The sequence below is a fragment of the Citrobacter sp. 50677481 genome, from assembly GCF_001463265.1.
In the GTDB taxonomy this organism is placed as follows: Bacteria; Pseudomonadota; Gammaproteobacteria; order Enterobacterales; family Enterobacteriaceae; genus Citrobacter_A; species Citrobacter_A sedlakii.
In genome coordinates this window covers 115343-173013 of the sequence record NZ_LNHZ01000036.1, presented here as the reverse complement: position 1 = coordinate 173013, position 57671 = coordinate 115343, and the positions used below count along the sequence as shown (strand labels likewise).

Sequence of the window (57671 nt, the reverse complement as noted above, 5' to 3'; positions counted from 1 at the left end):
GTGACGGAAAACCCCGCCTGCGCATAGACGACCGCACAAAAGGGGAGTGCTTTTCTCGATGATGCGGTTAGAATACTTAAAGAACTGAATCAGGAGATGACCATGTTAGAGTTATTGAAAAGTCTGGTATTCGCCGTGATCATGGTGCCCGTGGTAATGGCCATTATCCTGGGGCTGATTTACGGTCTGGGTGAAGTGTTTAACATTTTCTCCGGCATCGGCCAGAAAGATCAGTCCAGACAAAACCGTTAATTTCCCGACGCCCGCTCTGCCGGGCGTTTTTCTTTGCTCAAGTTCCCGTATTTCCTGCCGATAGTTTTCCTGATTCCTCCCGAATGGGTAGTAATAACCGCTGGGAAATTGCCGGAATTATCGTTATATTGTCAGCTACATAACGATACGCACAGGAGCTTTCAATGGCACGTTCATGGCTACGTCTGGTTGCCGGGGCAACACTTTCTCTTACTCTTGCCGGGCAGGCGCTGGCAGGTGAGGGCAAAATTACTGTTTTTGCAGCGGCTTCGCTGACCAACGCGATGCAGGATATCGCGGCCGTTTATAAAAAAGAAAAAAACGTTGAGGTGGTTTCCTCTTTCGCATCCTCTTCTACCCTGGCGCGACAAATCGAAGCGGGCGCTCCGGCAGATGTGTTTATTTCCGCCGACCAGAAATGGATGGATTACGCGGTAGACAAAAAAGCGATAGATACCGCGTCACGCCAGACGCTGTTGGGGAACAGCCTGGTTGTCGTCGCGCCCAAAGCAAGCGAACAAAAAGATTTTACTGTCGACAACAAAACCGACTGGACCCGCCTGCTTGACGGCGGACGTCTGGCCGTAGGCGATCCAGAACATGTTCCGGCCGGCATTTACGCGAAAGAAGCGCTGCAAAAACTGGGCGCCTGGGATACGCTAGCGCCGAAACTGGCGCCTGCGGAAGACGTGCGCGGCGCGCTGGCGCTGGTGGAGCGTAACGAAGCGCCGCTGGGAATCGTTTACGGTTCCGATGCCGTCGCCAGTAAAGGCGTGAAAGTGGTGGCCACGTTCCCGGAAGCGTCACATCAGAAAGTGGAATACCCCATCGCCATAGTGGATGGACATAAAAACGCAACGGTCAGCGCCTTTTGTGATTACCTGAAAGGGCCGCAGGCGTCAGCTATTTTTAAACGTTACGGATTTACGACGAAGTAATGATACTGAGCGATCCCGAATGGCAGGCCGTACTTCTGAGCCTGAAAGTGTCATCCCTGGCCGTACTCTTCAGTCTGCCGTTTGGGATTTTCTTTGCCTGGCTGCTGGTGCGCTGTCGTTTCCCGGGCAAAGCATTGTTGGACAGCCTGTTGCATCTGCCGCTGGTCTTACCGCCGGTGGTAGTGGGATACTTGCTGTTGGTCTCGATGGGCCGTCGCGGAATTATCGGCCAGTGGTTGTATGACAGCTTCGGCATCACCTTTGCCTTTAGCTGGCGCGGCGCGGTGCTGGCGGCGGCCGTGATGTCGTTTCCCCTGATGGTGCGCGCTATCCGGCTGGCGCTGGAAGGGGTGGATACCCGACTGGAGCAGGCTGCCCGTACACTCGGCGCCGGGCGCTGGCGCGTCTTTTTCACTATTACTTTACCGCTTACGTTGCCGGGGATTATTGTGGGTACGGTGCTGGCGTTTGCTCGCTCGCTCGGCGAGTTTGGCGCGACCATTACCTTTGTTTCCAACATTCCCGGCGAAACGCGCACCCTTCCTTCGGCGATGTACACGCTGATCCAGACGCCCGGTGGGGAAAGCGCGGCGGCGCGGCTTTGCGTGATCTCCATCGTGCTGGCGTTGATTTCATTGCTGATCTCCGAATGGCTGGCGCGCATCAGCCGCACGCGGACGGGGCAATAATCATGCTGGAACTCAATTTCACCCAGACGCTGGGCACTCACCGCCTGACGATTAATGAAACGCTGCCCGCCAGCGGCATCACCGCCATTTTTGGCGTCTCCGGCGCGGGAAAAACCTCCTTGATCAACGCCATCAGCGGTCTGACGACGCCGCAGACCGGCCGTATTATGCTTAATGGGCGGGTGCTGAACGACAGTGAGCGCCGCATCTGCCTGACGCCGGAAAAGCGCCGGGTGGGCTATGTGTTTCAGGATGCGCGGCTGTTTCCGCATTATAAAGTGCGCGGCAACCTGCGTTACGGCATGGCAAAAAGCATGGCCGGACAGTTCGACAAGCTGGTGGCGTTATTAGGTATCGAATCGTTGCTCGACCGTTTGCCGGGCGACCTCTCCGGCGGTGAAAAGCAGCGGGTGGCGATAGGCCGGGCGCTACTGACCGCCCCGGAACTGCTGCTGCTTGACGAGCCGTTAGCCTCTCTGGACATTCCTCGAAAGCGTGAACTGCTGCCGTATCTACAACGACTGGCGCAGGAAATTAACATCCCGATGCTGTACGTCAGCCATTCACTGGATGAGATCCTGCATCTCGCGGATAACGTAATGGTGCTGGAAGACGGCCAGGTGAAAGCGTTTGGCGCGCTGGAGGAGGTATGGGGAAGCAGCGTGATGCACCCGTGGCTGCCGAAAGAACAGCAGAGCAGTGTGCTCAAGGTCAGCGTGCTGGAACACCATCCACAGTATGCGATGACCGCGCTGGCGCTGGGAGACCAGCATGTGTGGGTTAATAAGCTGGATGAACCGTTACACCGTACGTTGCGCATTCGCATTCAGGCGTCGGATGTATCGCTGGTACTGCAACCACCGCAGCAGACCAGCATCCGCAACGTTCTGCGGGCGAAGGTGATCACCTGTCTTGACGATTGCGGCCAGGTGGAAGTGCAGCTTGAAGTAGGCGGTAAAACGCTATGGGCGCGTATCAGCCCGTGGGCCAGAGATGAACTGGCTATCAAGCCTGGCCTCTGGCTGTACGCGCAAATCAAGAGCGTGTCGATTACCGCCTGATCACAGCAGGTGAGTGTAAATAAATTTGGCGATGCTGTCGGTCGTGTTATCGCCAATCACCACGTTGGCGCGGGCTTTCACCGCGTCATCGGCATTGCCCATCGCCACCCCGGTCCCGGCCGCCTCCAGCATGCTGATATCATTGTAGTTGTCGCCAAAGGCAATCACGTTCGCCATCGAACCGCCCTGAGACTCGATCCAGCGCGTCAGGCGATTCCCTTTACTGTTGCCTTTGCGGGCTATATCGACCTGATCGTGCCATGACCATTCGCATTCCAGCCCCAGCGCTTGCTCAACCTGTTTACCAAACTGCTGCAGTTTAGGAATATCTTCATCGGTCAGGGCAAATTTCCATACCGCGTTGACGTCATGGGCGGCCTGGGCCAGCGAAGGCACCTGCGTGAAGACCGGACGCTGCTCCGGCGGCAGCGTCTGCGCCCAGTTCGACGTGCGGATCACGTGTCCGGTCGGGCGTTCATACAGCATGGCATTGTCGACATACATCAGGCCGTGGATCTGATGTTCATCCAGCATATCTATCAGTTGCAGTGCCTGGTTAACCGGCAGCGGGTCGGATTCAAGCACGCTTTTTGCATGATAATCATACAAATAGGTGCCGTTACAGCAAATTGCAGGTGTATCCAGCTTCAGTGCCTGATAAAAAGGATGAATCGCAACGTGATGGCGCCCGGTGACGATGATAAGTTGATAGCCTGCGTCCTTTGCCCGGGAGAGCGCTTCGAGCGATGAAGGGAGCAAGGTCTTTTGCGGGGTCAGTAAGGTTCCATCCAAATCCAGGGCAATCACGCGTGCAGTCATAACGTTATCCAGATAAATGTTGAAAAATGCGTCTGCCGGAATGGTACACCGGGACGGGAAGCGGACAAATTAATTCAGCATTTACTGACAAAACCGTCTACGTTGGTAAATTGCAGCAGTTGCCAAAAGCCAAGGAGTATTCATGAAGCAAACAGTTTATACCGCCAGCCCAGAGAGCCAACAGATCCATGTCTGGCGTCTGCAACACGACGGTGCATTGAGCCTGGTTCAGGTCGTCGACGTTCCGGGACAGGTTCAGCCGATGGTGGTCAGCCCGGATAAACGTTTTCTGTACGTGGGCGTGCGACCTGAGTTCCGCGTACTGGCTTATCGGATTACGCCGGATGATGGCGCGCTGACCTTCGCCGCTGAATCCGCGCTGCCGGGCAGCCCGACGCACATTTCCACCGATCATCAAGGGCGTTTCGTTTTTGTCGGCTCGTACAATGCCGGAAACGTCAGCGTCACGCGTCTGGAGGACGGGTTGCCGGTCGGGCTGGTGGACGTAGTGGAGGGGCTGGAGGGGTGCCACTCGGCTAATATTTCACCCGACAACCGCACCCTGTGGGTGCCTGCGCTGAAGCAGGATCGCATCTGCCTGTTCACCCTGAGCGATGATGGCAAACTGGTGGCGCAGGAACCGGCGGAAGTGACCACCGTTGAAGGGGCGGGGCCGCGCCATATGGCGTTCCATCCAAACCAGCAGTACGCCTATTGTGTTAACGAACTGAACAGTTCCGTAGACGTCTGGGAGCTGAAAGATCCGCATGGCAAGATCGAATGCGTACAAACGCTGGATATGATGCCCGCTGATTTTGCCGATACGCGTTGGGCGGCGGACATTCATATTACGCCGGACGGACGTCATCTGTACGCCTGCGACCGGACCGCCAGCCTGATTACGGTGTTCAGCGTTTCCGAAGACGGCAGCGTGCTGAGCAAAGAGGGCTTCCAGCCGACCGAAACCCAGCCTCGCGGCTTCAACGTCGATCACAGCGGAAAATACCTGATTGCCGCCGGACAGAAATCGCACCATATCGCGGTATATGAAATTTCCGGCGTGCAGGGATTATTAACGGAGAAAGGGCGTTATGCGGTTGGCCAGGGGCCGATGTGGGTCGTGGTTAACGCGTATTAAGCCACGTAAACGGGCCGGGAAGGACTTTCCTGGCCGAATAAATGCGACAATGCGGAGTGTCGGGCGCTGCCGCCAACCGGCGGGGGCGCTCACTCCGAAACCGGACGCCACAGCAGGTCGCTCTGGTCGGTCCATAATTTCAGCAGCAGGTTAAAAAAGCGCTCCGCAGGCGGCGAAAGAACCGCGTCTTTACGGCGAATGATGCCCAGCGTGCGGCGGATGACCGGTTCGACCAGCGGAATGCCGAGCAGCGTCGGGTGCGGCGTCTGCGGCATCGCCAGTCCCGGCAGCGCCGACACGCCAAGCCCCGCTTCGACCAGACCGAGCGAGGTGGACAGATGGCGAACCTCATAAAACCACTCCAGCTTCCAGGGCTTATCCGCCAGCTGTTGCTCTATCAGCAGCCGGTTTCCGCTCGACGAGCGCACGCCGATCAGCGTGTGATTCACCAGTTCCTGCCATTCAACCAGCTGTCTGCTGGCGAGGGGATGATCGCGCCGACATGCCAGGACGAACGGTTCGTTCACCAGCGGGGTGAAGTCTATCGATGAATTTGTGATGTTGTTCATGTTTATGCCGAAGTCAGCCTCATTGCAAAGAACGGACTCCATGCAATTATGCGTGCCCTGTTCCATAATGCGCACATTAATATTGGGGTATAACTCATTAAATTTCCCTATGGCCTGCGGTAAAAAATAGAACACCGCCGTTGGAATACAGGACAGGGTGATTCTGCCTCGCTGATGTGAATTCATTTCTCGAATATTAAACAGCATTTCATCAAGCTTTTTAATTATCTCCCGCGCTTCCGGTAACAGCATTTTGCCCGCTTTTGTTAACGTAACTTTACGCGTTGTCCGTTCAAAAAGAATTACCTGTAAATCTTCTTCCATCTTTTTTATTCTGCGTGTTAATGCAGGTTGCGTAATATTAAGTAATTTTGCAGCATTGTTAAAAGATTCTGACTCTGCCAGCGTGACAAACGCTTTCATACTTGATAGTTGGTGTTTCATTGCCACTCCACAAATAAAAAAGCTGGCGTCGCCAGCCCGGAAACAGGCCTCAGTTTACCTTTAGTCCACGCAGGATGATTAATAAATAAAAGTCACTAATAGGAAAATCAAAGTCATTAGCCAGGCCGTTTTTCACGTGTAATTCTGTTTTGCGTAATAATTATTGAGGACACTGACGTGAAAAAAATACCCTGCGTAATGATGCGTGGAGGAACTTCGCGCGGCGCATTTTTACGGGCTGAGGATCTGCCTGAGAATACGGCTCAACGCGACGCGGTATTAATATCGATTATGGGATCGGGCAATGAACTGGAGATAGACGGTATCGGTGGGGGAAATCCCCTGACCAGCAAGGTTGCCATCGTCAGCCGCTCCGCCGCCCCAGATGCCGATATCGATTATCTCTTTGCCCAGGTGCTGGTCCATGAGCAGCGCGTCGACACCACGCCAAACTGCGGCAACATGCTCTGCGCCGTCGGCGCGTTCGCTATAGAGCAAGGGCTGACTGCCGCCACTTCCCCTGTCACCCGGGTACGTATCCGCAACGTGAATACCCATACCCTTATTGAAGCGGACGTACAGACACCGAACGGCGCGGTGAATTATGAAGGAACGGTCAAAATCGACGGCGTACCGGGAACCGCGGCCCCCGTCGCGCTGACTTTCCTCAATGCCGCCGGGGCGAAAACCGGCAGGCTTTTCCCGACCGGCCAGCCGCTTAACTATTTTGACGCGGTGCCAACCACCTGTATCGATATGGCGATGCCGGTAGTGATAATTCCCGCCGACTATTTAGGTAAAACCGGCTATGAAACGGCGGCAGAACTGGACGGCGATGCGCAGCTTCTGGCGCGAATCGAGTCTATTCGTCTGCAGGCGGGGCTGGCGATGGGTCTGGGCGATGTCGCGAATAAGGTGATTCCGAAACCAGTATTAATTTCTCCACCACAAAAAGGCGGCACCCTGAATGTGCGTTATTTCATGCCGCACGCCTGCCATAAAGCGCTGGCGATAACCGGCGCGATTGCTATCGCCAGCAGCTGCGCGATTGCCGGTACCGTAACCCGTCAGATCATTCCGTTCCCCGGCAACGGCAAAATTACCCTCGAGCATCCGGGCGGCAGCCTCGATATTCAGTTAAGCAATCAAAGTGACGACCCAACAACGCTTCGCGCTTCCGTTATTCGCACCGCAAGGAAAATATTTTCCGGAGACGTTTATCTTCCGTAAGTGCCAAAAACACATTTCGTTGTGATTAAGGAATGTCGAACAGACAGCTGTCTATTTCTGCACAGATCCATCAGGACATAAAAATGAATGTAAAATCATTATGGAAGCTAATAACGATATTAGCGATCCCTTGCGTAATAGGTTTACTGCCTGCGCCTGCCGGTTTAAGCGAGCTGGCCTGGGTGCTGTTTGGCATTTATCTGGCGGCGATCGTCGGGCTGGTCATTAAACCTTTCCCGGAGCCGGTCGTGTTATTGATGGCCGTTGCGGCATCAATGGTGGTGGTCGGCAATTTAGGCGCCGGTCAGTTTAAGACCAGCAGCGTGCTGAGCGGTTATGCCTCCGGCACGACGTGGCTGGTGTTCTCCGCCTTTACCCTGAGCGCCGCTTTTGTCACTACCGGGCTGGGTAAACGCATCGCCTACATCCTGATCGGTAAAATCGGCAACACCACGCTGGGATTGGGCTACGTCACCGTTTTTCTCGACCTGGTGCTCGCCCCGGCGACCCCGTCAAATACGGCGCGGGCAGGGGGGATTGTCCTGCCCATTATCAACAGCGTGGCGGTGGCGCTGGGATCGGAACCTGATAAAAGTCCGCGTCGCGTCGGGCATTACCTGATGATGACGGTGTATATGGTGACCAAGACCACCAGCTATATGTTTTTTACCGCGATGGCGGGAAATATTCTGGCGCTAAAAATGATCAACGACATCTGCCATCTGCAGATCAGCTGGGGCGGTTGGGCGCTGGCAGCCTTGTTGCCAGGAATGGTGATGCTGCTGTTAGCGCCGCTGGTTATCTATTTCATGTACCCGCCGGAAATTAAGAAAGTAGATAATAAAACCATCGCCCGGGCGGGACTGGAGAATTTAGGGCCGATGAAAGTGCGCGAAAAAATGCTGCTGAGCATTTTCGTACTTGCCCTGCTGGGATGGATCTTCAGTAAAAGTCTCGGTATTGATGAATCCACAGTCGCTATCGTGGTAATGGGGGCGATGCTTCTGCTGGGCGTGGTGAGCTGGGACGACGTGGTCAAAAATAAAGGTGGCTGGAATACCTTAATCTGGTACGGCGGCATTATTGGTCTGAGTTCATTATTATCGAAAGTGAAATTTTTCGACTGGCTGGCAGAACTGTTCAAAAATAATATTTCCTTTGATAACCATAGCAATATCGCATTTTTTATCATTCTGTTTCTCAGCATTATCGTGCGTTATTTCTTTGCCTCCGGCAGCGCCTATATTGTGGCGATGATGCCGGTCTTCGCAATGCTGGCAAACGTCTCTGGCGCGCCATTAATGTTAACCGCGCTGGCGCTGCTTTTTTCCAACTCCTATGGCGGCATGGTAACCCATTACGGCGGCGCTGCCGGCCCGGTTATTTTCGGCGTGGGATATAACGACATTAAATCGTGGTGGCTGGTCGGCGCCATGCTGACATTCATCACTTTCCTGGTTCATATCACGCTGGGCGTCTGGTGGTGGAACCTGCTTATCGGCTGGAACATGCTGTAATCACTCATAGCGGTACGGAGTTTGTAATGATTAAGTTATATGAGAAAGGGATCTATCTCAGCGACAATAACGAGATAATTGCTGAAGAACACTATTCCGGCGCAGTCAGTAAAGACGATGCTAAAAAAGGCACTATCGCCTGGTCGATCCTGGCGGCGCATAATACCTCCGGCGACATGCGCAAACTGAAAATTAAATTTGATGCGCTCACCTCTCATGATATTACCTTTGTCGGCATTATTCAGACGGCAAAAGCCTCCGGTATGGAGCGGTTTCCACTGCCCTATGTCCTGACCAACTGCCATAACTCACTGTGCGCCGTCGGGGGGACGATAAACGGCGACGATCACCTGTTTGGCCTGTCGGCGGCGCAGCGTTATGGCGGTATTTTTGTGCCGCCGCACATCGCGGTCATCCATCAGTACATGCGCGAAATGATGGCCGGCGGCGGGAAGATGATCCTTGGTTCAGACAGCCATACCCGCTATGGCGCGCTGGGGACGATGGCCATTGGTGAAGGGGGCGGCGAACTGGTTAAGCAGCTGCTGAATGATACCTGGGACTGCGATTATCCGGGCGTGGTGGCGGTCTGGCTGACCGGTAAACCGGCGCCGGGCGTCGGCCCACAGGACGTGGCGCTGGCGATTATTGGCGCGGTGTTCAAAAACGGCTACGTTAAAAATAAAGTGATGGAGTTTGTCGGGCCGGGCATCCGCAACCTCTCCACGGATTTCCGTAACAGCGTCGACGTCATGACCACGGAAACGACCTGTCTCAGCTCCGTCTGGCAGACCGATGAAGAAATTCAGCAATGGCTGGCCTTGCACGGACGCGAAGAGGCCTATCGCCCGCTGGCGCCGCAGCCGCTTGCCTATTACGACGGCTGCATCTCAGTGGATCTGAGCGCTATCAGGCCAATGATCGCCTTGCCTTTCCATCCGAGCAATGTCTATGAAATAGCAACGTTGCAGGAAAACTTAAGCGATATTCTGCACCAGGTTGAAGTTGACGCGCAGCGCATTGCGCAAGGGAAGGCCGGGCTTTCGCTGCTCGATAAAGTCGAAAACGGTCGTCTGAAGGTGCAGCAGGGGATCATTGCCGGCTGTTCCGGCGGCAACTATGAGAATGTGGTGGCCGCCGCCAACGCGCTGCGCGGACATTCATGCGGGGACAACGCCTTCTCGCTGTCCGTTTATCCCTCCTCACAGCCAGTATTCATGGCGCTGGCGAAGCAGGGGATGGTCAGCGATCTGATGGGCGCAGGCGCGATTATCCGCACCGCCTTCTGCGGCCCCTGTTTTGGTGCGGGCGATACGCCGGTGAATAACGGACTCAGCATTCGTCATACCACGCGTAACTTCCCCAACCGCGAGGGCTCGAAACCGGGCAACGGTCAGATGTCCGCCGTCGCGCTGATGGATGCGCGTTCCGTGGCCGCCACTGCGGCGAACGGCGGCGTGCTTACCGCCGCAACGGAGCTGGACTGCTGGGATAACGTACCGGCCTACCGCTTCGATCCTGCGCCCTACCAGAATCGCGTCTATCAGGGCTTTGTGAAAGGCGCCACCGCACAGCCACTGATCTACGGGCCGAATATCAAAGACTGGCCGGAAATGGGCGCGCTGACCGATAATATTCTGCTGAAGGTGTGCGCGAAAATCCTCGACGACGTCACCACCACCGATGAGCTTATTCCGTCCGGCGAAACCTCTTCTTATCGTTCAAATCCGGTGGGACTGGCGGAATTTACCCTGTCGCGCCGCGACCCGGAATATGTGGGCAGAAGCAAAACGGTCGCCGCGCTGGAGAAACGGCGGCGGGCGGGAGAGACGGACGAACTGGCTTCGGTATTTGCGGGTATACGGCAAATCGCCGGTCAGGAGCGGGTGGTTGCGGCTGAAACCGGTATTGGCAGCGTAATTTATGCCGTGAAGCCCGGCGATGGCTCTGCGCGCGAGCAGGCGGCAAGCTGTCAGCGCGTGATTGGCGGGCTGGCGAATATTGCGCAGGAATATGCCACCAAACGCTACCGCTCAAATGTGATTAACTGGGGAATGCTGCCGCTGCAAATGGCGGAAGCGCCGTCGTTTGAAGTGGACGACTATATTTATATCCCCGGCATACGCGCGGCGCTGGAGCGCTGCGGCGAAAAAATGACGGCATGGGTAATTCGTGATGGCGCGCCGGTGGGCGAAATCAGTCTGTATATGGAAAGTCTCACCGCCGAGGAGCGTGAAATCATTAAAGCGGGCAGCCTGATTAATTTCAACCGGGCGCGTCTGACGCCATGATGTGAAAACGGGTCGTCACGGTAAGGTGACGACCCGTAGGTCTGCTATGCGTAGCGTCATCAGGCCGGTATTATCCGGCCTGCGTTGTTACTGCTTCGGCTCTGCCACCACTTTACTGCCTACGCCGCGGTTATTGTATTCCCACATGCGGTTAAAGTTGGTGTCGTTCAGGTTACGCTGAATCTCGCCTTTATCATCCTGCGCCCCGGTGTTACCGGCGAACGGACGTTTAGAGATCACCGCGTCAGCCCACGGCGTCGCGCGATTAAAGCCTTCGTTGATCACGCTGTCGCGGATCACCACCTGACCATTGGTATTGCTGTCGACATCCAGCGAACGGCCTAACTGCGCCACGCCGTCACCGGCGGCGGTAAAGCGGCTGTTGGTCGCAAGGAAGCCGTAATAGATGTTAGATAAGGTTGCCGGTGCGAAGACATATGCTTCCTGCTGGGTACGAGAGTTGACCACGCGGAAATCGGTGTTATCAAACACCACCGCGCCACGCCCGGAAACGATATCCACGTCGCCTTCGATATAGCTATTGGTCACCAGCGTACGGGGTTGACGATCGTTGACCAGGCGGTTTTGCACGCCGCTGTTGGTGACAAAGAATGTGTTCTGGCGACCCAGAATATTCACATTGTTGATCTGCACTTTGTCGCCATCGCTGCGAAGCGCCACGGCAGGGTGATTACCCGCGTCCACGCTGTCGCCGAGATTGTTCTCAACGGTCAGGTTTTGCAACTGCAGGCCGTTGTTCTGCGACCACAATACCGCGGAACACATCATGCCAATGGTTGCGCCGCGTTTGCTCTGGCAGTTATCGAACATATACCAGGCTGGTTTACCGGGCATGTATTTGCCTCCCGGATTGACGACGCGGCGCCAGTCGGCAGTGCTCATCTCACCGTCAATCGCCGCGCCAATTTTGACGTCCAGCGGTTTCTCGCCGGTACCGTAAAGCGTCAGGCTGCCCGGCGCGGCAGGAATGTACACGGTGCCCTGGTAGTCGCCCGGCATAATCGCAATGTACTGACGCTTATTCGTACGGGTTGTGATCGCCGCATCGACCGCCGCCTGGATAGTGGTGTGCGTCACGCCCTGGGTTCCTGCCGGCCCCACCACAAAGTCAGGCTGCGCCGGCAGGGTAATTGCCGACGGCGTCCACGGCGCAGTGTTTGGCGTCAGCGACGAAAAATACGTTTTCGCGACAAAATTCTGCGCTTCACTGGCTGATAAAATCGGGCGCGAGGCGGTCCCCGGCGCGGTTTGATCGGAAGGGATTTGGTCTGGTGGCGTAGAGCTACAGGCGGTCAGCGTCACGCCAAAAGCCAGTGCCAGCGCCAGACGGGAAACTGATGATGTGTTCACGAGTTGCTCCGGGCTAATTAAGTGTCCATTGAAGCCTGCTTTTTTATACTAAGTTGAACGAAACGGGAAGGTGAAAAGGCAAAAAGTTGTTTTTTAACTCAGCATTAGCGGATTCTTCGCGTTTTGAAGTCACAATTAAGTAACATTTTTAATCCGGAAGATTGACTTCCCCGCGGCGATCTCAAATAAATGTCTATACAACCTAAGACAAGTGGAGAAAGCATGTCGCAACTGTTACCCGGGGATAAGGTCTGGCGAAATCTCCGCCTCGCTACGCTGGATCCGCACATCGACGCCCCGTATGGGATACTTGAACATCATGCGCTGATTATTCGCGGCGAAAAAATCCTGTCTGCTATTCCTGAAGCCGAACTGCCGACCCGCCATGCTAATACCGCCAACCTTGAGGGCCGACTGGTTACCCCCGGTCTGATTGACTGCCACACGCATCTGATTTTTGGCGGCAACCGCGCCAGTGAATGGGAACAGCGGTTGAACGGCGTCTCGTATCAGCAGATCAGCGCTCAGGGCGGCGGCATTAACGCCACGGTGTCAGCGACCCGGACGGCGACAGAAGATGTGCTTTACCGCGTCGCCAGAGACAGAATGCAGCGTTTAGCCCGTGAAGGGGTAACGCTACTGGAAATAAAATCCGGCTACGGACTGGATATCGCCAGCGAAGAAAAGATGCTGCGCGTGGCTGCCCGGCTGGCGGCCGACGGAATGATGGAGATCAGCCCTACGCTGCTGGCGGCGCACGCCACCCCGCAGGAATTTCGCGACGATCCTGACGGCTATATCGACCTTGTCTGCGACGTCATTTTGCCGCAGCTATGGCAAAAAGGGCTGTTTGAAGCGGTCGATCTGTTCTGCGAAAGCGTTGGCTTTACGCTTGCGCAAAGCGAACGGGTGCTTCGCGCGGCGCAGGCGCTGGGTATACCGGTAAAAGGGCACGTGGAGCAGTTGTCTCTGCTCGGCGGCGCGCAGTTGGTCAGCCGCTATCGTGGACTGTCTGCCGATCATATTGAGTATCTGGACGAGGCGGGCGTGGCGGCGATGCACCGCAGCGGTACTGTCGGCGTGCTGCTGCCGGGGGCGTTTTATTTCCTGAAAGAGAAACAGACACCTCCCGTTGGACTGCTTCGCCGCTACGGCGTGCCGATGGCGGTGGCGAGCGACTATAATCCCGGCACCAGCCCGTTTATCAGCCTGCACCTGGCGATGAATATGGCCTGCGTGCAGTTTGGCCTGACGCCGGAAGAAGCCTGGGCGGGGGTCACGCGTCACGCCGCGCGCGCGCTGGGTCGCCAGTCGACGCACGGTCAGCTTACGGCCGGCTATAGGGCGGATTTCGCGATCTGGGACGCGGAACATCCGGTAGAGATCGTGTACGAACCGGGGCGCAACCCGCTGTATCAACGCGTCTTTCGGGGGGATATCGTATGACGCAATGGCAACCCGTTTCCCCTGCGCTGTGGCAGGGACGTGATGATCGCGCGGAGGCGGCGAATGCGCTGCGTCTGTGTCAGACCATCGAAATAAGCCGGACGTTTTCGCCCGGGCATTATCGTGACCGGATTGCGCTGCTGGGCTTTGCCTGTGATGAAGGCGTTAAGCGTAACCACGGACGCCCCGGCGCCGCTGGCGCCCCGGACGCGCTGCGTAAAGCGCTGGCGAATCTCGCCTGCCACGCCGGGCATGAGCGACTGGTGGATATGGGCAATATTCTGGCGCCAGGCGCGGATCTGGAAGGGGCGCAACAGGCGTTAAGGGATGCGGTACATCGCTGCCAGCAGGCGGGTGTGCGCACCTTTGTACTCGGTGGGGGGCATGAGACGGCGTTCGGGCATGGCGCGGGTATTTTTGATGCTTTTGCGGCTGAACGCATCGGAATTATCAATCTTGACGCTCATCTGGATCTGCGTTTCGCCGGACGCCCCAGTTCTGGAACGCCGTTTCGCCAACTGGCGCAACTGTGCGACCAGCAGCAGCGTGGGTTTCACTATGCCTGCTTTGGCGTCAGCCGGGCGGCAAATACCCAGGCGCTGTGGGATGAGGCGCAAACCCGCCGGGTGACGGTAGTTGAAGATCTCTATTGCGATGACGCGCAGGCGACGCTTGCGGCGTTTATCGGACGGGTCGATAAAATTTATCTTACCGTCGATCTCGACGTGCTTCCCGGCGCGGCGATGCCTGCGGTTTCAGCACCCGCCGCGCTGGGAGTACCGCTGTCGACCCTGCTGCGGCTGATTGAGCCGATTTGTCGCAGCGGCAAGCTTCAGGCGGTGGATATGGTTGAATTTAATCCGCGCTTTGATAATGATGGCAGCGCGGCGCGCGTTGCGGCGCGGCTTGGCTGGCAGATCGTTTACTGGTGGCAATAAGCCATTAGCGACGGCTTCCGACAACCCTGGTTTGATGAAAAGGTAAATGTACGCATGAATGTCCTTCGACCCCGCGCGACACCCGCGCCGTATTATGAAACGGTAAAACGGGCGATCAGCGAGAAGATCGCCAGCGGCATCTGGCAGCCGCACGATCGCATTCCGTCTGAAGCGGCGCTGGTGACGCAATACGGCTACAGCCGGATGACCATTAACCGCGCACTGCGCGAGCTGACCGACGAAGGACTGTTGGTGCGGTTACAAGGGGTTGGAACCTTTGTCGCCGAGCCAAAAGGCCAGTCGGCGCTGTTCGAGATTCGCAGTATCGCGGATGAAATCACTGCCCGCTCGCATCAGCACCGTTGCGACGTGCGGGTGCTGGAAAGAAGCCCCGCGAATGCCCTACAGGCGGCCGCGCTGAAGATCAACGAAGGCAGCGATATTTTTCATTCCGTGATGGTGCACTTCGAAAATGAATTGCCGGTACAAATTGAAGATCGCATCGTCAATGCACAGGTGGTGCCCGACTATCTGGCGCAGGATTACAGCCAGACCACGCCGCACGCTTATCTGTCGTTGATCGCCCCGCTCACGGAAGGGGAGCACATTGTGGAAGCGGTTCGTGCCAGCGCCGAAGAGTCTGCGTTATTAACCATCAACGAAACCGAACCCTGCCTGTTGATCCGCCGCACCACCTGGTCCGCCACGCAAATCGTCTCCCACGCGCGGCTGCTTTTCCCCGGTTCCCGTTACCGCTTGCAGGGCCATTTCTCTTCCTGACCCTGCGTCCTGGAAAGCGTGATTGCTGACGCAATATGATAAAAATGTTTCTTTTCTGTTAAATTCAGCCTTGTTATGTCTTGTATAGACAAGTATATGTTTATGCCATAGCTGAATCATTCCCTACGTCGGTATCGTCAGGTCCGGCCCTTCAGGAGAGGCAGTGTTATGTCATATAGCAAATACCGTCAGCAGACGATCCGCGCGCCGCGGGGAACCACCTTAACGGCCAAAAGTTGGTTAAGCGAAGCGCCGCTGCGTATGTTAATGAACAACCTGGATCCGGATGTTGCCGAAAATCCCTATGCGCTGGTGGTCTACGGCGGCATTGGTCGGGCGGCCCGCAACTGGGACTGTTTTGACGCCATTGTTAAGGCGCTGACTGCGCTGGAGGACGATGAAACCCTGCTGGTGCAGTCCGGTAAGCCGGTCGGCGTATTTAAGACCCACCGCAACGCGCCGCGCGTGCTGATCGCCAATTCCAATCTGGTCCCTCACTGGGCCACCTGGGAACATTTTAACGAACTGGATGCGAAAGGGCTGGCGATGTACGGCCAGATGACCGCCGGGAGCTGGATCTACATAGGCAGTCAGGGAATTGTGCAGGGCACGTATGAAACGTTTGTCGAAGCGGGGCGCCAACATTATCACGGCGAGTTGCGCGGACGCTGGGTGCTGACGGCGGGACTCGGCGGCATGGGCGGCGCGCAGCCGTTAGCGGCGACGCTGGCGGGGGCCTGTTCCCTGAACATTGAATGCCAGCAGAGTCGTATCGATTTTCGCCTGCGCACCCGCTATGTTGATGAGCAGGCGACCTCGCTGGACGACGCGCTGGCGCGCATCGAAAACTACACCCGTGAAGGCCGCGCGGTGTCTGTCGCCCTGTGCGCTAACGCCGCGGACGTGCTGCCCGAACTGGTAAAACGCGGCGTGCGTCCGGATCTGGTGACTGACCAGACCAGCGCCCACGATCCGCTGCACGGCTATCTGCCTTCCGGCTGGGACTGGCAGACATACCAGCAGAAGGCGGTTTCCGATCCGCAGGGAACCGTCGAAGCCGCAAAGCGCTCTATGGCGAAGCACGTGCAGGCCATGCTGGCATTTCACAGGATGGGGGTGCCCACGTTTGATTACGGCAACAATATTCGTCAGATGGCGAAAGAGATGGGCGTGGACAACGCCTTTGATTTTCCCGGTTTTGTACCCGCCTATATTCGTCCGCTGTTCTGCCGCGGCATCGGCCCGTTCCGTTGGGTGGCGCTCTCCGGCGATCCTGAGGATATTTATAAAACCGACGCCAAAGTGAAAGAGATCGTCGCGGACGATGCGCACCTGCATCGCTGGCTGGACATGGCCCGCGAGCGGATCCGCTTTCAGGGGCTTCCGGCGCGCATCTGTTGGGTCGGGCTGTCGTTACGTCAAAAGATCGGACTGGCGTTTAACGACATGGTGCGTCGCGGCGAACTTTCCGCGCCGATTGTCATTGGTCGCGACCACCTGGACTCCGGCTCCGTTGCCAGTCCGAACCGTGAAACGGAAGCGATGCGCGACGGCTCCGACGCGGTGTCCGACTGGCCGCTGCTTAACGCGTTACTCAATACCGCCAGTGGCGCGACCTGGGTGTCGCTGCATCACGGCGGCGGCGTCGGCATGGGCTTCTCGCAGCATGCCGGGATGGTGATTGTGTGCGACGGCAGCGATGACGCTGCGGAGCGAATCGCCCGCGTGCTGCACAACGATCCGGCGACCGGCGTGATGCGCCATGCCGACGCGGGTTATGAGATCGCCATTGAGTGCGCCGCTGAACACCAGCTTAATCTGCCGATGGTTGCGGCAACCCAGGAGAAACGCTGATATGAACACCTTGACCTTAACGCCGGGGCAGCTCACTTTTTCGCAGCTTTGTGATGTCTGGCGGCAGCCGGTCAGGCTGACGCTTGATGCCAGCGCCATCGACGGCATTCACGCCAGCGTCGCCTGCGTGAACACGATTGTGGCGGAGGGGCGCACGGCCTACGGCATTAATACCGGCTTTGGCCTGCTGGCCCAGACGCGGATCGCCGATCACGATCTGCAAAATCTTCAGCGCGCGCTGGTGCTGTCACATGCCGCAGGGGTTGGCGAAGCGCTGGATGATGCGATGGTGCGCCTGATCATGGTGCTGAAGATCAACAGCCTGGCGCGCGGGTTTTCCGGTATCCGTCTGTGCGTGATCGAGGCGCTGATCGCGCTGGTAAACGCCGAGGTCTATCCGCTGATCCCGGCGAAAGGCTCGGTGGGCGCATCGGGGGATTTAGCGCCGCTGGCGCACCTGTCGCTTACTCTGCTCGGCGAGGGAAAAGCGCGCGTTCAGGGTGAATGGCTACCGGCCAAAGAGGCGCTGAAAAAAGCCGGGCTGGCGCCGCTGACCCTGGCGGCGAAAGAGGGATTAGCGCTGCTCAATGGCACTCAGGCGTCAACGGCGTTCGCGCTGCGCGGCCTGTTTGAAGCCCAGGAACTGTTTGCCTCCGCCGTGGTTTGCGGCGCATTAACCACTGAAGCGGTGCTGGGATCGCGCCGTCCGTTTGACGCGCGGATCCATGCCGCACGGGGGCAGCCTGGACAAATTGACGCGGCGGCGCTGTACCGTCATGTGCTAACGGAAACCAGCGCGCTGTCGCAGTCGCACCATAACTGCGACAAAGTGCAGGATCCGTATTCACTGCGTTGTCAGCCGCAGGTGATGGGCGCGTGTCTGACCCAGATGCGTCAGGTGAGAGAGGTTTTGCTGATCGAAGCCAACGCGGTGTCCGATAACCCGCTGGTTTTTGCGCAGGAGGGTGATGTCATCTCCGGCGGTAATTTTCACGCCGAACCGGTGGCGATGGCGGCAGACAACCTGGCGCTGGCGATTGCCGAAATCGGCGCGCTCGCTGAGCGTCGAATTGCGTTGATGATGGATAAACACATGTCGCAACTGCCGCCGTTCCTGGTAAAAAATGGCGGTGTGAACTCCGGCTTTATGATTGCCCAGGTGACGGCGGCGGCGCTGGCCAGCGAGAACAAGGCGCTGGCGCATCCGCACAGCGTTGACAGTCTGCCAACCTCAGCGAATCAGGAAGATCATGTGTCGATGGCGCCGGCGGCAGGGCGCAGGCTGTGGGAGATGGCGGCCAATACCCGCGGCGTGTTGGCGGTCGAGTGGCTGGCGGCCTGTCAGGGGATCGATCTGCGCGATGGACTGACGTCCAGTCCGCTTCTTGAGAAGGCGCGCGCAACGTTACGCGAGCAGGTTGCCCACTATACCGACGACCGTTTCTTTGCCCCGGACATAGAATGCGCGACCGAACTGCTGGCGCAGGGAGCGCTGCTGCGTTTAGTGCCGGACTTTCTGTAAGGAGTACCGGATGGCGGCACGTTAGCGTCGCCATCCGTTATCAGGTTAACTGAACATGGCGGTGATCGACGCGCTGGCGAGCGCATGGAAATGGACGTTAAAGCCGACCATCGCGCCGCTGGCCTCTTCATCGACCTCGATACGATCCACGTCCAGCGCATGAACTGTAAAGATATAGCGGTGCGTTTCGCCTTTCGGCGGCGCGGCGCCGCCGTAGCCCGCTTTACCGAAATCGGTGCGGGTCTGCACCACGCCGTCCGGTAGCGCCACCAGACCGGAGCCGAAACCCTGGGTCAGAACGCGGGTGTCGGCGGGTAAATTCGCTACGCCCCAGTGCCACCAGCCGGAGCCGGTGGGCGCATCGGGGTCGAAACAGGTCACGACAAAACTTTTCGTTCCTGCCGGAACGTCATCCCAGGCCAGATGCGGCGAAATATTATCGCCGTCGTAACCCATGCCGTTAAAAACGTGACGCAGCGGAAGCTTATCGCCGTCGCGGAAATCGTTACTGATGAGTTTCATGCTGATTCCTCCCTTAACCAAAAAGTTTAGCCAGAAACGTTTTAGTTTACCGCCAATTAAACGCGAAAAAATGTTTCTTCGCGCACAGCTTCGTTAACCGCCTGCGTCAGACAACGCAGTTGCTCCGGCTGGATAATGTACGGTGGCATCAGGTAGATGAGTTTGCCGAACGGACGCACCCAGACGCCCCGCTGGACAAAGAATTTTTGCAGCGCCGCCATATTGACCGGATGAGTGGTTTCCACCACGCCGATCGCGCCGAGCACGCGCACGTCCGCGACCCATGGCGAATCCGCCGCCGCGGCCAGTTCGGCACGCAGTTGCGCTTCAATGGCCGCCACCTGCTGCTGCCAGTCGCCGGATGCCAGCAACGTCAGGCTGGCGTTTGCCGCCGCGCAGGCCAGCGGGTTAGCCATAAATGTCGGGCCGTGCATAAAACACCCGGCGTCGCCGTTGCTGATAGTGTCGGCGATCTGGCGGGTGGCGAGGGTGGCGGAAAGGGTCATCGTGCCGCCGGTGAGCGCTTTACCCAGACAGAGAATATCCGGCGATACCCCGGCGTGCTCGCAGGCAAACAGTTTGCCGGTGCGGCCAAAACCGGTGGCGATCTCGTCGGCGATCAGCAGAATGCCTTCGCGATCACACATCTTACGGATGCGCTGCAGCCACTGGGGATGGTACATGCGCATTCCGCCCGCGCCCTGGACGATGGGTTCGAGGATCACTGCGGCGATCTCATGCCGGTGTGCGGCCATCAGGCGGGCGAACGCCACCATATCGCGCTCATCCCATTCGCCGCCCATCCGGCTTTGCGGCGCCGGGGCAAACAGGTTTTCCGGCAGATAGCCCTTCCACAGGCTGTGCATGGAGTTGTCCGGATCGCAGACAGACATGGCGCCGAACGTGTCGCCGTGGTAGCCGTTGCGAAACGTCAGGAAACGCTGTCGCGATTCGCCTTTTGCCTGCCAGTATTGCAGCGCCATTTTCATCGCCACTTCAACGGCCACGGAACCGGAATCCGCAAGGAAAACGCACGTCAGCGGCTCGGGCGTCATCGCCACCAGTTTACGGCACAGGTCGATGGCCGGTGCATGGGTAATGCCGCCAAACATCACGTGCGACATGGCGTCAATTTGCGTTTTCATCGCCGCGTTGAGTATGGGATGGTTGTAGCCGTGGATCGCCGCCCACCACGACGACATGCCGTCAATGAGGTGTTCGCCGCTGGTGAGGATCAGTTCGCAACCTTCCGCGCGCGCGACCGGATACACCGGTAGCGGAGAGGTCATGGAGGTATAAGGGTGCCAGATATGGCGCCGATCGAAAGCGAGATCGTCCGTTGTCATAATCGACTTGTAAACCAAATTAAAAACATTTAGGTTTACGAGTCTACACGGTTCTCACAACAAAACGTAGAAAATTATGACCAAACATTCTCGCTGGACGCTGTCGCAAGTCACCGAATTATTTGAAAAACCGCTGCTGGATCTGCTCTTTGAAGCCCAGCAAATCCACCGTCAGCATTTTGATCCTCGCCAGGTGCAGGTCAGTACATTGCTGTCGATTAAAACCGGCGCCTGCCCGGAGGATTGCAAATATTGCCCGCAAAGCTCGCGCTATAAAACCGGGCTGGAAGCAGAGCGCCTGATGGAGGTCGAACAGGTGCTGGATTCGGCGCGCAAGGCGAAAAACGCCGGGTCCACCCGTTTCTGTATGGGGGCGGCGTGGAAGAACCCTCACGAGCGCGACATGCCGTATCTTGAGCAAATGGTGCAGGGGGTGAAGGCGATGGGGCTGGAGGCCTGTATGACCCTCGGCACCCTGAGCGAAGCGCAGGCGCAGCGGCTGGCGGCGGCGGGGCTGGATTACTACAACCACAACCTCGACACTTCGCCGGAGTTCTACGGCAATATCATCACCACCCGTTCTTATCAGGAGCGTCTGGATACGCTGGATAAAGTGCGCGATGCCGGGATCAAGGTCTGCTCCGGCGGGATTGTCGGGCTGGGCGAAACGGTAAACGATCGCGCCGGTTTGCTGCTGCAACTGGCGAATCTGCCGACTCCGCCGGAAAGCGTGCCGATCAACATGCTGGTGAAGGTCAAGGGGACGCCGCTGGCCGATAACGACGATGTGGACGCATTTGACTTCATCCGCACGATCGCGGTGGCGCGCATTATGATGCCCACCTCGTACGTGCGTCTCTCTGCCGGTCGCGAGCAGATGAACGAACAAACCCAGGCAATGTGCTTCATGGCGGGCGCGAACTCTATCTTTTACGGCTGCAAGCTGTTGACCACGCCGAACCCGGAAGAAGATAAAGACTTACAGCTGTTCCGTAAGCTCGGACTGAACCCGCAGCAAACCGCCGTGCTGGCAGGGGATAACGAGCAGCAGCAGCGGCTGGAGCAGGCGCTGATGACCCCGGATACCGACGCCTGGTACAACGCGGCAGCGGTATGAGCTGGCAGCAAAAAATCGACGATGCGCTAAACGCGCGTCGTTCAGCGGATGCCCTGCGTCGTCGTTACGCGGTTGAGCAGGGCGCGGGCCGCTGGCTGATGACCGGCGATCGCCGCTTTCTCAACTTTTCCAGCAACGACTATCTGGGCTTAAGCCACCATCCGCAGATTATTCACGCCTGGCAACAGGGGGCGGAACGCTTCGGCGTAGGCAGCGGCGGCTCCGGCCACGTCAGCGGTTATACCGTTGCGCATCAACACGTTGAAGAAGAGCTGGCGGACTGGTTGGGTTACCCGCGCGCGCTGCTGTTTATCTCAGGTTTTGCCGCTAATCAGGCGGTCATTGCCGCGTTGATGGCAAAGGACGATCGGATTGTCGCCGATCGCCTCAGCCATGCCTCGTTGCTGGAGGCGGCAAGCCTTAGTCCGGCGTCGCTTCGCCGTTTTACCCATAACGATACCCGGCATCTGACGCGACTGCTCGATGCCCCCTGTCCGGGGCAACAACTGGTGGTCACTGAAGGTGTATTCAGTATGGACGGCGACAGCGCGCCGCTGGCGGAGATCCAGCGTGCGGCAGCGCGGCGCAACGCCTGGCTGCTGGTGGACGATGCCCACGGCATTGGCGTCTGCGGCGAAGAAGGGCGCGGAAGCTGCTGGCGGCAGCAGGTGCGACCAGAACTGCTGGTCGTGACCTTTGGTAAAGGCTTTGGCGTCAGCGGCGCGGCGATATTGTGTTCAGCCCGCGTGGCGGATTATCTGCTGCAATTTGCCCGACACCTGATCTACAGCACCAGCATGCCGCCTGCTCAGGCGCAGGCGATCCGGGCCTCCCTTGCGGTGATCCGCAGCGAAGAAGGCGACGCGCGCCGGGCGAAACTGGCGGCGCTCATCGCACGCTTTCGTCGCGGCGTAGACCGCAGCCGTTACCGACTGGGGGAATCGCACAGCGCGATCCAGCCGCTGATCGTTGGCGATAACGCGCGGGCGCTGCATCTGGCGGAAACCCTGCGCAGCCGTGGCTGCTGGGCGACGGCAATCCGTCCGCCAACGGTGCCTGCGGGGACGGCGCGTTTGCGCCTGACCCTCACACAGGCGCACGAGCGTGAAGACATTGACCGTCTGCTGGAGGTGCTAAATGACGCAGGTGAATAAACAGGCCATCGCGGCGGCGTTTGGCCGTGCGGCGACGTGTTATGAACAACACGCCACGCTGCAACGGTTGAGCGCGGACGCGCTGCTGGCGCAGTTACCGCAGCAAAGCTATGGGCAGGTGCTGGACGCCGGCTGTGGTCCTGGCCGGTTGAGCCGTTACTGGCGTGAGCAGGGCAGCCAGGTCACCGCGCTGGATTTGTCCTCACCCATGCTTGACGAGGCGCGGCGGCGTAATACGGCGCACCACTATCTTGCCGGAGATATCGAATCGCTGCCGTTGGCGAGCGCGACGTTCGATCTCGCCTGGAGTAATCTCGCCGTTCAGTGGTGCAACGATTTACACGGCGCGCTGAGCGAACTTTACCGGGTGGTGCGTCCCGGCGGCAGAGTGGCGTTCACAACGCTGGCGAAAGGGTCGCTGCCGGAGCTGCATCAGGCATGGCGGGCAGTCGATAACCAAACCCATGCTAATCGGTTTTTACCGCAGGCGGCGCTGCGCGATGCCCTGCACGGCTGGCGTAGCGAAAGCCATCTACACACGTTGACCCTGTGGTTTGATGATGCGCTGAGCGCGATGCGTTCGCTGAAGGGGATTGGGGCCACGCATCTGCACGAAGGACGTGAACCGCGCGTGCTCACCCGTGCGCAACTGCAAAAAGTGCAGTTGGCCTGGCCTCAACAACAGGGAAAGTATCCGCTCACCTACCATCTTTTTGCAGGAGTTATTGAACGTGATTAAACGCTATTTTGTTACCGGTACTGATACCGAAGTCGGGAAAACCGTCGCCAGCAGCGCTTTGCTCCACGCGGCAGGCAAAATGGGGCTGCGCACGGCCGGGTATAAGCCGGTTGCCTCCGGCAGCGAAATGACGCCGGAAGGGTTGCGCAACAGCGATGCGCTGGCGCTCCAGCGCAGCAGCAGCCTGCCGCTGGACTACGCGGCAGTGAATCCTTATACCTTCGCCGAGCCGACCTCGCCGCACATCATCAGCGCCGGAGAGGGCAGACCGATTCAAACCGATGTGATGTCAGCCGGGCTACGGGCGCTGGAAACCCGCGCGGAGTGGGTGCTGGTGGAAGGCGCGGGCGGCTGGTTCACGCCGCTGACAGAGGACGTTACGTTTGCCGACTGGGTGCAGGCGGAACAACTGCCGGTGATTTTAGTGGTCGGCGTGAAGCTGGGATGTATTAACCATGCGATGCTCACCGCGCAGGCCATTCAGCAGGCCGGGCTGACGTTAGCCGGCTGGGTGGCGAATGACGTCCAGCCGCCGGGTAAACGCCATCGCGAGTATATGGCGACGCTGGCGCGGGTTATTCCCGCGCCTTTACTCGGGGAAATCCCCTGGCTTGGCGCTGAAGCGCAAACCGTCGCAACAGGACAATATCTGGATCTCGCGCTTTTGACCGGAGAGTAAATGGCGATTTTGCGAGCAATGTCGCCTGCGACAGGCCGTTTCGTTAGCTGATAAAAATCAAAATTTAGCGATAATTTTTTTTTATTGTCCTGAAATCCGTCAACGAGGGGAAATTGCCAGGCGGCAGACCGTGTGGGCTGGAAGCAGTTATCCACTATTCCTGTGGATAACCTTGTGTATTAGAGTTAGAAAACGCAGGGTAAGCGAGAGAATACGCGGCTTCCAGCCAAATTGATGCGAAAGACGTCTTTGTTGAATATTATTTATTTTTCAGTAAGTTATATAAAGGCAATAGCTGTCGCAGAACTGTCATTGAATGCAATAAAACTTTCATGACACGACTTGACAATGTTAACGAAGTGATTGGTTTGGGGATAACCCCGCCGGTCAGAAGATTATCTTGTCAGCGGTGAAATTCTCGCCGCTGACGCTGTGTCTTTTCGGCGCGTAACACAAATATTCTCCGTTGTTACTGTTTTTTCATCCAGTATATTTTACTGGCAAAATTATGCGCTGCGAGTAAAATTACAAGCCTGCCCGCCCATTGCTTCAGGTAGCTGCCCATGAGTAAACCGTTCAAACTGAATTCCGCATTTAAACCGTCAGGCGACCAGCCAGAGGCGATACGACGCCTCGAAGAAGGGCTGGAGGATGGCCTGGCGCATCAGACGCTGCTTGGCGTAACGGGGTCAGGGAAAACGTTCACCATCGCCAATGTCATTGCCGACCTCCAGCGTCCGACCATGGTACTCGCGCCGAACAAAACGCTGGCGGCGCAGCTGTACGGCGAAATGAAAGAATTCTTTCCGGAAAACGCGGTGGAATATTTCGTCTCTTACTATGACTACTATCAGCCTGAAGCCTATGTGCCCAGTTCCGACACCTTCATTGAGAAAGACGCGTCGGTAAACGAACACATTGAGCAGATGCGTTTGTCGGCAACCAAAGCCTTGCTCGAGCGTCGCGACGTGGTGGTGGTGGCCTCGGTGTCGGCGATCTACGGTCTGGGCGACCCGGATCTGTACCTGAAAATGATGCTGCACCTGACGGTGGGGATGCTGATCGACCAGCGCGCGATCCTGCGTCGTCTGGCCGAGCTACAGTACACCCGTAACGATCAGGCGTTCCAGCGCGGCACCTTCCGCGTACGCGGCGAGGTGATCGATATCTTCCCGGCTGAATCCGACGACATCGCGCTACGTGTGGAGCTGTTTGACGAAGAGGTGGAGCGGCTGTCGCTGTTTGATCCGGTCACCGGACAGGTGGAATCGACTATTCCCCGCTACACCATCTACCCGAAAACCCACTATGTCACGCCGCGCGAGCGTATTTTGCAGGCGATGGAAGAGATCAAAGACGAACTGGTCGATCGCCGCAAGATCCTGCTGGCGAACAACAAGCTGCTGGAAGAGCAGCGTCTCAGCCAGCGCACCCAGTTCGATCTTGAGATGATGAACGAGCTTGGCTACTGTTCGGGGATCGAAAACTATTCACGCTATCTTTCTGGACGCGGACCGGGCGAGCCGCCGCCGACGCTGTTCGATTATCTGCCCGCAGACGGCCTGCTGGTGGTGGATGAATCCCACGTCACCATTCCGCAGATTGGCGGCATGTACCGCGGCGACAGAGCGCGTAAAGAGACGCTGGTGGAGTATGGGTTCCGCTTGCCATCCGCGCTGGATAACCGTCCGCTGAAGTTCGAAGAGTTTGAAGCGCTGGCCCCGCAGACTATCTATGTTTCCGCGACGCCGGGCAACTATGAGCTGGAGAAATCGGGCGGCGACGTGGTGGATCAGGTGGTTCGTCCGACCGGCCTGCTGGATCCGGTCATTGAGGTGCGTCCGGTGGCGACGCAGGTGGACGACCTGCTTTCAGAGATCCGCGCGCGGGCGTCTATCAATGAGCGCGTGCTGGTGACAACCTTAACCAAACGGATGGCGGAAGATCTCACCGAATACCTGGAGGAACACGGTGAACGGGTGCGCTATCTGCACTCGGACATCGATACCGTCGAGCGTATGGAGATCATTCGCGACCTGCGCCTCGGCGAGTTTGACGTGCTGGTAGGCATCAACCTGTTGCGAGAGGGGCTCGACATGCCGGAAGTGTCGCTGGTGGCGATCCTTGACGCGGACAAAGAAGGGTTCCTGCGCTCTGAACGTTCGCTGATTCAGACCATTGGCCGCGCGGCGCGTAACGTTAACGGTAAAGCGATCCTGTACGGCGATAAGATCACCCCGTCGATGGCGAAGGCCATTAGCGAAACCGAGCGCCGCCGTGAGAAACAGCAGCAGTACAACGAACAGCACGGCATTACCCCGCAGGGGCTGAACAAAAAAGTGGTCGATATTCTGGCGCTGGGTCAGAACATCGCGAAGACCAAAGCGAAGGGCAGGGGCAAGTCACGCTCCACGGCGAAGGCGGATATCGTCGGGATGGATATGTCGCCGAAGGCGCTGCAGCAGAAGATCCACGAGCTGGAGGGGCAGATGATGCAGCACGCGCAGAATCTGGAGTTCGAGGAAGCCGCGCAGATCCGCGACCAGCTCCATCAACTGCGTGAGCTGTTTATCGCCGCGTCATAATCCGGTATTCAGGCAAAGCGTCGCAGACCGGAAAAGCGAAGCGCTACGCCGGTCGCGATCGAGACATGCCAGATTTATCCCAGCGCCTGCACCGCTTTTTCCAGCGCGCAGTGCAGTAGCTGGCGGTCATGGCGATAGGGGATATCGCTGGCTTCCAGCTCCTCCTGAATCACTACTCTGTCGTTGATGGCGCTGACGTCAACGTTAGGACCGACGACCACGGCGTCAATCACTTGTTTACCGACATACTGCTCCATAATCGCCAGTTTATCGACCAGGGTCAGGCTGGCTGCCGGCAGACTCAGCTCACGCCCCAGATTGCCGATATAGACCATCGGCGCCTGGGTGCGGCGCAGCGCCTGCGCCAGGTCATCCAGCAGCAGGATCGGCATCAGGCTGGTGTAAAAACTGCCAGGGCCAATCAGGATCAAATCCGCTTCGTTAATTGCCTGCACCGCTTCACGCGTGGTGGGCACGTTGGGTGACAGCATCAGGTCCTGCGGCGGGGTGAGCAACTGGTCAATATTCACTTCGCCATACACCTCATGCCCCTGATCGTCGATCGCCATCAGATCGACCGGCAGTTCCGACATCGGGATTAAATGCGCGTCGACTTTAAGCAGGTTACGAATTAAATTGATCGCCTCCAGAGGCCGCACGCTCAGGTGATCGAGCGCCTTTAACATCAAATTTCCCAGGTTATGACCCGAAAGTTCGCCATTACCGCCAAAACGATACTCAAACATAGCCGACGCGACGCTGGGTTCGGTTATCAACTGGTTAAGGCAGTTGCGCATATCCCCCCAGGCGATACCGCCTTCCGAGCGGCGAATACGTCCGGTCGAGCCGCCGTTATCGGTGGTGGTGACAATGCCGGTGAGGCGTGAGCCCAGTGATGAAAGTGATGAGAGAACGCGTCCTAATCCATGCCCTCCGCCGAGAGCGACGACACGATCCAGGTCAGCCAGCGTACGATTGCGCATAAAATATCCTGAAGTCAGATTTACCTCGCTACAGTAGCGCACATCGCGGGTTTTCAGCAATTCACTCCCCACTGGAGAGAGAAATAAATTCTGCGCAGCTACCCCTTTAGTACGAGATGTCGGTTACTGCCTAATGATGTATATCAATGCAAAAAGCCCATTTTCGCTTATTCTGTAGCGAAATAGCACGATCATGACGCTATATATAAGTTTATATAACGTTAGGCGTAAATGGCAAAATGGTCGTTTACGCGCTAGTATCGGCTAATCATTAAAAAACACTCTAGCCTCTGCGCCTGGGTCAATGAAGACATTGATATGGCGCTTTGGCCGTGACAGCGTTAACGCGTTGCCACCAGGGTGCAGGAAGAAATGACTGCGCCTCCCGTACTGGAAAGGTGTCTATGGCCTCACAACTGACCGATGCTTTCGCGCGCACGTTTTATTACCTGCGTTTGTCGATTACCGATGTGTGTAACTTTCGTTGCACCTACTGTCTGCCGGATGGCTACAAGCCCGGCGGCGTCACCAATAACGGTTTTCTTTCTGTCGATGAAATTCGTCGGGTTACCCGCGCGTTTGCCAGTCTTGGCACCGAAAAAGTGCGCCTGACCGGCGGTGAACCTTCCCTGCGCCGCGATTTTACTGACATCATCGCTGCCGTGCGGGAGAACGACGCCATTCGCCAGATAGCCGTCACTACTAACGGCTATCGCCTGGCGCGTGATGCCGCAGCCTGGCGCGAGGCCGGGTTGACGGGCATCAATGTCAGCGTCGACAGCCTGGACGCCCGGCAGTTTCACGCCATTACCGGACAGGACAAATTCCGGCAGGTGATGGCGGGCATTGACGCCGCCTTTGAGGCGGGCTTTACAAAGGTCAAAGTCAATACCGTGCTGATGCGTGACGTGAATCATCATCAGCTCGATACCTTCCTGAACTGGATCCAGACGCGTCCTATCCAGCTACGCTTCATCGAACTGATGGAAACGGGCGAGGGCAGCGCGCTTTTCCGCAAACACCATATTTCCGGCCAGGTGCTGCGCGATGAACTGCTGCGTCGTGGTTGGATCCATCAGCTGCGCCAGCGCAGCGACGGCCCGGCGCAGGTTTTCTGCCACCCCGACTATGCGGGCGAAATCGGCCTTATCATGCCGTACGAGAAAGATTTCTGCGCCACCTGTAACCGACTGCGCGTCTCTTCGGTGGGTAAACTGCATCTCTGTTTGTTTGGCGACGGCGGCGTCAGCCTGCGCGATCTGCTGGTCGAAGACTCGCAGCAGCATGCGCTGGAAGAACGTATTTCTCTCGCGCTGCGTGAGAAAAAGCAGACCCATTTCCTGCATCAGAACAACACCGGTATTACGCAAAACTTATCGTACATTGGCGGTTGATCGCTAAAAGGAGTTTTCCATGAGTCAGGTAAGCGCTGAATTTATCCCGACCCGTATCGCTATTCTTACGGTGTCGAATCGTCGTGGTGAGGAGGAAGATACCTCCGGTCATTTTCTGCGTGACGCGGCACAGGAAGCGGGACATCAGGTGGTGGATAAAGCCATCGTCAAAGAGAACCGCTACGCCATCCGCGCCCAGGTGTCGGCGTGGATCGCCAGCGAAAACGTTCAGGTAGTGCTGATCACCGGCGGGACAGGGCTTACCGAAGGCGATCAGGCGCCGGAAGCGCTGCTGCCGTTGTTTGACCGCGAAGTTGAAGGCTTTGGCGAACTCTTCCGAATGCTGTCGTTTGAAGAGATTGGCACCGCGACGCTGCAGTCGCGCGCGGTGGCAGGTATGGCCAACCATACGCTGATTTTCGCCATGCCGGGTTCAACGAAAGCCTGCCGTACCGCCTGGGATAATATCATTGCTCCGCAGCTTGATGCGCGCACCCGTCCGTGTAACTTCCACCCTCATCTGAAGAAATAAGTATGTCGCAACTGACCCATATTAACGCCGCTGGCGAAGCGCACATGGTCGACGTTTCCGCTAAAGCGGAAACCGTTCGCGAAGCGCGCGCCGAAGCCTTTGTCACCATGCGCAGTGAAACACTGGCGATGATTATTGACGGCAGCCACCATAAGGGCGATGTCTTCGCCACCGCGCGCATCGCGGGCATCCAGGCGGCAAAACGCACCTGGGAGCTGATCCCGCTGTGCCATCCGTTGCTGTTGAGCAAAGTTGAAGTGCAACTGCTGGCTGAACCGGAGCACAACCGCGTGCGCATTGAGTCACTGTGCCGTCTGACCGGCAAAACCGGCGTTGAGATGGAGGCGTTAACCGCCGCGTCGGTTGCGGCGCTGACCATCTACGATATGTGTAAAGCGGTGCAGAAAGATATGGTGATTGGTCCGGTGCGACTGCTGGCGAAAAGTGGCGGCAAATCGGGTGATTTTAAGGCGGATTCTCATGATTAAGGTTCTCTTCTTCGCCCAGGTTCGCGAACTGGTCGGCACCGATGCGCTGAACGTGGCGGCTGATTTTCCCACCGTTGAGGCGCTGCGCCAGCATCTGGCGACAAACAGCGACCGCTGGGCGCTGGCCCTGGAAGACGGCAAACTGCTGGCGGCAGTCAACCAGACGCTGGTCAGCTTTGATCATCCGTTAAGCGCGGGTGACGAGGTGGCGTTTTTCCCGCCGGTAACGGGAGGCTGAGATGGCGGAAACGAAAATCGTGGTCGATCCGGCGCCGTTTCGTGTCGGCGACGAATACCCGTGGCTGGCGGAACGTGACGAAGACGGCGCGGTTGTGACCTTCACCGGCAAAGTCCGCAATCACAACCTCGGCGACAGCGTGAAGGCGCTGACGCTGGAGCACTATCCCGGCATGACCGAAAAAGCGCTGGGCGAGATTGTGGCAGAGGCGCGCGCGCGCTGGCCGTTGGGGCGCGTCACCGTGATCCATCGCATCGGCGAACTGTGGCCGGGCGATGAGATCGTGTTTGTCGGCGTCACCAGCGCGCATCGCAGTAGCGCCTTTGAGGCGGGCGAATTTATTATGGACTACCTGAAAACCCGCGCGCCATTCTGGAAACGTGAAGCGACGCCGGAGGGCGAGCGCTGGGTGGAAGCCCGCGACAGCGACCAGCAGGCGGCAAAGCGCTGGTAGCAGAATGTGATACGCTTATACAGGTGTCACTTTTTTAACAGGAGATTTTCATGGACAGATTTCCACGATCCGATTCAATCGTGCAGGCGCGTTCCGGTCTGCAAACGTATATGGCGCAAGTGTACGGCTGGATGACCGTCGGACTGCTGCTGACCGCGTTTATTGCGTGGTATGCGGCGAATACCCCTGCGGTCATGATGTTCGTCTTTTCCAGCAAAATCACCTTTTTTGGCCTGATTATCGCTCAATTAGCGCTGGTTATTGCGCTTTCGGCGATGGTGCATAAGCTCAGCGCGGGCATGGCGACCACGCTGTTTATGCTCTATTCGGCGCTCACCGGGTTGACGCTGTCGAGCATTTTTATCGTCTATACCTATTCGTCCATCGCCAGCACCTTTGTGGTGACCGGCGGGATGTTCGGTGTGATGAGCCTGTGGGGTTACACCACCAAACGAGACCTGAGCGGCTGGGGCAATATGCTGTTTATGGCGCTGATAGGCATTATCCTGGCGTCGCTGGTGAACTTCTGGCTGAAGAGCGAAGCGCTGATGTGGGCAGTGACCTATATTGGTGTGGTGGTGTTTGTCGGCCTGACCGCCTATGACACCCAGAAGCTGAAAAATATTGGCGAGCAGATTGATGTGCGCGACAGTTCAAACCTGCGCAAGTACTCGATTCTCGGGGCGCTGACGCTGTATCTGGACTTTATCAACCTGTTCCTGATGTTGTTACGTATCTTCGGCAACCGCCGGTAATCTCACCGAACCTGATGGCGGTTCCGCCATCAGGTTCGGCACGTCAGAAGACTACTTCGCCATCGCCTTTTCGTTTTTCGCCCGCAGCTTTTTCGCCCGGCTTTCCAGCACCAGATAACAAATCAATGCCAGCAGCAGCGGTATGAAATAATACAGTACGCGGTAAGCGAGCAGGGCGGCGATGATCGTCCCTTGCGAAGTATGCTCACCGGCGAGTAGCGCAATGAACACCGCTTCCAGCACGCCGATCCCCGCAGGAATATGGACTATCACCCCGGCGATACTGCTCACCAACAGCACGCCCAGCACAAAGAAGTAGTTCACATCCTTGCCCATCAGCAGCCAGATAATCAGTCCCATCACCATCCAGTTGGCGCTCGAAATGGCCATTTGCACCAGCGCAAATTTCCACGACGGCAGCACCAGTTTTTGCCCTTTGATGGTGACATGACGGCGCTTAGCAAAGGCGCAGAACCACATATACACGGCGATGACAAGCAGTAGCGCCACGCCGAGAATGCGCAGCGTGCCTTCGTCGATATACCAATGGGCGGGCAACTGCACCACGCCGAAGGTAAAGATAATGCCGCCCAGCAGAATGTAGCCAAGCCAGTTGGTGGTAATACTCAATGAGAAAATGCGGGTGATGGTGCTGCCTGGCAGACCGAGGCGCGAATAGAGTCGATAGCGCATCCCGATGCCGCCGACCCAGGTGCTTAGCGTCAGGTTAAAGGCGTAGCAGATAAACGACACCAGCATGACCTGGCGCTTCGCCAGCTTATGCCCGCAGTAAGCGCGCCCTAACAGATCGTAGCAGCCGTACAATAAATAGCTGACGATCACCAGCCCGACAGCGCTGAGCAGCGCCACGCGGTTGTAGTCGCGGATAACCGTCCAGACATCCTCCCAGTTGACCTTTTTGGCATAGATGACCAGCAGGACAATTACTGCAATAAAAAACAGCCAGGTAAGGATCTTTTTCGCCAGCCGCCAGCGCGGATGAGATTTCGCCATTAGGGTTTCGCTCCTGTATCTTGTGCTTCAACGCGATCCTGCGTCTCCATCTCGGGCTGGGCTGGCGGTTCAACCTGCGCCAGATGTGGAGTATGCGCAGGCAGCCAGCCCACCAGCGCCGGGAAATGACGTAAAAAGTGGAACGCCAGCACGCTCTTGGTCAGGTTCCACCAGGTGCGTTTGGGCACCATCGACTCATCCACCTGTTTACAGTCTTTCTCGATGATCGCATTAAGGTTATCGCGCAGAGTCTGGTTAAACTGACGGTCGTGTATGATCAGGTTCGCTTCCAGATTCAGCGACAGGCTGAGCGGATCGAGATTACTGGAGCCGACCGTCGCCCAATGGTCGTCCATTAACGCCACCTTGCCATGCAGCGGTTTGCGGCGGTATTCGTACACCTGAACGCCGCCCTTTACCAGATAGTTGTAAAGCAGGCGCGCGCCGACTTTCACAATCGGCATATCCGGTTCGCCCTGTACGATGAGCTTCACGCGTACGCCGCGACGCGCCGCATTGCGCATCGCATGGAGCAGCCGATACCCGGGGAAGAAATAGGCATTGGCGATAATCACCTCCCGCCGCGCCTGGGTCAGCATTTTCAGGTAGTGGCGTTCGATGTCATCGCGATGTTCTTCGTTATCGCGCCAGACAAACAGCGCTTGCGCCTCGCCGGGCTGGTGGTTCTCTACCGCCTGGTGATGACGCTTCCACCAGCGGCGTACCGCGCTCTGCCCCGGAAGATTTTCCACCTCGAACTGTAAAATATCGGCCACAATCGGACCTTCGACGCGTACCGCGTAATCCTGCTTGGCCTCGGGACCATAGTCGGACATATGCTCATCGGAATAGTTAATGCCGCCGACAAATGCCACCTTGGCGTCGATCACCACAATTTTGCGGTGCATGCGGCGAAAGACGTTGGTGCGCATCCCAAAGACCCGCGGGCGGGGATCGTAGTAGCGGAACACCACGCCTGCGGCGGTCAGTTCACCCACAAATTCATCGCTGAGATCCGGCGAGCCGTAGCCGTCGAGCAGCACTTCCGCCTTCACGCCACGTTTGGCCGCTTTGAGCAGCGCCGCATGCAGCTGTTTCCCAACGTTGTCCTCAAACCAGATGAAGGATTCCAGAATGATCCTTTGCTCTGCTTCGGCAATGGCTTTATACACGGCGGGGTAAAACTGATCGCCGTTTTCCAGCAACTGAATCTGGTTACCTTCACGCCAGCCACACTTCATAAATGGACCTCCGCGCTCAGGGGAGCATGATCGGAAAGATGACGCCAGTTGCGCAGCGGCAACGCCGTTGGCGCACTGGCATTGGCATTTTTAACGTAAATACGATCGAGTCGTAGCAGCGGCAGACTGACCGGAAAGGTGCGCGCTGGACGACCGTTGGCGCGGGTGAAGATCTCCTCCAGCCCGGCCGCTTTTTTCAGCGGATGGTTGGCTTTTTGCCGCCAGTCGTTGAAATCGCCAGCCACCACCACGGGTTCGCCGTCGGGCAGGGCGTTGACCCAGTCGGCCAGCATTTTGAGTTGCGCCTGACGATGCGCTTCCCGTAAGCCCAGATGGACGCACATCACGTGGATTGGATGGTTAAGCTGCGGCGGCACTATGCGGCAGTACAGCACGCCGCGCTTTTCGCTGCCCGCGACCGACACATCGCGGTTTTCATAGTGTTCAATCGGATAGCGCGACAGCACCGCGTTGCCATGATGACCTTCCGGGTATACCGCGTTGCGTCCATAGGCGTAGTCGCTCCACATGGTATCGGCGAGAAATTCGTAATGGGTAGTGTCCGGCCAGTTCTCAACGTGCAGCGGATGCACTTCATGGGCGCCCAGCACTTCCTGCAGGCACACAATGTCGGCGCCGACTGTGCGCACAGCGTCGCGCAGCTCCGGCAAAATAAAGCGCTTGTTAAAGGCGGTGAACCCTTTGTGCGTATTAATGGTGAGCACTTTGAATGAAAAATTACCGGTGTGTTGAGTCATGATTCTCCTGTCAACGTCACTATCCCGAGTAAATAGTGTAGTCGTCGTCACAAAAAGGTGCGTTGTTACGGAATTTTCCGTAAAGTTCGGTACTCTGAATCATTAGACGGAAATCCTTCAGGAGAAAAGCCATGAAGTGGCAACAACGTGTTCGTGTCGCAACGGGGTTAAGTTGCTGGCAGATAATGTTGCATTTACTGGTAGTGGCGATGCTGGTAATGGGCTGGATGAGCGGCACGCTGGTTCGCGTCGGCCTTGGATTATGTGTCGTGTACGGCATCACCGTACTGCTGATGCTGGCACTGCAACGCCATCATGAACAGCGTTGGCGGGAAGTGGCCGATGTGCTGGAAGAACTCACCACCACCTGGTATTTCGGCGCGGCGCTGATTGTGCTGTGGCTGTTGTCCCGTGTGCTGCAAAATAATGTCCTGCTGGCGTTAGCGGGCGTCGCTATCCTTGCCGGGCCCGCCGTGGTATCGCTGCTGGCGAAAGACAAAAAGCTACATGACCTTGCGTCTAAACATCGCATACGCCGCTGATCCCGTCGTGGCCGCGATCACCAGTAGCGGCCACAAACTCCCCCAGACAATCGATAAACTCGCGTCCTTCAGATAGATCTGCTTGGTGATATCGGTAAAGTGACGAATCGGGTTAATCCACGTCAGGTTCTGCAACCATACCGGCATATTTTCGACCGGCGAGACGTAACCCGACAGCAAAATCGCAGGCATCATAAAGACAAACACGCCGATAAACGCCTGCTGCTGCGTTGAGCAGAGCGAGGAGATCAGCAGCCCAAACCCGACCAGTGACAGTCCGTAAATCACCATCGTGAAGTAAAACAGCGCCAGCGATCCGGCAAAGGGGATTTGGTACGCCCAGATCCCGATGGCCAGCACGATAGTCGCCTGGAACGTGGCGACTATCAGCGCAGGCACCGCTTTACCGATAAAGATTTGCCAGGTGGTGAGCGGCGAGACCAGCAACTGGTCGAGCGTGCCCTGTTCGCGCTCGCGCGCCACCGAGAGCGAGGTCACGATCATGACGCCGATCGTCGTGATCATGGCAATCAGCGACGGCACCACAAACCATTTGTAGTCGAGGTTCGGGTTATACCAGTTGCGGACTACCAGCTCGCTGTTGTTCGGCTTCGGTTTGCCTTCCATCAGTTCCTGCTGGTAAACCTTTACGATTTGCTGGAGATAATTGGCGGCGATCTGCGCGCTGTTGGAGTTACGCCCATCAAGAATCAACTGCATCGGCGCGGGCTGGAAGGTGTCCAGATTGCGGGAAAAATCCGCCGGAAAGCGGACCAGCAGCAGCGCTTTCTGCGTGTCGATGGTGGGCTGAATCTCCTGCGGGCTGTTCAGCAACAGCACGTGAGTGAAGGCTTTGGCGCGGGCGAAACGCTGGGTCAACTCCACGGCGTGTTTACCGTTATCCTCGTTATACACGGCAATGGTGGCGTTCGTGACCTCCAGCGTCGCGGCAAAAGGAAACAGGATCACCTGTATCAGCACCGGCAGAATTAAAATCGCGCGGGTCTGCGGTTCGCGCAGTAAAGACTGCAACTCTTTGCGGATCAGCGTCCATAAGCGATGAAACATCTCATTTTCCTCGCGCCGGAGGCGGCGTAAATGCCGGTTCCGGCCTGTATGCCCGTAGGTCTGATAAGCACAGCGCCATCAGGCGAACAATCAATCCAGCCGACGTTTGGTTTTCATCCACGTCAGGCCAATGAACATCACCGCCGAAGCGATCAAAAACAGCACGTTTACCACCAGTACCACCGGGATATTTCCCGCCAGAAACAGGCTTTGCAGGGTACTGACGAAATAACGCGCCGGAATGATATACGTCACTGCGCGGATCACCGCCGGCATGCTGTCGATCTGGAAAATAAACCCGGACAGCATAATCGACGGCAAGAATGCGGCATTCAGCGCCACCTGGGCGGCGTTAAACTGGTTACGGGTGATGGTGGAAATGAGCAGTCCCATCCCCAGCGTGCTCAGTAAAAACAGACTGGTGATGAAGAACAGCAGCAGCAACGAGCCGCGGTAGGGTACGCCGAGAATAAACACCGACACCAGCATACAAAGCAGCATGGCCAGCATACCGAGAAAGTAGTAAGGGATGAGTTTGCACAGCAACAGCTCAACGCGCGTGACTTCCGTCGAGAGGAGCGCCTCCATGGTGCCACGCTCCCATTCACGCGCCACAACCAGTGAGGTGAGGATCGCGCCAATCACCGTCATGATAATGGTCACCGCGCCGGGAATGATAAAGTGTTGGCTGATGGCCGCCGGGTTAAACCAGTAGCGCGTCTGTACGTCAATTAATGGTTCAAATTCTTCCCCCCGGTCTTCGGCGCGCTGCATTTGCCAGATCTGCCAGATCCCTTCCACGTAGCCCTGCACAAAGTTGGCGGTGTTGGGTTCGCTGCCGTCGGTGATCACCTGAATGGGCGCGGTATCGTCGGCGCGCGCCATCTTTTCGGCGAAATCCACCGGAATAACCACCAGACCGCGGATCCGCCCGGCCTGCATTTTTTCGATCAGCGCCTGACGGTTATCGCTGATGGTGGCGTCAATGTACGGCGAGCCGGTCATCGCGTGGGTAAAGTCCAGCGCCTCTTCACTCTGCTGTTCCAGCAAAATGCCAACGCGCAGCTTGCTGGAATCGAGGTTAATTCCGTAGCCGAAAATGAACAGCAGCAGCAGGGGGATCACCACCGCAATCAGCCAACTGCTGGGATCGCGGACGATCTGCCGCGTCTCTTTCACACACAGAGCGCGAACGCGGCGCCAGGAGAGAAGCGGATTACGCATGTCCGTGCTCCTTATCCCATTCGTTGATCAGGGTGATGAAGGCCTGCTCCATGGTCGGGTCCGCCGTGTCGTCATCGGCGGCCTGCGCTTTCAGGTCATCCGGCGTACCGCTGGCGATCAGCTTGCCCCGATACACCAGTCCGATACGGTCGCAGTATTCCGCCTCGTCCATAAAGTGAGTGGTAACCATCACCGTCACCCCTTTTTCCACCATGCTGTTGATGTGCAACCAGAACTCGCGGCGGGTGATCGGGTCGACGCCGGAGGTCGGCTCGTCAAGAAAGAGGATGTCCGGCTCATGCATCAGCGAACAAGCCAGCGCCAGTCGCTGTTTGAAGCCCAGCGGCAGCGCGTCGGTTGCCTGGGCGGCAATGCTTTTCAGGCCAAACGCTTCGCTCATGCGGGCGATTTTTTCGTTCTGCGCTCGTCCGCGCAGGCCATACACGCCGGAGAAGAAGCGCAGATTTTGTTCGACCGTCAGGTTGCCGTAGAGCGAAAATTTTTGCGCCATATAGCCGAGATGCTGGCGCGCCTTGCCGGAGCTGACCTTCAGGTCCATATCCAGTACCAGCGCTTTACCCGAGGTCGGCACCAGCAGGCCGCACATCATTTTAAAGGTGGTGGACTTACCTGCGCCGTTTGGCCCCAGCAGGCCGAAGATCTCTCCACGCTGTACGGCGAAGTTAACGTGGTCGGTGGCGGCGAAATCGCCAAATTTTTTCGTCAACGCTTTTGCTTCAATCACGGTTTCGCCGGGCGTGCCTTCCACGGTGTGCAGAATCGCGCCCAGCGGCGACTCTGACGTGGCGGCGCCGCCCAGCAGATCGATAAACGCATCTTCAAAGCGCGGCGCGGTTTCGTTGATCGCAATGTCCGGCATGCCTTCGGCACGACGAATGTCTTCTGCCGACGTCTCTTTTTTGACGATCAGACGCACCGACTTGCCCTGGATCATGCCGTCGCTCACCTGCGGCAGCTTTAACGCCCGCTGAAGCAGTTTGCGGTTGTTCTCCTGCGGGCTATGCATCAGGAAACTGCGCCCGGCCATGGTTTTGGTCAGCTGCGTCGGATCGCCCTGGTACAGCAGCTCGCCTTCGTTCATCAGCAGTACGTCGCGGCATTGCTCGGCTTCGTCGAGATAGGAGGTGCTCCAGAGGATCAGCATCCCGTCACCCGCCAGCTCGTGCACCATTTGCCACAGCTCGCGGCGGGAAATGGGATCCACACCGACGCCGGGTTCGTCCAGCAACAGCACTTTCGGTTCGCCCACCAACGTACAGGCCAGCCCCAGTTTCTGCTTCATACCACCAGAGAGTTTTCCGGCCAGGCGTCCGGTAAACGGACCGAGAGAGGTGAATTCCAGCAGACGGGCAAAGGTTTTTTCCCGCACCTCACCGGTGACGCTACGCAGGTCGGCGTACAGATTCAGGTTCTCCATGACGGTGAGATCCTCATACAGCCCGAATTTTTGCGGCATATAGCCGAGCACCGCGTGCAGCGCGCTGTCGTTTTTGATCGGATCAAAGCCGATCACCGTCGCCGCGCCGTCATCGGGCTTCAACAGGCCCGCCAGCATACGCATCAGGGTCGTTTTACCCGCGCCGTCTGGCCCCACCAGTCCGGTGACGTAACCGGCGTGAATGGTGCAGTCGAGCGGTGCGACCGCGGGCTTATCCATGCCCGCGAAACGCTTTGTCAGTCCCGTGAGCGTAATGACGGCGTCATTCATGTCCTGCCTCATCGCTGAACCGCAACGTGACCGGCATCCCCTGACGCAGCGCGTCGTCGGCATCGGTCACGACAATGCGCAGACGATACACCAGGTCGGTACGCAGATCCGGCGTTTCAACGGTCTTTGGCGTAAACTCTGCGGTCGGGGAGACAAAGCCGATTTTGCCGTGATACGGCTTATCCGGACGGCCATCGGTATACAGCAGGATGTCGCGTCCCGGCTGCGCCTGGCTTAGGTTTCGCTCATCGACATAGGCGCGAACCCACACCGGGCGGGTGAGCGACAGGGTCAAGACCGTGCTGCCTGCGTTGAGCATGCTGCCGGGCTCTACCGCGCGGGTCAGCAGCGTACCGTTCGACGGCGCCAGCAGAGTGGTGTCCTGAAGATCGAGCTCCGCCTGCGCCAGCTGGGCCTGGGCCTGTTCAAGACTGGCCTTCGCCTGGGCGATATCCTGCTCGCGGTTACCGGAGCGGTACTGGCTCAGCTTATCCTGTGCGGATTTCAGCGTCGCCAGCGCCTGATCGCGGGACGAACGGGCATTTTCAAGGTCGTTGGCGGAGATGGTGCGACTTTTCCAGAGTCCCTGCTGACGGTTATAGAAGTTTTGCGCATAGTCATACGCCGCCTGCGCCTGCCTTACCGAGGCGGCGGCCTGGGCGATCTCTTCGTCGCGATAGCCTGCCAGCATCAGGTCATACTGGGCCTGGGCGACGGACACACCGGCTTTCGCCTGCATTAGCGCGTTTTCATACGGCGCGTGATCCAGTTCGCCCAGCACCTGTCCGGCTTTAATCGTGTCGCCTTCGTCCACGGTCAGCGAGGCAAGCCGACCGCCGACGCGAAAGCTCATATTCACAGTGCGGATATCGACGTTGCCGTAGAGCGTCAGACCGTTATCCTGCCGACTCTGATACCACCAGGTGCCGCCCGCCAATACGGCGACCAGCACCGCGATAGCCAGCCCGATAACAACAGGTTTTTTCATCAGTCCAGACTCCTTTGCGATAGACCTTGCAGAATGAGATCGATATGACAGGTCACCGTCTGCTCGATCAGCGCCGTTTTTTCATCATCAAATTGTGACCAGCCGGCGCGTAACAGAATGGTTTCTTTGCCAAGGCGGAACGCCAGCACTTCGCCCAGCAGAGCATGGGTGTGCAAAATGGTGCGCGTGTCGTGGGCATCGCAGCCGGTGTAGGCGGCAATAAGACGCGTCAGATGGCTGTGCAGCGGGTCGATTACCTGCTTGTGGACCAGTTGATAGGCCGCCGTAGGGGAAAGCTGCTCGCGCGAGATAAACTTGCTCAGATTCACGGTGTCTTCCTGGGTCAGCAGCATAATCATGTTCTTACAGGCGCGAAGGATCAGTTCGCGCATCGCCGCGCGGTCCGGCTCCGGCTGGCTAAACAGTTGCTCCGCCTCTTCGGCGTGTGGGCGAAACTGTTCTCCAATGAAGTCGGCAATCCACTGGGCGCAGGCGAGGTATAAATCCTCTTTCGAACCAAAGTAGTAGGGGATAGCGGCAATGTTCTGTCCGGCCAGGGCGGCTATGTCGCGAGTCGTGGCATGCAGGCCATACTCGCCGAACTGCGCCAGCGCGGCGGCGATCAGTTGGCTTTTCGCCTGTTCGCCTTTGCTTGTCATCGTGGGGGTAGTCATCGCGCGACCTGATTCTTAATCAATCGATTGATTAAAAATAGTCTGCTGTTTGCATTCTGTCCAGTCCGCGCTTAAATCTGGAACCCGGCGGCGTTGAGTTCCTCGGATATCCAGGCGATAAACGCTTTTACTTTTGCTTTTTGTTCGCTGGTATGCGGCATAACCAGATGATGGGCATTCACCGACATGCTGACATCCTCTGCGAATACCGGCTGCAAATGCTGTTTACGCAGGCTTTCTCCCGCCAGCAGGTTACTTTCAAGGATAACACCCAATCCCATTCTTGCCGCTTCGATGCTCATATAGGAGCGGTCAAAGTTGAAAATAAAATTTTTGTTGAAGCCGCGCACTTTGTGCCAGGAGAACCAGTTGTTCCAGTTAATCAGGGTGCTGTCGGAATGGATGAGATCGCACGACAGCAGATCTTCAGGGGAGTTCACCGGGTGATGTTCCAGCCAGGTCTGTGAGGAGTAGGGCAACACGCTTTCATTACGGATGGTTTTCACCACCAGTGTCGGCCACTGTGAAAGGCCGTGACGAATATCGATGTCAATATTGTCGCGAGAAAACTGAATGCTTTCATAGGAGCAGGTCAGGCTGATTTTCAGTTCGGGCCACGCCTGGCGAAAGCGATCCAGCCTGGGCATCAGCCAGAGTAAGCCAAAGCTGGGGGCCGAATGAATGCGCAAATAGTCCTGATGGATGTCATGAATCACCTGGTTAGTCGCCTGGCCAATAATATTTAAGGCGCCGGAGACCTCTTTGAGGTAGCGCTCGCCGATGGTGGTCAGTTTTACGCCTTTACTGCTGCGGGAAAATAATTTTTTACCTAAATAATTTTCCAGGCTCGCAATCTGATGGCTCACGGCAGAAGCCGTAATGTTAAGGTTTTCAGCGGCAATATTCAGACTGCCAGTATCGGCGACTTCGATAAAAGCCTGAATGTTACGCAAAGATGGAACCGGCAGCATTTTATTGGGGACGGGGGAGCTCATAATTCTATTCCCGATGAAAGCAATGAGAAGAAACAGATAAACAGTTGGCGTGCAATTAGGCAAATATTCAGCATGATTTTTCTTCGTTATCAGGGTGTTAAGGTGATGAATTGTGAGGTCGATCGCATTTTATGATTTGGAAAATTGGCTTTCCAGGAACGCTTTAATTTGAATGCAGTCACGAATCAAATTTTTCTCAACCTCAATTGAGGTTATCTAAATGCCGATTTTTGATCACGTTGTTATATTGCCCTTGAAGGTCTGAATAAAGGTGCTGCGGCGACGGGCACGAAAAAAGATAAAACAATAAAGAGGATACCCTATGTCACGTATAGATACGGTTGTCTGTACCGACACCAGGAAAACAAAGTATCGTTTTGTCGTTTTAACGATGATTTTCCTGGTGTATGCCATTAATTATGCCGATCGTACGAATATCGGCGCCGTACTGCCGTTTATCATCGATGAGTTTCATATCAACAACTTCGAGGCCGGTGCGATCGCCAGTATGTTCTTTTTGGGATATGCGGTAAGTCAGATCCCGGCCGGTTTTTTCATTGCGAAGCGTGGCACGCGCGGGTTGGTTTCATTATCTATCTTTGGTTTTTCCGCATTTACCTGGTTGATGGGCACCGTCAGCTCGGTCCTGGGCTTAAAACTGGTGCGCCTGGGTCTGGGGTTGAGCGAAGGGCCGTGTCCGGTTGGGCTGGCGTCGACCATCAATAGCTGGTTTCCGCCCAAAGAAAAAGCCACAGCGACGGGCGTGTATATTGCCGCGACGATGTTTGCCCCGATTATCGTTCCACCGCTGGCGGTCTGGATAGCGGTAACCTGGGGTTGGCGCTGGGTCTTCTATTCTTTCGCCATTCCGGGCATTGTGGCAGCCATCGCCTGGTATCTGCTGGTGAAAACCAAACCTTCGGAAAGCCGTTTTGTTTCAGAGAGTGAACTGGCGGAAATTAACGCCAGCCAGGGCGAAAATAATCAAACGCGAGAAAATATTGTCATTGCTGATAAATTTACGTGGCTGGATAAATTCATCCGGGTGAGAAAAATGGCACCCATAGATACGGCGAAAGGATTATTTACGTCGAAGAATATTCTCGGCGATTGTCTGGCTTATTTTATGATGGTCAGCGTGCTGTATGGCCTGTTGACCTGGATTCCGCTTTATCTGGTGAAAGAAAAAGGCTTCGACTTTATGAGTATGGGGCTGGTTGCCAGTATGCCGTGCATTGGAGGATTTGTCGGCGCGATTGGCGGCGGGTATATCTCTGATAAACTACTCGGGCGTCGACGCAAACCGACAATGATTTTTACCGCCGTTTCAACCGTTATAATGATGCTTATCATGCTAAATATTCCGGCAAGCACCGCGGCAGTGTGCGTAGGATTATTTTTTGTCGGCCTGTGTCTGAATATTGGCTGGCCCGCGTTTACCGCTTATGGTATGGCGGTTTCTGATGCTAAAACGTATCCCATTGCCTCCTCTATTATTAATAGCGGCGGTAATCTCGGTGGGTTTGTTTCCCCTATGGTAGCCGGCTTTTTACTTGATAATACCGGCAGCTTTAATTCTGTCTTCACCTATTTTGGTATTTGCGCAGCGATTGGTTTAGTGGTGATTCTGTTTCTTGATGAACCACAATAATAAATCTTTCTCTTATCAATTAATATGACGTAATGTCATGGAGTAAATTTATGTTATTAACAAATAAAGTCGCCATTGTGACTGGCGCGGCTTCCGTTCGCGGTTTAGGTTTCGCGACAGCGAAGTTATTTGCGGAAAATGGCGCAAAGGTTGTAATTATTGATTTAAATAAAGAGGCCAGTGAAGCGGCGGCGAAATCGTTAGGCGATGCGCATCTTGGCCTTGCGGCGAACGTGGCGGACGAAGCGCAGGTCAGTGCTGCAATGGAACAAATTGTGGCGAAATATGGCCGGGTTGATGTGCTAGTTAATAATGCCGGTATTACACAGCCTATTAAATTAATGGATATCAAACGCGAAAATTATGACGCAGTGTTAGATGTCAGCCTGCGCGGCACGCTGCTGATGTCGCAGGCGGTCATTCCGCTAATGCGCGCGCAGAAATCCGGCAGCATTGTCTGCATCTCCTCCGTTTCCGCCCAGCGCGGCGGCGGTATTTTCGGCGGCCCACACTATAGCGCGGCGAAGGCCGGGGTATTAGGACTGGCGCGGGCGATGGCGCGCGAACTGGGGCCGGACAATGTGCGCGTAAACTGCATCACCCCGGGTCTGATCCAGACGGACATCACCGCCGGGAAGCTGACCGATGAAATGACCGCCAACATTCTGGCAGGCATTCCGATGAACCGACTTGGCGACGCCGTCGATATTGCGCGCGCCGCGCTGTTCCTCGGCAGCGATCTCTCCTCCTATTCCACCGGTATTACCCTGGACGTTAACGGCGGCATGTTAATCCATTAAGCGAGGGCACTCTGATGAAGATGACAGAAGTTCAGAAAGTCGCGGCGGCGGCCTGGCGCATTCGGCGCTACGCCCTGCGCATGGGCGAAGTTCAGGGGCAGGGGTATATCGGTCAGGCGCTGGGTTACGCCGATGTGCTGGCGACTGCGTTTAGCCATGCGATGACGTATCGTGCGGAGGAACCGGAATGGGAAGGACGCGATCGCTTCCTGCTTTCCCATGGTCACTATGCCATTGCCTACTATGCGGCGCTGCTGGAGGCGGGGATCATTCCTGAGCCGGAGCTGGAAACCTACGGTTCAGATGACAGCCGTCTGCCGATGTCCGGCATGGCGACGTATACGCCGGGGATGGAGATGTCCGGCGGATCGCTGGGGCAGGGGCTGTCTATTGCAGTAGGCATGGCGCTGGGGCTGAAGCAAAAGCAGAGCGATTCGTGGGTGTATAACTCCATGTCGGATGGCGAACTGGATGAAGGTTCCACTTGGGAAGCCGCAATGTCTGCGGCGCACTACGGGCTGACCAACCTTATCAATATCGTGGATGTTAACAAGCAGCAGGCCGACGGAGACTCACGCAAAATTCTCGGCTTCGAACCGTTACATGAAAAATGGGCGGCTTTCGGCTGGTACGTACAGCGGGTGGACGGTAACGATGTCGCCGCGGTCGTCGAGGCGTTTGATAACGCGAAGAACCATCGCGGCGAACAGCCACGGGTCATTATCTGCGACACGCTGATGGGCAAAGGCGTTCCGTTCCTCGAAACGCGCGATAAAAACCATTTTATTCGCGTTGATGCTGACGAATGGCAGAAAGCCATTGCCGTGCTCGATGCCAACAAACCGGAAGGAGTGCTGTAATGAGCCAGACAACCCCTAAACCCCGTTTAAAAACCTCGGCGATGATCGCCTCCATCGCGGATGAAGGTCAGGCTACCGTTGCCGCGCCGTTTGGCGTCGCTCTGGCAAAGCTGGCGGCGGAGCGGCCAGAGATCGTCGGCATGACGGCTGACCTGTCGAAGTACACCGATCTGCATATTTTCGCTCAGGCCCATCCGGAACGCTTTTTCCAGATGGGGATGGCGGAGCAATTGCTGATGGGCGCCGCAGGCGGTATGGCGAAAGAGGGCTTTATCCCGTTCGCCACCACCTACGCGGTGTTCGCCACTCGCCGCGCCTATGACTTTATCCATCAGGTCATCGCGGAAGAGCATCTTAATGTGAAGATCTGCGCGGCGCTGCCGGGACTGACCACTGGCTACGGTCCCAGCCATCAGGCGACGGAAGATCTGGCGATCATGCGCGGCATCCCTGGCATGACCATCATCGATCCGTGCGATGCGCTGGAAATTGAGCAGGCGGTCCCGGCGATGGCCGACCATAACGGCCCGGTTTATATGCGCTTGCTGCGCGGCAAAGTGCCGCTGGTGTTGGATAAATATGACTACAAGTTTGAGTTGGGGAAAGCGAAGCTGCTGGAGGATGGCAACGATGTGCTGATTATCTCCTCCGGTCTGATGACCATGCGCGCGCTGGAAACCGCGGAAAAACTACGCGCCGATAATATCAGCGCCGCAGTGCTGCACGTCCCGACCATCAAGCCGCTGGATGAGAAAACCCTGGTTGAGCAGGCGTCAAAACCAGGCCGGCTGGTGATCACGGCGGAAAACCACACCTGCATTGGCGGGCTGGGTGAAGCGGTCGCCGCGCTGCTGATGCGTAAAGGCGTGCGTTGCGAACTCGATACCATTGGTCTGCCGGATGAATTTCTGCTGGCCGGGGCGTTGCCAACCCTGCATGACCGTTACGGTATTTCAACGGCGATGATGGTTGATAAAATTAAACATCGCCTGCGTTAAAGGCTTTCGCCGCCGCGTTCTGCGGCGGTACTTTTCACTTTCTGGTTAAGGTTTCCGTGTCGATTAATTCACTCAGAAACCGGTTTGATAAAAACTTCCGCGCCGCCGCGTGACCGTATAAACCTGAGCGATGGGATATTTATGCGCTCTGTCACAAAAACTGCTACACTCCGCCTCTTCATGACATTGTGGTTTTTGTCATTTCCAAATTGTAAGTATCTCCCTGAAAACGACACCGGGAACGGTCGGGGCGGTCCGGAGTAGTTATGTCTTTTGATTCCCTGGGTTTGAACCCTGAAATTCTGCGCGCCATTGCCGAGCAGGGTTACCGTGAACCTACCCCTATTCAGCAGCAGGCGATCCCTGCGGTGCTGGAAGGCCGTGACCTGATGGCGAGCGCGCAGACCGGCACCGGTAAAACCGCTGGCTTCACGCTGCCGTTGTTGCAGCACCTTATTACCCAACAGCCCCATGCCAAGGGCCGTCGTCCGGTACGGGCGCTGATCCTGACGCCCACCCGCGAACTGGCGGCGCAGATTGGCGAGAACGTCCGTGATTACAGTAAGTATCTGAACATTCGTTCGCTGGTGGTCTTCGGCGGCGTGAGCATTAACCCGCAGATGATGAAGCTGCGCGGCGGTGTGGATGTGCTGGTGGCGACGCCGGGCCGTCTGCTGGATCTCGAACACCAGAATGCGGTGAAGCTGGATCAAATTGAAATACTGGTGCTCGACGAAGCTGACCGCATGCTGGATATGGGCTTTATTCACGATATCCGTCGCGTGCTGGCGAAGCTGCCGGCGAAGCGCCAGAACCTGCTGTTCTCTGCGACCTTTTCTGACGACATTAAGGCGCTTGCCGAAAAGCTGCTGCATAACCCGCTGGAGATCGAAGTGGCGCGTCGCAACACCGCCTCTGAGCAGGTGACGCAGCACGTTCATTTCGTCGACAAAAAACGCAAACGCGAACTGCTTTCCCAGATGATCGGCCAGGGGAACTGGCAGCAGGTGCTGGTATTCACCCGCACCAAGCACGGCGCTAACCATCTGGCGGAGCAACTGAATAAAGACGGCATTCGCAGCGCGGCGATCCACGGCAACAAGAGCCAGGGCGCACGTACCCGCGCGCTGGCTGATTTCAAATCCGGCGATATTCGCGTGCTGGTGGCGACCGACATCGCGGCGCGTGGACTGGATATTGAAGAACTGCCGCACGTGGTGAACTATGAACTGCCGAACGTGCCGGAAGATTATGTCCACCGTATCGGGCGTACCGGGCGTGCCGCCGCCACCGGCGAGGCGCTGTCGCTGGTGTGTGTCGATGAACATAAGCTGCTGCGCGATATTGAAAAACTGCTGAAGAAAGAGATCCCGCGCATCACCACGCCGGGTTATGAGCCGGACCCGTCAATCAAAGCGGAGCCCATCCAGAACGGGCGCCAGCAGCGTGGCGGCGGTGGCGGTCGTGGCCGTCAGGGACAAGGTCAGGGAGCGGGCCGTGGGCAACAACCGCGTCGTCAGGACGGCGGCGCGCCGAAAGCCAAACCGCGCAGCGGCGAAGGCAAACCGGCGGGTGATAAGCCGCGTCCGCCGCGCCGCCCGCGCCGGATTACCCCGGCACAGTAATGTCGTAAGCCGGATAAGCGCAATTCACCGCGCTGTCCGGCAGTCCGACCCCCGCGCTTTGAACTCGTGTTGCGAGCGGCTTTCCAGAACCGGTAAAAAAGGTACTGACTGAACCTGAAATGTGCCACAATAGTGGCTGTTTATACAGTGTTTCAGGTTTTCTCATGGCATTAACCGCCGCGCTAAAAGCGCAAATCGCCGCCTGGTATAAGGCGCTTCAGGAACAGATCCCCGACTTTATCCCCCGCGCGCCGCAGCGACAGATGATTGCTGACGTGGCAAAAACGCTGAGTGGCGAAGAAGGGCGGCATCTGGCGATTGAAGCGCCAACCGGGGTGGGGAAAACCCTCTCGTATCTCATTCCCGGTATCGCCATCGCCCGCGAAGAGCAAAAGACGCTGGTGGTCAGTACCGCCAACGTGGCGTTACAGGATCAGATCTACAGTAAAGATCTGCCGCTGCTGCGCAAAATCATTCCCGATCTCCGCTTTACCGCCGCGTTTGGGCGCGGACGCTATGTGTGCCCCCGCAATCTGGCGGCGCTCGCCAGTTCCGAACCCAGTCAGCAGGATTTACTGGCGTTTCTTGAGGACGAACTGACGCCAAACAATCAGGAAGAACAAAAGCGCTGCGCGAAGCTGAAAGCCTCCCTTGACGGCTACCGTTGGGACGGCCTGCGCGATCATACCGATATCGCCATTGATGACGATCTCTGGCGACGCCTGAGTACCGACAAAGCCAGTTGTCTGAACCGCAACTGCCATTATTACCGTGAATGTCCGTTCTTTGTCGCTCGCCGTGAAATTCAGGAAGCGGAAGTGGTAGTGGCTAACCATGCGCTGGTGATGGCGGCGATGGAAAGCGAGGCCGTGTTGCCGGACCCGAAAAACCTGCTGTTGGTGCTGGATGAAGGCCATCACCTGCCGGACGTTGCCCGTGATGCGCTGGAGATGAGCGCAGAAATCACCGCTCCCTGGTATCGGCTTCAGTTGGATTTGTTCACCAAACTGGTGGCGACCTGCATGGAGCAGTTTCGTCCCAAGACCACGCCGCCGCTGGCAAACCCCGAGCGCCTGAACGCCCACTGTGAAGAGCTGTACGAACTTATCGCCTCGTTGAATAACATTCTCAATCTGTATATGCCCGCCGCTCAGGAGGCAGAACATCGCTTCGCGATGGGCGAGCTTCCGGACGAGGTGATGGAGATTTGTCAGCGGCTGGCGAAGCTGACCGAAACGCTGCGCGGGCTGGCTGAACTTTTCATAAACGATCTCAGCGAGAAAACCGGCAGTCACGATGTGGTTCGCCTGCACCGGGTGATTCTGCAGATGAACCGGGCCCTGGGGATGTTCGAAGCGCAAAGTAAGCTGTGGCGGTTGGCTTCGCTGGCGCAGTCTTCCGGCGCGCCAGTCACCAAATGGACGACGCGGGAGGTGCGCGACGGGCAGATCCACGTCTGGTTCCACTGCGTTGGCATCCGGGTAAGCGACCAGCTTGAACGGCTGCTCTGGCGCAGCGTGCCGCATATTATCGTCACCTCCGCCACGCTGCGCTCGCTGAACAGCTTTTCGCGGCTTCAGGAGATGAGCGGTCTGAAGGAAAAAGCGGGAGACCGCTTTGTCGCGCTCGACTCGCCGTTTAACCACGTTGAGCAGGGAAAAATTGTTATTCCGCAGATGCGCTATGAGCCGCTCATTGATAACGAAGAGCAGCACATCGCCGAAATGGCTGCCTATTTTCGTCAGCAGGTCGAAAGCAAAAAGCACCTCGGCATGCTGGTGCTGTTCGCCAGCGGCAGGGCGATGCAACGCTTTCTTGAGTACGTTATCGACCTGCGGTTACTGCTGTTAGTGCAGGGCGATCAGCCACGCTATCGGCTGGTGGAACTGCATCGCAAGCGGGTGGAAGGCGGCGAGCGCAGCGTGCTGGTCGGGCTGCAATCCTTTGCCGAAGGGCTGGACCTGAAAGGCGAATTACTCAGTCAGGTGCATATCCATAAGATCGCCTTTCCGCCCATTGACAGCCCGGTGGTCATTACCGAAGGCGAATGGCTAAAAAGCCTTAATCGTTATCCGTTTGAGGTGCAGAGCTTACCTGCGGCATCGTTTAACCTCATTCAACAGGTCGGTCGTCTGATCCGTAGCCACGGCTGCTGGGGCGAAGTGGTGATTTATGACAAGCGGCTGTTGACCAAAAATTACGGCAAGCGGCTACTGGACGCGCTGCCTGTTTTCCCCATTGAACGCCCGGAGGTGCCGGAAGTAAAAAAACGCCCGGCAAAAGTGGCTGCCGGGCGAAGAAAAAGCATCCGTGCTAAGGGGCGCAGTCCTACTGGTAAGTGAAGGTCACCTGCACAACGCTGCTGAACGTGCCGGCGGTGACGGGCATGGCGGTAGCGTAATAACGCGCCGCCAGCGGAAAGGTGGCCGTGCGGTCGCTGGGGTTGATCACCGCGCTGAACGCGGCCTGGGGGGCGATAAGCATATGGTCCTGGCGGTCCGCGAGTTCAAGCGCCAGTCCTTTGGCGCTACCGATATTGGCGAATTTTGTCGGGTGCGAGCTGTCAGGCTTTCCATAAAAAAAAGCTGTAGCAAGGGTGAGCGATTCCGGGCAATGCGTCACCGTCAGGGAAAAGTCTTTCCATTCACCGGTGTCGCCAATGTCTTTAAAGCTACCGGAAACCGCCTGGCCTAAATCCACCGTCAGATTGCGGCTGGCGCTGTCAACGATGCAGGTATTTGCGAAGATATTACCGTTCATCTGAATCTGAATATCATCCGCGTTAGCCTGCGCGATCACACCCAGGGCAAGAATCAATGCGCTCTTTTTCATCGTGGTCACTTATAGGCGAGGGTAATGGTCGCCACGGTATTGGCAGGACCGGGAGTGACGACCTCGCGGGTCTGCTGGTAGCGCACCTGGAAAGGTATGGTCAATGTTTCGTTGGCGATCGCCTGACTTGCAGTTTCAACATAGCTGTCAAAGGTGGCCAGATGGCCGTCAAAGAGCATCCTGACGCCAATCCCGGTGGCCATTCCTTTCTGCTGCGTCAGTTTCAGAACGCCTTCGAACGCCGATTCATAGCCGTTTGCGCTGGTTATCTTCACCTGCGGCTGAACAGTGCTGTCGCAGTGTACCGTCACGTCAAAGCTTTGCGCGGGGGTAGTCAATGTTCCGACACTCACGAAATCGCTGACCGGAAAATCACCGAGATTAACGGTGAGATTTTTCGGCAACACCGAGCAGGTGACCTCTTTCAGAATGACATTACCGGCATACGAAAGGGTATTGGGATCGCCGATCCCTTCATGAGCATAAATACCGATGCCAAATGTTGTTTGCGCCTGTACCAGCGTACCGGATGCGACTTGATGACTCGTTTTAATCAGTTGAAGCGTCACGTCGAAATTAAATGACTGGTAGCCATCAGAAGAGACATAGGCAATCGGCGTGGCGCGTGAGTCGCACTGTTGCCCGCCAGCACCGCTGATGCGTTGGCCTTTGTCATTCATCAGCGCCACGCCGATACCGGGCACGCCGGAATCGTACACGCCGTTCATTCCGGGAATTTCAGCGCCGGAACCATAATAACAGGAGATAATTTCCAGTCCGCTGTCGTAACGCTCATCGCAGTTACCCGCGACATGTACAGTCTGTTCTGAGCCGGGAATGGTTTCGCCAATGGCGAGCGTAACCGGTACCGAAATCGAAGGCACGTTAATCAGTTTTGGCATGTCCGGCGTGTGGCAGGACGCTTTGGCGTGCGGCATAAACAACCCGGCAGCGGTAAGGATCGCCAGGTAAAAACAATGCTTAATCATATGCATATGTATTGCCTTAATGGTCAGTGACACTGCGCGGCAGCGTTAATGATGCGGGTTTCGTTTTTCTCATCCGTAAGCGCGTAGTCAGCGACGCAGTGCTCGCTGGTATCGTCCCCCCAGGAAACGGCGAGACGTCCATGTTGAGGCAGACCGGAAAGATAGGTTTGTCCGTCAGCGCCGACAATAAATTCGCTGTCCTTATCCCCTGTCGTAACCGTTGCGCCAAAGGGGAGCGGTTTGCCGTTTTGCGTAAGCGTCATTAACACTCTGTTGCCTGTGCGGGTGTTAAAACTGGCGCGAACCACGGCGCCGCGGGTCGGTGTGACAATTTGCGCCGCATGGGTCACGTCGGCATCATCCGGCAATGTTTCGGTATCCAGTGAAATGGTGTTATGACGGTAGGCCGTGACAAACGGAACGACGGTGTAGCCGCGAAAATCCGTTTCTACCCCTGTCTGGTTGGTAATATGCGTGCCATATGCACCTGGCGCTTTCACCAGAGCAATGGTTTCGCCAAGCGGTTGACTCAATGTGATCCCATTGGCATGAGCAACGATGCCTCCTTGCAGTCCCACATTCACCGTACGCTGGTATTTATCCTGACTGACGCCGCCGCTTACTTCGCCATAAGTCGCTTTGTAATCCATATTCATACTGGTTGAACTGCCGCTACCGGTATTGCTCAACCCTTCCTGCAGGCTCCAGTTAAGATTGTCCTCCTGCAGTGCGGTGCCGTTAAGGCCGATATTTTGCGTGGCGCCTGTCCGGGTGTTGTTCAGGTTGTACGTCGCCCATGTGTTGTGCATCCAGCGATCGAGAGGTATGGAAACGCTTAGTGCGAACTGGTTATCGTTCTGGTCGGCGCTTTTATCGTCGCTGTCGCGGGTGTTCTTGTTCATGCTGTAGCTCAGGCTATAGCTTACGCCGTGCCAGCTGTTGTTGTAGCTGACGCTCATTGACGTCATGTCCTGGCGTTGACTCCAGTACGTTTCTTTCACCAGACTGAGCGTAAGCGAACCCCAGCGCTCACCCAGCGTCTGGTCAAGGGTGGCTTCGGTGCGGGCGCGACGCTGCCGGGGAGCGGAGACGTCGTCAGCCTGGGTATAGGATTCCAGGGTGTCTTCGAGGGTATAGAACCCTTTGCTGTTGTAGCGATAGCCCGCCAGTGAGAAGTTGGTGCCGGAACCGACGAAATTTTTGCTGTAACGCACGCGCCAGGATCGGCCTTTATGGGCTTGCTGTTTTTTGAGCAGTGCTTTCGCACGGGTAACATCGACGGAAAACGCCCCTAAATCACCGAGGTTTTTCCCGGCGCCGATGGCCTGCGACTGATAGTGGCTGCTGTGCTGGACCCCGCCATAGGCGGTAACGCCGTAGGGTAAACCGTAAATAGCGCTGCCCTGGGCGAACGGCGTTTTCTCAACGTGACTGTCATAGGAACGATAGCGACCCGCGGTAACGCTGTAACGCAGGTGCTTTTCACGCTGCAGAACCGGTACGGAGGCATAAGGCACGACGAAGTGGTTTTCACTGCCGTCCGTCTCCTGGACCGTGACCTGAAGGTCGCCGCTGCTGCCGGTAGGGTAGAGATCGTTAATCTCAAACGCGCCAGGCGCAACGGTGTTTTGGTAAATGACGTAGCCATTCTGTCGAACGACGACCCGCGCATTGCTGTGGGCGGTGCCGCGAATAATCGGCGCATAGCCTTTTTCGCTGTCGGGCAGCATCTCGTTTTCAGCGTTTAGCTGCGCGCCGGTATACGGCACGCTGTCAAAGACGTCTGCTGGCGAGGAACTTTGTCCGACTGTCAAAGTGCTTTTCAGGGCGACAATATCACGCTGCGCGTAGGTATAGACGGAGGAGAATTTCTCCTGACGATCGTCGCCCGTGGCATTACGGTTCCAGGTGGAATAATTACGCACCCGCCACGCGCCGATATTCAGCCCTGGGCGGAGGTTGATGTATTGGCTGCTATTGTCCTGGCTGTTTTGTTGTCGCGCATGGCTGTGGCTGGCGTTAGCGCTGTAGTTAATCAGACCGGCCGTGATCCCTTCGTCAAAGTCTTTCGGATCGATATAGCCGCGCGGCACCTGTCCCAACGCTGACTGGGGGATGCTGAGTAACAACTGCTGATTGCGTACGCGAAAGGTGGCCGATGCGGCAGGGATAACGCTTAAGTCCGCGCATTTGCTCTCTGTCATAAGCTGAGGATAGGCGTCTGTCTTAATCCCCAGCGTCTTGAGATCATCCAGCGAAAAGCAAGGCTGGAGGGGACGCGTTCCTTTCGCGTGAGTCTGTAAATTGAAGGTGACGTTACGGGTATCGACTTTGCTGTTATTAATAAAAATTGTCACCTGATAGTTGCCAGGCGCCTGGCCGGGACCTTTTTCATAAATCGACAAATCCGTCTTTCCCTGCTGCGGATTATCAATATCCAGTAACGCCGGATTAAAATAATCATCCGCTCTGGTTTGCTGCGCAAAAACTGCCGCCGCCAGTCCACATAGCAGGACCAGCGCGGCAAATAAGCGGCAGGAAAACGGCTTTTGATGACTATACATAATAAATATGGCGCCAGAGGACAACGTTATTAATGCAGGGTCTTAGTGAACGTCTGGCTAATGCTGCCGTAATCAGTGATGATGGAATAGGTTAACGCTGTTCCGTCAGCCTCCGCCGGGAGGGCAAAATGCGTTTCGGCCTCAGGGACCGCCCACGTCGCTTTATTCACTCTGTGGCCGTTCAGCGTCACCTTCTGAAAATTCATATAGAATGGGGTCGGGTTTTTTACCACCGCATCGTTACCTTCGCGACGCCATTCCAGTTTATTGGCGACGTCTTCAGGCTTACCTTTAATGCCTGACGGGCGGTAAAGCAGCTTAATGCGTGTATTAATGGCGATTTGTAGGGTGTTAACCCCTTCAATTCGCTTTGACGATGGGATCGCTTTAATATTCAACCAGTACAGGGACTCGCGGTCTTTCGGTAGATCTCCACCGGTGCGAACGACACGCAGAACATTATCCTCATTGGCATCGAGGCGGAATAAAGGCGGGGTAATTAAAAAGGGGGCTTTAGTCCGATTATTACTGCCAGAATCTACCCAGGACTGTACCAGATAATCCATGCTATCTGGATTTGAAATACCAAGAGAAGATTCCTTTTTTTCTCCCTGATAAACCAGGCGAGTGCCGTTAATAATAACACCCGCATGTGCCGTTGCGGCTACCAGAAAAAGTGTGCTCAGTAAATAACCGTGGCGCATACCTGTTTCTCAACGTAAAGAGAGGAAGCCGCGCAGACGTAACGCGACTCCTCTGGATGGGGAATATCAGTTATAGATAACAGTGAAAGTTGAAACGGAATTAGCCGGACCTGCGGTTATAGCCGCCTGAGTCTGGATATAGCGTGCGGCAAACTCCAGATCGTTGACCGAGCTTCCTGACATTAACGGATATTCGCGGGAAGGCGTGTATAAACTCACCGGTTGCTCAGCCGAATCGAGCAACTGGATGGCCACGCCCGTTGCCGCATCGGCGCCCGGGGTGATTGCCAGCGAGCGATTGTCGTTTGCATCCGGCGTTCCGCCGAAATTAATGGCGGCAGACGTGACAGTCTCCGGACAACCCGTCAGTTGAATATCAAACTTTGTTGCCGTGCTGGTGGAGCCAGCACCGGTAAATACCGTTTTTGACACCTTACCTAACTGCACATTTAACGGGTTGCTCAACCCGTTCACAACCTGACAGGCGGAATCCACGATTTCGCCGGTAAAGTTAATTTGTCCTTCGCCATTGGTTGCGGCAAATGCCGATGCAGAGCATCCAACCGTTGCCGCGAACACTAAGCCTAAAGCCACCTTGTTCATAATCATTCCTGGTAATCTCTGGGTAAAACGTTGCCTGGACGTTGTTACCGATAGTCCTCACTATTGATGCGTTGGATATTTAAGCAGAATGAGGGGCAGGAAGATTGTGCTGAGATAATCACAAATATTTGAACTTGTGCTTGCATTTGTAGAACTTTTTCAAAAACAGATGATTGGGCAGCGCGATAAAAAGCTATCAGCCGTCTCTGGTTAAGGGCTATATTGTTAAAAAAATGTCACAGGGGAGACATCATGGATTATCGCAGCATCATTAAAGAGATAGGCCGGGGGAAAAATCACGCCCGCGATCTGGATCAGGACACGGCGCGCGGCCTGTATAGTCGGATGCTAAACGGCGAAGTGCCTGAGCTGGAAATGGGCGGTATTCTGATCGCGCTGCGCATCAAAGGGGAAGGTGAGGCGGAAATGCGCGGATTCTATGAGGCCATGCAGCATCATACGATTACGCTCACCCCGCCCGTTGCGAAACCGATGCCGATTGTTATTCCCAGTTATAACGGCGCGCGTAAACAGGCCAATCTGACGCCGCTGCTGGCGATACTGTTGCATAAACTGGGCTTCCCGGTGGTGGTTCACGGCGTCAGTGAAGATCCCACGCGTGTCCTGACGGAAACGATTTTCGAACTGATGGGCATTCCGCCGACGCGTCATGCCGGGCAGGCGCAGGCAAAACTGGATGGTCACCAGCCCGTATTTATTCCGGTAGGGGCGCTGTGCCCGCCGCTGGAAACGCAGCTGGCGATGCGCTGGCGCTTAGGCGTTCGCAACAGCGCGCATACTCTTGCCAAGCTGGCAACGCCGTTCGCTGAAGACGCCGCGTTGCGTCTTTCCAGCGTCTCCCATCCCGAATATGTCCCCCGTGTGGCGAAGTTCTTCAGCGACATCGGCGGTCGCGGCCTGTTGATGCACGGTACGGAAGGGGAAGTGTATGCGAATCCGCAGCGCTGTCCGCAAATCAGCCTGATAGACGGCAGCGGCATTCGGGTGTTGCAGGAGCGCCAAAGCGATATCCCGGACGCGCCGGTGCCGCTGCCTGCGGCAAAAGATCCGCAAACTACCGCGCGCTGGATCGAACGTTGTCTTGCCGGAAGTGAACCGGTTCCGGCGTCAATAAAGCGCCAGATGGCGTGCTGTCTGGTGGCGACCGCTGAAGTTGAAACGCTGGAAGAAGGCCTGGCTCGGGTGAATCAGTCGTTTTAAGCGACGGCGAAAACGGATAAAAAAAAGCCCGTTCAGTGGCGGACGGGCAAACAAGGGTAACAATGGTTCAATGAGGGTTGGAGCAGTGTGTCTGTCGGCAAACAGACGGGGTGAAATTATTTATAGATAACAGCGGTGCCGCTCATTTTGTTGTTGTTGGTGGCGGAGGTAATGCTGTATCCGCTGGCGCCCGCAGCGGTCGCTTTTTCAGCCAGTTTCGCTTCCAGGCCGTCCAGCGTGGTTGCGCCATCCGCAGACACTACACCGATTTTATTCATGCTTTGCGCCTGTGCAGCAGTAACGGGTTCGGCCGCGAAGGCGCCAAAAGAGAGTGTGGACAGGGCAACAGCAGCAATAGCGTATTTGATGTTTTTCATTATTAATCTCTCGCAGGTTATTCTTTAAGGAAGACGATGTTCCGTCGATGTGATGAGTATCACGGTTTTTGGCGAGAGAGAAAATCGAATAGAATTGACCGCCTTCATCAAATAAATTGAATGAAAAATAACTTATTGATTATTAATTAATTCATGGCATGAATTTACGCTTCTTCGCAGTCGGCTTTACAGTAGCGTGTTTAACGGCACGTTTTGCCACGCAGACTGCGTTTTAACATGAGTGTAAGCGAAACGGCAAATTCTACAGATCCAGGTAAAGAAAAGTCAGCGTAACTGGCTGTCTTTGGAGCCTCTGCGATTATATCCTGCATATGTTGCATTATGTAAATCTTTCTCCCGTTGACAGGC

The 57671-nt window shown here is 56.5% G+C and carries 54 protein-coding genes and 1 riboswitch (1 of these 55 cut by a window edge); of the genes, 32 read left to right on the top strand and 22 right to left on the bottom strand.

Going from position 1 to position 57671, the window contains the following annotated elements; genetic code table 11:
* Positions 1–102 precede the first annotated feature (102 nt).
* The 4 genes from APU02_RS09650 (at position 103) to modC (ending at position 2940) form a co-directional block, all read left to right on the top strand.
* Positions 103–252 (top strand): AcrZ family multidrug efflux pump-associated protein, encoded by a 150-nt coding sequence (locus APU02_RS09650; RefSeq protein WP_000891513.1) that lies wholly within the window; start codon positions 103–105, stop codon positions 250–252.
* Between the two features lie 164 nt (positions 253–416).
* Complete coding sequence (modA, locus tag APU02_RS09645; protein ID WP_042285204.1) at positions 417–1190, top strand: molybdate ABC transporter substrate-binding protein; 774 nt, start codon at positions 417–419, stop codon at positions 1188–1190.
* Entirely contained in the window at positions 1190–1879 is a 690-nt protein-coding gene (gene modB / locus APU02_RS09640) for a molybdate ABC transporter permease subunit (RefSeq protein WP_042285202.1), read from the top strand. The genes modA and modB overlap by 1 nt, the downstream gene beginning before the upstream one ends.
* Before the next feature lie 2 nt (positions 1880–1881).
* Positions 1882–2940 (top strand): molybdenum ABC transporter ATP-binding protein ModC, encoded by a 1059-nt coding sequence (gene modC, locus APU02_RS09635; protein WP_060569939.1) that lies wholly within the window; start codon positions 1882–1884, stop codon positions 2938–2940.
* On the opposite strand, the gene APU02_RS09630 is transcribed toward modC, so the two are convergent.
* Positions 2941–3759, bottom strand: coding sequence for a pyridoxal phosphatase (locus tag APU02_RS09630; protein WP_060569938.1), 819 nt, complete (start codon positions 3757–3759; stop codon positions 2941–2943).
* 142 nt (positions 3760–3901) lie between these two features.
* Between APU02_RS09630 and pgl the strand changes: the two genes are divergently transcribed.
* A complete protein-coding gene (gene pgl, locus APU02_RS09625) occupies positions 3902–4897 on the top strand; it encodes a 6-phosphogluconolactonase (RefSeq protein WP_060569937.1) in 996 nt (331 codons plus the stop codon).
* An 89-nt stretch (positions 4898–4986) separates the two neighbouring features.
* Here the strand turns inward: pgl and APU02_RS09620 are convergent, their stop codons facing one another.
* Complete coding sequence (locus APU02_RS09620; RefSeq protein ID WP_042285191.1) at positions 4987–5910, bottom strand: LysR family transcriptional regulator; 924 nt, start codon at positions 5908–5910, stop codon at positions 4987–4989.
* 177 nt (positions 5911–6087) lie between these two features.
* On the opposite strand from APU02_RS09620, the gene APU02_RS09615 reads away from it, so the two are divergent.
* The 3 genes from APU02_RS09615 (at position 6088) to APU02_RS09605 (ending at position 10948) form a co-directional block, all read left to right on the top strand.
* On the top strand, positions 6088–7140 hold the full coding sequence (locus APU02_RS09615; RefSeq protein WP_060569936.1) for a 4-oxalomesaconate tautomerase: 1053 nt from the start codon (positions 6088–6090) through the stop codon (positions 7138–7140).
* An 83-nt stretch (positions 7141–7223) separates the two neighbouring features.
* Positions 7224–8657: an anion permease gene (locus tag APU02_RS09610; RefSeq protein WP_042285185.1), complete on the top strand. Its 1434-nt coding sequence runs from the start codon at positions 7224–7226 to the stop codon at positions 8655–8657.
* Between the two features lie 26 nt (positions 8658–8683).
* A complete protein-coding gene (locus tag APU02_RS09605) occupies positions 8684–10948 on the top strand; it encodes a hydratase (protein WP_060569935.1) in 2265 nt (754 codons plus the stop codon).
* 87 nt (positions 10949–11035) lie between these two features.
* Here the strand turns inward: APU02_RS09605 and APU02_RS09600 are convergent, their stop codons facing one another.
* The gene (locus APU02_RS09600; RefSeq protein ID WP_060569934.1) at positions 11036–12319 is read right to left on the bottom strand and encodes a putative acyl-CoA thioester hydrolase; all 1284 of its coding nucleotides are present in this window, start codon (positions 12317–12319) and stop codon (positions 11036–11038) included.
* Positions 12320–12541: 222 nt separating this feature from the next.
* On the opposite strand from APU02_RS09600, the gene hutI reads away from it, so the two are divergent.
* The 5 genes from hutI (at position 12542) to hutH (ending at position 18859) form a co-directional block, all read left to right on the top strand.
* Entirely contained in the window at positions 12542–13765 is a 1224-nt protein-coding gene (gene hutI / locus APU02_RS09595) for an imidazolonepropionase (RefSeq protein ID WP_060569933.1), read from the top strand.
* Entirely contained in the window at positions 13762–14703 is a 942-nt protein-coding gene (hutG, locus tag APU02_RS09590) for a formimidoylglutamase (protein WP_060569932.1), read from the top strand. Before hutI ends, hutG begins: the two co-directional genes overlap by 4 nt.
* A gap of 54 nt (positions 14704–14757) precedes the next feature.
* Positions 14758–15483 carry a histidine utilization repressor gene (locus APU02_RS09585; protein WP_042285169.1) on the top strand — a complete coding sequence of 242 codons (726 nt, stop codon included), beginning with the start codon at positions 14758–14760 and terminating at the stop codon, positions 15481–15483.
* A 168-nt stretch (positions 15484–15651) separates the two neighbouring features.
* Entirely contained in the window at positions 15652–17337 is a 1686-nt protein-coding gene (hutU, locus tag APU02_RS09580) for a urocanate hydratase (protein ID WP_060569931.1), read from the top strand.
* 1 nt (position 17338) lies between these two features.
* On the top strand, positions 17339–18859 hold the full coding sequence (hutH, locus tag APU02_RS09575; protein ID WP_060569930.1) for a histidine ammonia-lyase: 1521 nt from the start codon (positions 17339–17341) through the stop codon (positions 18857–18859).
* A gap of 45 nt (positions 18860–18904) precedes the next feature.
* Here hutH and APU02_RS09570 read toward each other — a convergent pair whose 3' ends face one another.
* Both APU02_RS09570 and bioA read right to left on the bottom strand, forming a co-directional pair.
* Positions 18905–19381 (bottom strand): kinase inhibitor, encoded by a 477-nt coding sequence (locus APU02_RS09570; RefSeq protein WP_060569929.1) that lies wholly within the window; start codon positions 19379–19381, stop codon positions 18905–18907.
* A gap of 56 nt (positions 19382–19437) precedes the next feature.
* On the bottom strand, positions 19438–20727 hold the full coding sequence (gene bioA, locus APU02_RS09565) for an adenosylmethionine--8-amino-7-oxononanoate transaminase (RefSeq protein ID WP_060569928.1): 1290 nt from the start codon (positions 20725–20727) through the stop codon (positions 19438–19440).
* Positions 20728–20803: 76 nt separating this feature from the next.
* Here bioA and bioB point away from each other — a divergent pair, with 76 nt between their 5' ends.
* The 5 genes from bioB to uvrB all read left to right on the top strand — a co-directional run bounded on the left by bioB (position 20804) and on the right by uvrB (position 27001).
* Entirely contained in the window at positions 20804–21844 is a 1041-nt protein-coding gene (bioB, locus tag APU02_RS09560; RefSeq protein WP_042285153.1) for a biotin synthase BioB, read from the top strand.
* Positions 21841–22998, top strand: a complete 1158-nt coding sequence (bioF, locus tag APU02_RS09555; protein WP_060569927.1) for an 8-amino-7-oxononanoate synthase — start codon at positions 21841–21843, stop codon at positions 22996–22998. The genes bioB and bioF overlap by 4 nt, the downstream gene beginning before the upstream one ends.
* Positions 22982–23737: a malonyl-ACP O-methyltransferase BioC gene (gene bioC, locus APU02_RS09550; protein WP_060569926.1), complete on the top strand. Its 756-nt coding sequence runs from the start codon at positions 22982–22984 to the stop codon at positions 23735–23737. The genes bioF and bioC overlap by 17 nt, the downstream gene beginning before the upstream one ends.
* A complete protein-coding gene (gene bioD, locus APU02_RS09545; RefSeq protein WP_060569925.1) occupies positions 23730–24416 on the top strand; it encodes a dethiobiotin synthase in 687 nt (228 codons plus the stop codon). Before bioC ends, bioD begins: the two co-directional genes overlap by 8 nt.
* Positions 24417–24979: 563 nt before the next feature.
* A complete protein-coding gene (gene uvrB / locus APU02_RS09540) occupies positions 24980–27001 on the top strand; it encodes an excinuclease ABC subunit UvrB (protein ID WP_060569924.1) in 2022 nt (673 codons plus the stop codon).
* A 74-nt stretch (positions 27002–27075) separates the two neighbouring features.
* Here uvrB and yvcK read toward each other — a convergent pair whose 3' ends face one another.
* The gene (yvcK, locus tag APU02_RS09535) at positions 27076–27984 is read right to left on the bottom strand and encodes a uridine diphosphate-N-acetylglucosamine-binding protein YvcK (RefSeq protein ID WP_060569923.1); all 909 of its coding nucleotides are present in this window, start codon (positions 27982–27984) and stop codon (positions 27076–27078) included.
* A gap of 267 nt (positions 27985–28251) precedes the next feature.
* Positions 28252–28401: riboswitch (molybdenum cofactor riboswitch) on the top strand.
* Here yvcK and moaA point away from each other — a divergent pair.
* The 6 genes from moaA to APU02_RS09505 all read left to right on the top strand — a co-directional run bounded on the left by moaA (position 28389) and on the right by APU02_RS09505 (position 31845).
* Positions 28389–29378, top strand: coding sequence for a GTP 3',8-cyclase MoaA (gene moaA, locus APU02_RS09530; protein WP_042285138.1), 990 nt, complete (start codon positions 28389–28391; stop codon positions 29376–29378). (Overlaps the previous riboswitch by 13 nt.)
* Before the next feature lie 19 nt (positions 29379–29397).
* Positions 29398–29910, top strand: coding sequence for a molybdenum cofactor biosynthesis protein B (gene moaB / locus APU02_RS09525; RefSeq protein ID WP_042285136.1), 513 nt, complete (start codon positions 29398–29400; stop codon positions 29908–29910).
* Positions 29911–29912: 2 nt separating this feature from the next.
* Positions 29913–30398 carry a cyclic pyranopterin monophosphate synthase MoaC gene (gene moaC / locus APU02_RS09520; RefSeq protein WP_042285132.1) on the top strand — a complete coding sequence of 162 codons (486 nt, stop codon included), beginning with the start codon at positions 29913–29915 and terminating at the stop codon, positions 30396–30398.
* Positions 30391–30636, top strand: coding sequence for a molybdopterin synthase sulfur carrier subunit (gene moaD / locus APU02_RS09515; protein ID WP_042285128.1), 246 nt, complete (start codon positions 30391–30393; stop codon positions 30634–30636). Before moaC ends, moaD begins: the two co-directional genes overlap by 8 nt.
* Position 30637: 1 nt before the next feature.
* Positions 30638–31090 (top strand): molybdopterin synthase catalytic subunit MoaE, encoded by a 453-nt coding sequence (gene moaE, locus APU02_RS09510; protein ID WP_060569922.1) that lies wholly within the window; start codon positions 30638–30640, stop codon positions 31088–31090.
* Between the two features lie 50 nt (positions 31091–31140).
* A complete protein-coding gene (locus tag APU02_RS09505) occupies positions 31141–31845 on the top strand; it encodes a Bax inhibitor-1/YccA family protein (RefSeq protein WP_042285122.1) in 705 nt (234 codons plus the stop codon).
* Positions 31846–31896: 51 nt separating this feature from the next.
* On the opposite strand, the gene APU02_RS09500 is transcribed toward APU02_RS09505, so the two are convergent.
* Genes APU02_RS09500 through APU02_RS09490 form a run of 3 tightly spaced genes read right to left on the bottom strand, consistent with a single transcriptional unit; the run spans position 31897 to position 34858 of the window.
* Entirely contained in the window at positions 31897–32859 is a 963-nt protein-coding gene (locus APU02_RS09500) for a YbhN family protein (RefSeq protein ID WP_060569921.1), read from the bottom strand.
* On the bottom strand, positions 32859–34100 hold the full coding sequence (gene clsB, locus APU02_RS09495; RefSeq protein WP_060569920.1) for a cardiolipin synthase ClsB: 1242 nt from the start codon (positions 34098–34100) through the stop codon (positions 32859–32861). The genes APU02_RS09500 and clsB overlap by 1 nt, the downstream gene beginning before the upstream one ends.
* Positions 34097–34858 carry an endonuclease/exonuclease/phosphatase family protein gene (locus APU02_RS09490; protein WP_060569919.1) on the bottom strand — a complete coding sequence of 254 codons (762 nt, stop codon included), beginning with the start codon at positions 34856–34858 and terminating at the stop codon, positions 34097–34099. The genes clsB and APU02_RS09490 overlap by 4 nt, the downstream gene beginning before the upstream one ends.
* 131 nt (positions 34859–34989) lie before the next feature.
* Here APU02_RS09490 and APU02_RS09485 point away from each other — a divergent pair, with 131 nt between their 5' ends.
* The gene (locus APU02_RS09485; protein ID WP_042285112.1) at positions 34990–35400 is read left to right on the top strand and encodes a YbhQ family protein; all 411 of its coding nucleotides are present in this window, start codon (positions 34990–34992) and stop codon (positions 35398–35400) included.
* Here APU02_RS09485 and APU02_RS09480 read toward each other — a convergent pair.
* From APU02_RS09480 to APU02_RS09455, 6 genes are all read right to left on the bottom strand, one after another.
* On the bottom strand, positions 35362–36468 hold the full coding sequence (locus APU02_RS09480; RefSeq protein ID WP_042285108.1) for an ABC transporter permease: 1107 nt from the start codon (positions 36466–36468) through the stop codon (positions 35362–35364). The genes APU02_RS09485 and APU02_RS09480 overlap by 39 nt on opposite strands.
* A 90-nt stretch (positions 36469–36558) precedes the next feature.
* Positions 36559–37692 carry an ABC transporter permease gene (locus tag APU02_RS09475; protein WP_042285106.1) on the bottom strand — a complete coding sequence of 378 codons (1134 nt, stop codon included), beginning with the start codon at positions 37690–37692 and terminating at the stop codon, positions 36559–36561.
* Positions 37685–39421, bottom strand: a complete 1737-nt coding sequence (locus tag APU02_RS09470; protein ID WP_042285102.1) for an ATP-binding cassette domain-containing protein — start codon at positions 39419–39421, stop codon at positions 37685–37687. Before APU02_RS09470 ends, APU02_RS09475 begins: the two co-directional genes overlap by 8 nt.
* Positions 39414–40409 carry a secretion protein HlyD gene (gene hlyD / locus APU02_RS09465; protein ID WP_060569918.1) on the bottom strand — a complete coding sequence of 332 codons (996 nt, stop codon included), beginning with the start codon at positions 40407–40409 and terminating at the stop codon, positions 39414–39416. Before hlyD ends, APU02_RS09470 begins: the two co-directional genes overlap by 8 nt.
* Positions 40409–41083 (bottom strand): transcriptional regulator CecR, encoded by a 675-nt coding sequence (cecR, locus tag APU02_RS09460; protein WP_060569917.1) that lies wholly within the window; start codon positions 41081–41083, stop codon positions 40409–40411. The genes hlyD and cecR overlap by 1 nt, the downstream gene beginning before the upstream one ends.
* 71 nt (positions 41084–41154) lie before the next feature.
* Positions 41155–42078, bottom strand: a complete 924-nt coding sequence (locus tag APU02_RS09455; protein WP_060569916.1) for a LysR substrate-binding domain-containing protein — start codon at positions 42076–42078, stop codon at positions 41155–41157.
* A 322-nt stretch (positions 42079–42400) separates the two neighbouring features.
* On the opposite strand from APU02_RS09455, the gene APU02_RS09450 reads away from it, so the two are divergent.
* From APU02_RS09450 to dinG, 6 genes are all read left to right on the top strand, one after another.
* Positions 42401–43729 (top strand): MFS transporter, encoded by a 1329-nt coding sequence (locus APU02_RS09450; protein ID WP_060569915.1) that lies wholly within the window; start codon positions 42401–42403, stop codon positions 43727–43729.
* A 50-nt stretch (positions 43730–43779) separates the two neighbouring features.
* The gene (locus APU02_RS09445; protein WP_060569914.1) at positions 43780–44529 is read left to right on the top strand and encodes an SDR family NAD(P)-dependent oxidoreductase; all 750 of its coding nucleotides are present in this window, start codon (positions 43780–43782) and stop codon (positions 44527–44529) included.
* A gap of 14 nt (positions 44530–44543) precedes the next feature.
* Positions 44544–45389: a transketolase gene (locus tag APU02_RS09440; protein WP_060569913.1), complete on the top strand. Its 846-nt coding sequence runs from the start codon at positions 44544–44546 to the stop codon at positions 45387–45389.
* Positions 45389–46387: a transketolase family protein gene (locus APU02_RS09435; protein WP_042285083.1), complete on the top strand. Its 999-nt coding sequence runs from the start codon at positions 45389–45391 to the stop codon at positions 46385–46387. Before APU02_RS09440 ends, APU02_RS09435 begins: the two co-directional genes overlap by 1 nt.
* 266 nt (positions 46388–46653) lie before the next feature.
* Positions 46654–48012 (top strand): ATP-dependent RNA helicase RhlE, encoded by a 1359-nt coding sequence (gene rhlE / locus APU02_RS09430; protein ID WP_042285081.1) that lies wholly within the window; start codon positions 46654–46656, stop codon positions 48010–48012.
* A 164-nt stretch (positions 48013–48176) separates the two neighbouring features.
* Positions 48177–50354, top strand: coding sequence for an ATP-dependent DNA helicase DinG (gene dinG, locus APU02_RS09425; protein WP_060569912.1), 2178 nt, complete (start codon positions 48177–48179; stop codon positions 50352–50354).
* Here the strand turns inward: dinG and APU02_RS09420 are convergent.
* The 5 genes from APU02_RS09420 to APU02_RS09400 form a co-directional block, all read right to left on the bottom strand.
* Positions 50341–50844: a fimbrial protein gene (locus tag APU02_RS09420; RefSeq protein ID WP_042285076.1), complete on the bottom strand. Its 504-nt coding sequence runs from the start codon at positions 50842–50844 to the stop codon at positions 50341–50343. The genes dinG and APU02_RS09420 overlap by 14 nt on opposite strands.
* Before the next feature lie 5 nt (positions 50845–50849).
* Positions 50850–51839: a fimbrial protein gene (locus APU02_RS09415; RefSeq protein WP_060569911.1), complete on the bottom strand. Its 990-nt coding sequence runs from the start codon at positions 51837–51839 to the stop codon at positions 50850–50852.
* Between the two features lie 17 nt (positions 51840–51856).
* Positions 51857–54397, bottom strand: a complete 2541-nt coding sequence (locus tag APU02_RS09410; protein ID WP_082636808.1) for a fimbria/pilus outer membrane usher protein — start codon at positions 54395–54397, stop codon at positions 51857–51859.
* A 29-nt stretch (positions 54398–54426) separates the two neighbouring features.
* Positions 54427–55101: a molecular chaperone gene (locus APU02_RS09405; RefSeq protein ID WP_060569910.1), complete on the bottom strand. Its 675-nt coding sequence runs from the start codon at positions 55099–55101 to the stop codon at positions 54427–54429.
* A 66-nt stretch (positions 55102–55167) separates the two neighbouring features.
* Entirely contained in the window at positions 55168–55704 is a 537-nt protein-coding gene (locus APU02_RS09400; RefSeq protein ID WP_060569909.1) for a fimbrial protein, read from the bottom strand.
* 252 nt (positions 55705–55956) lie between these two features.
* Here APU02_RS09400 and ybiB point away from each other — a divergent pair, with 252 nt between their 5' ends.
* A complete protein-coding gene (gene ybiB, locus APU02_RS09395; RefSeq protein ID WP_060569908.1) occupies positions 55957–56925 on the top strand; it encodes a DNA-binding protein YbiB in 969 nt (322 codons plus the stop codon).
* A gap of 116 nt (positions 56926–57041) precedes the next feature.
* Here ybiB and ybiJ read toward each other — a convergent pair whose 3' ends face one another.
* The gene (ybiJ, locus tag APU02_RS09390) at positions 57042–57302 is read right to left on the bottom strand and encodes a DUF1471 family protein YbiJ (protein ID WP_042285065.1); all 261 of its coding nucleotides are present in this window, start codon (positions 57300–57302) and stop codon (positions 57042–57044) included.
* Positions 57303–57587: 285 nt separating this feature from the next.
* A protein-coding gene (locus tag APU02_RS09385) for a DksA/TraR family C4-type zinc finger protein (RefSeq protein ID WP_042285063.1) crosses the window boundary here: on the bottom strand, positions 57588–57671 show its final stretch. 183 nt of this gene lie beyond the right edge of the window; only the last 84 of its 267 coding nucleotides appear in the window; its start codon lies beyond the right edge, outside the window — the gene reads right to left on this strand; its stop codon occupies positions 57588–57590.

Excerpts from the sequence above, each read along its gene's own strand:
- APU02_RS09650 (WP_000891513.1), top strand. The coding sequence starts at position 103 with ATGTTAGAGTTATTGAAAAGTCTGGTATTCGCCGTGATCATGGTGCCC.
- modA (WP_042285204.1), top strand. The coding sequence starts at position 417 with ATGGCACGTTCATGGCTACGTCTGGTTGCCGGGGCAACACTTTCTCTT.
- modB (WP_042285202.1), top strand. The coding sequence starts at position 1,190 with ATGATACTGAGCGATCCCGAATGGCAGGCCGTACTTCTGAGCCTGAAA.
- modC (WP_060569939.1), top strand. The coding sequence starts at position 1,882 with ATGCTGGAACTCAATTTCACCCAGACGCTGGGCACTCACCGCCTGACG.
- APU02_RS09630 (WP_060569938.1), bottom strand. The coding sequence starts at position 3,759 with ATGACTGCACGCGTGATTGCCCTGGATTTGGATGGAACCTTACTGACC.
- pgl (WP_060569937.1), top strand. The coding sequence starts at position 3,902 with ATGAAGCAAACAGTTTATACCGCCAGCCCAGAGAGCCAACAGATCCAT.
- APU02_RS09620 (WP_042285191.1), bottom strand. The coding sequence starts at position 5,910 with ATGAAACACCAACTATCAAGTATGAAAGCGTTTGTCACGCTGGCAGAG.
- APU02_RS09610 (WP_042285185.1), top strand. The coding sequence starts at position 7,224 with ATGAATGTAAAATCATTATGGAAGCTAATAACGATATTAGCGATCCCT.
- APU02_RS09605 (WP_060569935.1), top strand. The coding sequence starts at position 8,684 with ATGATTAAGTTATATGAGAAAGGGATCTATCTCAGCGACAATAACGAG.
- hutI (WP_060569933.1), top strand. The coding sequence starts at position 12,542 with ATGTCGCAACTGTTACCCGGGGATAAGGTCTGGCGAAATCTCCGCCTC.
- hutG (WP_060569932.1), top strand. The coding sequence starts at position 13,762 with ATGACGCAATGGCAACCCGTTTCCCCTGCGCTGTGGCAGGGACGTGAT.
- APU02_RS09585 (WP_042285169.1), top strand. The coding sequence starts at position 14,758 with ATGAATGTCCTTCGACCCCGCGCGACACCCGCGCCGTATTATGAAACG.
- hutU (WP_060569931.1), top strand. The coding sequence starts at position 15,652 with ATGTCATATAGCAAATACCGTCAGCAGACGATCCGCGCGCCGCGGGGA.
- hutH (WP_060569930.1), top strand. The coding sequence starts at position 17,339 with ATGAACACCTTGACCTTAACGCCGGGGCAGCTCACTTTTTCGCAGCTT.
- APU02_RS09570 (WP_060569929.1), bottom strand. The coding sequence starts at position 19,381 with ATGAAACTCATCAGTAACGATTTCCGCGACGGCGATAAGCTTCCGCTG.
- bioA (WP_060569928.1), bottom strand. The coding sequence starts at position 20,727 with ATGACAACGGACGATCTCGCTTTCGATCGGCGCCATATCTGGCACCCT.
- bioB (WP_042285153.1), top strand. The coding sequence starts at position 20,804 with ATGACCAAACATTCTCGCTGGACGCTGTCGCAAGTCACCGAATTATTT.
- bioF (WP_060569927.1), top strand. The coding sequence starts at position 21,841 with ATGAGCTGGCAGCAAAAAATCGACGATGCGCTAAACGCGCGTCGTTCA.
- bioC (WP_060569926.1), top strand. The coding sequence starts at position 22,982 with ATGACGCAGGTGAATAAACAGGCCATCGCGGCGGCGTTTGGCCGTGCG.
- uvrB (WP_060569924.1), top strand. The coding sequence starts at position 24,980 with ATGAGTAAACCGTTCAAACTGAATTCCGCATTTAAACCGTCAGGCGAC.
- yvcK (WP_060569923.1), bottom strand. The coding sequence starts at position 27,984 with ATGCGCAATCGTACGCTGGCTGACCTGGATCGTGTCGTCGCTCTCGGC.
- moaA (WP_042285138.1), top strand. The coding sequence starts at position 28,389 with ATGGCCTCACAACTGACCGATGCTTTCGCGCGCACGTTTTATTACCTG.
- moaB (WP_042285136.1), top strand. The coding sequence starts at position 29,398 with ATGAGTCAGGTAAGCGCTGAATTTATCCCGACCCGTATCGCTATTCTT.
- moaC (WP_042285132.1), top strand. The coding sequence starts at position 29,913 with ATGTCGCAACTGACCCATATTAACGCCGCTGGCGAAGCGCACATGGTC.
- moaD (WP_042285128.1), top strand. The coding sequence starts at position 30,391 with ATGATTAAGGTTCTCTTCTTCGCCCAGGTTCGCGAACTGGTCGGCACC.
- moaE (WP_060569922.1), top strand. The coding sequence starts at position 30,638 with ATGGCGGAAACGAAAATCGTGGTCGATCCGGCGCCGTTTCGTGTCGGC.
- APU02_RS09505 (WP_042285122.1), top strand. The coding sequence starts at position 31,141 with ATGGACAGATTTCCACGATCCGATTCAATCGTGCAGGCGCGTTCCGGT.
- APU02_RS09500 (WP_060569921.1), bottom strand. The coding sequence starts at position 32,859 with ATGGCGAAATCTCATCCGCGCTGGCGGCTGGCGAAAAAGATCCTTACC.
- clsB (WP_060569920.1), bottom strand. The coding sequence starts at position 34,100 with ATGAAGTGTGGCTGGCGTGAAGGTAACCAGATTCAGTTGCTGGAAAAC.
- APU02_RS09490 (WP_060569919.1), bottom strand. The coding sequence starts at position 34,858 with ATGACTCAACACACCGGTAATTTTTCATTCAAAGTGCTCACCATTAAT.
- APU02_RS09485 (WP_042285112.1), top strand. The coding sequence starts at position 34,990 with ATGAAGTGGCAACAACGTGTTCGTGTCGCAACGGGGTTAAGTTGCTGG.
- APU02_RS09480 (WP_042285108.1), bottom strand. The coding sequence starts at position 36,468 with ATGTTTCATCGCTTATGGACGCTGATCCGCAAAGAGTTGCAGTCTTTA.
- APU02_RS09475 (WP_042285106.1), bottom strand. The coding sequence starts at position 37,692 with ATGCGTAATCCGCTTCTCTCCTGGCGCCGCGTTCGCGCTCTGTGTGTG.
- APU02_RS09470 (WP_042285102.1), bottom strand. The coding sequence starts at position 39,421 with ATGAATGACGCCGTCATTACGCTCACGGGACTGACAAAGCGTTTCGCG.
- hlyD (WP_060569918.1), bottom strand. The coding sequence starts at position 40,409 with ATGAAAAAACCTGTTGTTATCGGGCTGGCTATCGCGGTGCTGGTCGCC.
- cecR (WP_060569917.1), bottom strand. The coding sequence starts at position 41,083 with ATGACTACCCCCACGATGACAAGCAAAGGCGAACAGGCGAAAAGCCAA.
- APU02_RS09455 (WP_060569916.1), bottom strand. The coding sequence starts at position 42,078 with ATGAGCTCCCCCGTCCCCAATAAAATGCTGCCGGTTCCATCTTTGCGT.
- APU02_RS09450 (WP_060569915.1), top strand. The coding sequence starts at position 42,401 with ATGTCACGTATAGATACGGTTGTCTGTACCGACACCAGGAAAACAAAG.
- APU02_RS09445 (WP_060569914.1), top strand. The coding sequence starts at position 43,780 with ATGTTATTAACAAATAAAGTCGCCATTGTGACTGGCGCGGCTTCCGTT.
- APU02_RS09440 (WP_060569913.1), top strand. The coding sequence starts at position 44,544 with ATGAAGATGACAGAAGTTCAGAAAGTCGCGGCGGCGGCCTGGCGCATT.
- APU02_RS09435 (WP_042285083.1), top strand. The coding sequence starts at position 45,389 with ATGAGCCAGACAACCCCTAAACCCCGTTTAAAAACCTCGGCGATGATC.
- rhlE (WP_042285081.1), top strand. The coding sequence starts at position 46,654 with ATGTCTTTTGATTCCCTGGGTTTGAACCCTGAAATTCTGCGCGCCATT.
- dinG (WP_060569912.1), top strand. The coding sequence starts at position 48,177 with ATGGCATTAACCGCCGCGCTAAAAGCGCAAATCGCCGCCTGGTATAAG.
- APU02_RS09420 (WP_042285076.1), bottom strand. The coding sequence starts at position 50,844 with ATGAAAAAGAGCGCATTGATTCTTGCCCTGGGTGTGATCGCGCAGGCT.
- APU02_RS09415 (WP_060569911.1), bottom strand. The coding sequence starts at position 51,839 with ATGCATATGATTAAGCATTGTTTTTACCTGGCGATCCTTACCGCTGCC.
- APU02_RS09410 (WP_082636808.1), bottom strand. The coding sequence starts at position 54,397 with ATGTATAGTCATCAAAAGCCGTTTTCCTGCCGCTTATTTGCCGCGCTG.
- APU02_RS09405 (WP_060569910.1), bottom strand. The coding sequence starts at position 55,101 with ATGCGCCACGGTTATTTACTGAGCACACTTTTTCTGGTAGCCGCAACG.
- APU02_RS09400 (WP_060569909.1), bottom strand. The coding sequence starts at position 55,704 with ATGAACAAGGTGGCTTTAGGCTTAGTGTTCGCGGCAACGGTTGGATGC.
- ybiB (WP_060569908.1), top strand. The coding sequence starts at position 55,957 with ATGGATTATCGCAGCATCATTAAAGAGATAGGCCGGGGGAAAAATCAC.
- ybiJ (WP_042285065.1), bottom strand. The coding sequence starts at position 57,302 with ATGAAAAACATCAAATACGCTATTGCTGCTGTTGCCCTGTCCACACTC.